Raw genomic sequence first — 49415 nt, 5'->3', positions numbered from 1 at the left:
ATATAGTTATATTGCTGTGTTTTTCTGCATTTTTCTTTTTACCCACATTTTCCCCACTTTAATTATTTCAAATGCGGAGCCGCAATCGTCGTAGATACTGTTGACACATTACTACCCCAATTCAAGCCGTTGAGAGGAGTAGAAGATGAATAAATATACAAATTGTTATTCGTGCCAGAATATGCACCTCCCGTAAGAGCAGAAACAGAAGATCCATCAAATACGAAATCCTTATTCGTATTCTTATCCTCTACTTTCGTGTTTTTCTCTATAGCCGTAAAGCCGACATTAACCCTTAAAAGCTTTCCTGTCTCAACATTCGTAAAATTGTAAGAGAAGAAGCCTTTCGGAGATTCAGTTATGCCAACAGTCCAAACATACTGTTTAACATCATCATTATCAGCAAGAGGCGTAGATAATCCTATCGTAGACTCTGTAATGGTGCTACCCGATAGCTCATGACCATAAGCCTCATTATTCGTCTGATCATTAACAAATACATACTGGTGTCCAGCCTTCAATTCCGTAGCAGGCGTTGCGGTAAACGTCCCCTGTCCATTCACAAAGCCAGCCAATTGCTGAATAGAACTTTGCGCCCAAGCACTACCGCACAACGAACCCGCCATCAGCAGACCCGCCGTAAACAATGTAGAAATCTTTCTGTTCATAAATCGAAAATTTAAATATTAATAATAGTGTTAATTGAATATCTATCAAATCCTTAATCATCCTTCGTCTATACCGAAACGACTAGTTTAAACGATCGTTTAGATATTGCGTTTTTAAAGGAGGAAAAAGAGAGGTTCGTCTGCCGAATCGGTTGTTTCGTAAAGGATAGGCTATTCTATTGATAAGAAAGCCGATAAGGGGCAAAAAAAATAGCAAGGAAGGGTTGCAAGTGTCAAAGAAACGCGTACCTTTGCAAAAGACTAATCTAAACGATCGTTTTCACCGTTCATTTTCATGTATATAATATAATGTACGTGCGTACATTGAATAAAGGCTTACTAAAAATCTTCCTACAATAAATAACATATTCAATATAAACTGCCCTGTTTTGGGTCTCCCAAGTGAATAACTAACGGCTTGTCGAGTGAATAACTTACGGCTATACCTAGTGAATAACTTACGGCTTGGGAAGTGAATAACTAACCACTTACAAACCTTTTTTCCTACCGTTGACCAAAGGAATTTCCTATCACCACAATGCCCATTATAAGGTCTTTACAATAGGCATTGTAACACCTTTATAATGCCCATTGTAAGCCGCTTATAACTGCGATCATTAGAACGCTCAAAAAGGACACTGATAATCAATACATTAAAAACGCCATTACCTTGTCCAGAAAACACGTACGACTTTTACAAAAAACACGTACATGTTTTCTCGGAAACACGTACGTGTTTTTCCAGAAGCAAAATCCAGTCAAAAGCAATAAAGATTCTGATAAAGCCATTATCTTTGCTTCAAAATCAATATACAACCACGATGAGACACTTAAAGTACTTGGCTTTTGTAGCATGTCTGGGAAGTCTTTCCCCGGCCTTCGCACAAAACGCCTCTAAAAGCTTGACAATCGATGACCTAGTCACTTGGCAACGAATCACAGACCGGGAAATCTCGGACAATGGAAGATGGGTAGCCTGCAAGATGGAACCTTGGGAAGGTGACGCTACCGTTTATTTGTATGCGGCCCAAGGGCAAGAGACCGCCACTTTTTCTCCGGCCGATAAGTTCGCGTTCTCCGCTTCCTCGGGTTATCTGGTTGTCACGCAAACACCCGGAAAGTCTACGGTAGATTCCCTGAAAGTATTGAAGACGAAAGAGGACAAGATGCCGATGAACACCTTGGTAATCTATTCCGTCGCCGGTAAAAAGGAGACGATAGACTCCCTCAAAACCTTCAAATTAGCGGACAAGGCGGATTGGATCGCTTATCAAAGAGGCCGGAAGGACTCCACTTTGTACGTCCGTTCGCTGGATGGAAGCAAGACCTTCCAGTTCCCGACCGTAACGGATTTCCAATTCGCCAAGAAAAGCGGTATGCTATATTACACGAGCGCGGCGGAAGGAGAAGCAGGTATATTCACCTTGAATCCAGAGAAAGGAAGTCCGGCGCTCATCAAAGAGGGAAAAGGCGTATTCAAACAAACCACGTTCGACGAGAAAGGGGAACGGCTAGCTTTCTTATATTGCGCCGACAAAGATTCTTCTTACAAAGCGTTAAGTTTATGGCTATCCGAACATAACGCTCCCGCAAAAGAAATCGCCACCCGTGGAAACAAGGCTTTCCCCGCTGAATGGGTAATCAATGAGAACGGGATGCTTCAATTCTCGAAGTCCGCTTCCCGCCTATTCTTCGGTACCTCACCGGAGCCGAGGCAAAAAGACACGACCCAACTAGCCGAGAATCGTCCGAACGTACAGGTTTGGAGTTGGGATGAGCCCGTACAATATACCGTACAGAATTATAACAAGGAAAAAGGCTTAAAGAAAAGCTATCAAGCGGTTTATAATCTGGGCAACGGCTCTATCTTCCAATTGGCGAATGAGGAATTACCGAATATCCAATTGGGTAATGAGGGTGACGCACCCTTGGCGCTCCTTTCCACTTCCCGTCCCTATTCTTTGTCTTCCATGTGGGAGGCCCGCACACGCAGCGACTATTATACCGTATCGTTGGATAACGGGGAGCGCAAGCAAATCGCCCAAGCGGATTATGGCCGTTTCCGCCTCTCCCCACAAGGTAAATATGCATATTGGTATGGCGAGACGGATAGCTGCTGGTACACGATCGCCTTGGCGGAAGGTAAGCGATATCGCCTAACCACTCCGGAAAGCTTCCCGGCTTGGGACGAGGAGAACGACGTTCCCGATTATCCTTATGCGCATGGAGCCGCCGGCTGGACCGCGAATGATCAAAATCTCTTGATCTATGATCGTTACGACATCTGGAAATTCGATCCGACCGCGGCCACCCCACCGATCAACCTGACCGTGAACGGAAGGAAGGAGAAACTTTCCTACCGCTTGGAACAACTGGATAAAGAGGCTCGCTTTATCGACCTCGGCAAACTGCAATTATTAAAAGGATTCAACGAGGCCACAAAAGGATACGGATTCTACAACGCACGCCTCTCCGCTCCTGCCGCCCCGAAGACTTTGCTGGCGGGTAATTATATGCTGCGATCTATCAACAAGGCGAAGAATACGGATGACGTGATCTATACGATGGAAACCTTCCAGCAATACCCGGATATCCACTATTCGACCTTGGCGTTCAAGAAATCCGTGCAATTGACGCATGGAGACAAACAGCAGGAAGGTTTTATCTGGGGTACCGCCGAGTTGGTATCATGGATTTCCTTGGACGGCCGTCCACTGGAAGGTGTCGTTTATAAGCCGGCGAATTTTGATCCGAACAAGAAGTACCCGATGATGGTAAACTTCTACGAGCGGAATTCGGAGACTTTATATAATTACCGTATGCCGGAACCGCATCGTTCTACGATCGATTATCACTTATACAATAGCAACGAATATGTCATCTTCAACCCGGACATTCGCTATGTAGATGGTTATCCGGGAGAAAGCTGCTATAACTGCTTGATGCCGGGTATCACCATGATGATCGCCAAAGGATATATCGACGAAAAAGGGATCGGTGCGCAAGGACATAGCTGGGGAGGTTACCAAGTAGCTTATTTAGCGACTCGCACGAATTTATTCTCCGCTATCGAGTCTGGGGCGCCTGTCGTAAATATGTTTAGCGCTTATGGCGGTATCCGTTGGGGTTCCGGCATGGCCCGCTCTTTCCAATACGAGCATACACAAAGCCGTTTAGGAGCTACGCCATGGAGTTCTCCGCTTCGTTATCTGGAAAACTCGCCGTTGTTCACGATGGATAAGGTGCAGACCCCAATATTGATCATGCACAACGATGCCGATGGTCATGTGCCTTGGTACCAAGGTATCGAGTATTTCGTTGCCATGAAACGGTTAGGTAAACCTTGCTGGTTACTAAATTATACAGGCGAACCGCATTGGCCGATGCATATGGCAAACCGCATCGATTTCCAACGCCGCATGTTCCAATTCTTCAACCATTACCTAAAAAAGGAGAAGATGCCTAAATGGATGTCCGAAGGCGTACCTGCCGTAGAACAACCATTTGAGTTGGGGTATTGATCAGACAATCTTATAAGAGATTATGGCCAAAGCTATAGTCATACCATAAGCTTTGGCCATAATCTCTTTTTCCATTTAAACAGGAGATCTTTTGAAATAAATACGTATATTTGCCAATAACATAAAAACAAAAGATATGAGAACGACAAAAACCAGACCAACTAGAAATGTTTCGTCGCCCAAGATGGCTAAACACAACATTTCCAACCAAAGGAAAAGCGATAGCCAACCTTTCAGTTCTATGAATGAGAAAGATTTATTTCTAGCCCATTCCAGACAATCCATGGCTGCATATATATCCAAATATCTCATCGAATGAAAATACATCAACGAGATGTTGTAGAAGTCAATTATCTATTTCCTAATGGAATAACCAAACCTCACATGGCTATTGTCATCTCAAACGATGATTTGCAAGCAGCTGAAGATTTCTTTTACCTAGCTATGATATCTTCCAAAAACTATAATCCACAATATACATTTCCTTTAGAAGACTCTATGCTAACAAAAAACTTAACAAAGAAAAGCTTCGTTATTTGCCAATTAATAGGAGGTTACACAAAACGAGACGTTGTGAGAATATGCAGCCATGTAAAAGCCGAGCCTTTCAACTTGATTGTTGAAAAAATCAAGAAAGTCATATTCTAGAACGTCATACGAAACTCGGTACGGACACCAGGCAAGGAATCAACGGTTAAATCGCCGCCATGCAATCGCATTATGCGGTGGGAGATACTGAGACCGATGCCGCTACCACCGGACTTCGTAGAGAAAAAAGGCGTAAAAATAGCAGACAATAGTTCCGGAGAAATGCCGGGGCCATTGTCTGTTATAGTTATATATACCCTACCATCAGCCTCCAAGGCTTCTACGGAGACGATGGCATCCGCTTGCCCCTCTATCGCCTGTAATGCGTTACGGATCAAGTTAATCAGAGCCAGCACAATCAAGTTTTGGTCCGCATGTACCGTTAAAGCTTCCGCAGAGGAGAAACGAATACGGTCGCTACCCGCCTCGGCACACAACAACCGTTCCATCTTCCGAAATAAAGAGGTTATAGGCACCTCGGTTCTTTCCGGCTCCGGAAGATGCGTCAGACGATGGTAGGAATCCAAGAAAGCGGATAGATTTTTCGCTTGCCCATGAATAACCTCCAAACCTTCCCGTAATTGCTCCGGAGTATATGTATCGGAATATTTCAACAGATCAGCAGATAAGGAACGGATTGGCGTAATCGAATTACGAATCTCATGCGTCAGTACCCGCAAGATGCTCTCGTAATACAAGCGCTTCTCTTCCATCTCATTCTGGTTTTGACTGAATAGGAGGATAATCCGATTCATTTCCGCATATAAGTCCTTTACAAAGGGATCATTCGTTTTATCCGGGTATCGCAAAGTTGTATTCCCATTACGAACCGACTCGAAGAAAATAGCGATCTTACGATTTGTACCGTTTATCCACTGGATTAGCAACAGAGTTATCAACAGGATAACACACAGACATACAAAGGATAAAAAATAAGAAATACCGGTTATCAACAATACAGATCCAAGTAACGCAAAAAGTACGATTAAGGAAACGCTCCCTATAATCTTCAGGTATAAATTCCGGTTAACCATGGTTACTCTCCTTATAATCTACAACCCGTATTTCCGCATCTTATTATAAAGGGTCTGGCGGCTAATATCCAATTGTTGAGCCACAAGCGTCAGGTTCCCTTTCTTTTCTTTCAATACCTCGGCGATAAACTGCCGCTCCATATCCTCCAACGTACAAGGATGGGAGACTAGAGATTCTGCCACAGAGGAAATCTCTCTCTCATCTGATTCCGCACGACGTTCCAAGACGTGGGTAAGTGCTTGAATCAAATTCTCGTTATCCCAAGGTTTCACGATAAAGTCCGTGGCTCCCTTTTTAAGGGAAGATACAGCCAACTCGATATCCCCAAAAGCGGTTATCAAGATAACGGCCGGAGGATTCTTAAGCTCCAAGATACGATCCAACCAGAAAAGTCCTTCCCCTCCGCCTTGCTTTCCAGTGCCGAAGTTCATATCCAGTAAAACCAAATCCACATCTCCATTCCGCAAAAGGGCAGGCAATAATACGGGAGATGATACGGTAACGATCGTCTTAAACTCATGGGACAAGACCGTCCGCAGACTTCTCAATATCGCCTCATTGTCATCTACGACTATAATCTTCGCGTCACGCATTAAGCCTCCTCTTTTTTTCGTACGCAAAGATACGATCTTTTCCCGGGTCTCAGTGTCCAATATTTAGACAAATCCAGTTCTTTACGATCGTTTCCTCCGATTTTATTTGCCATATTCCACGCAACCGGATAGCTTTGAACCAACAAACAGATAAAACCATGGAATCCATATCTCTAAAACTTATATTCCGTAGCTGGTGGCGAAACAAGACGTTCGCCGTCATTTCCTTATTGAGCCTGGCGGCAGGCATCACTTGTACCAACCTACTGATCTCATACGTCATTTATGAATCTAGGATAGAAGCCCATAATCCCAATAAGTCGCATATCATCTATATGGCACAAGACTCTCCCTTGACCTCCGGAGAGAAAGTATCTTTTATTAAAGGGCCGATCCCTGTGCAGCTAAAAGACCAATACCCGGAAGTTGAGGATTATTTACGACTGAACATAGAGAATGCCGCCTCCATCACGATAGGAGAAAAGCGCTTCGACCCAATCTCGATCGTCAGAGCTGATCCCTCCTTTCCTCGCTTTTTCCCTTACAAGGTAATGGCAGGAGATATAAACAAGGCATTAACCCAACCAAACGCAATTGCGTTGACCGAATACCAAGCGAAGATATTCTTCGGGAACGAGGATCCTATCGGTAAAACCTTCTTGGCAAAGTACGCTTATGAGAACGAGACGATTACCTACGAGGTCGCCGCCGTTATCAAAGAGTACCCTCAATCATTCTTGAAGTTCAACGCATTGGCAGGCACTACCTCCCAATTCAATGGCGGCCCTACCTTATTACTGGTAAACGATCTCTTCAACATCGATACGTTCACTCAAAAACTAAAGGATGATAAGGTACCTACTTTCAACGGAACCGGACAGTATTATTTCTATACCCTCCAAGAGAGTTATTTCCAAGAGCAAACCTATACACAAGAATACATCCCCTATATCCACCGAAACCAGAAAGACTTACTGTACGTTGGTTTGTTCTCGGCCATCCTAATCCTCGTGATCGCCTGTTTCAATTATGCCAACCTAAGTTTCTCCCGCATTTTGCAACAGGTAAAGATGATCTACACCCAGAAAGTGATGGGAGCATCGGCTGGGCAAATCCATCGCCAGCTATTCTTGGATACTTTCCTTACCGTGCTGATCGCTTTCTTTTTATCCTTATTACTTACACTGGATTTCCTGCCGGCTTTCAACCGGATCGTTTCCGGACGTATCTCCTTGGGATTTTTCTTCAGTGGACAGGTCTTACCTGTGATCGTGGCACTCATCCTAGCTCTATCCATTATCCCCTCATTATATATGAGCCATAAGATCAACTCCCTTTCCCATTCCGAGTATAAATCATTCACCACCGGTACCCGGAAGCGGACAATCATAGGCGGGCTCTCCATCTTACAATTCGCCATCTCAATAGCTCTGGTATTCGCCACGCTGATCGTACGGCAGCAACTAACGCTCACTCAGACAAGCGGTGAACGTTACCGAGATCTCATCGAAATAGCCGACTGGAGTGGGAACCATATACAGACCTTCTCTGAAGAGATCCGGCGTTATCCTTCCATAGAAGAGATGTGCCTTTCGAAAAGCGGGATCATACAGTTCAACTTGCGGACAATGGTCTTGAAAGACGAAAACGGAAACGAACTAAATTATACGCTAGGCCAATACGAAGGTGATAGTACTTTCCTAAAGGTTATGAAGATAAACATTCTTCAAGGACTCTCAGAGCGAGAGGCTCTAAAACAATACAGCACACCCGTCTATATTAACGAACAATACGCACGTTTGCTCGTGCCCAAAGGCGAGAATCCCGTGGGTAAGCCTGTCCGCCTTTACGACACTGAATTCGGGAAGATGGAAAAGGAGGGAGAACCGATAGCGATTATAGCAGGGATCGTGGAGAATCTATATACAGGAACCTTACGACAAGAGGTTTACCCTAGCTTGACCTACCTAACGCATACTCCCCCCTATAACCTCGTCCAAGTCCGACTGAAAAAGGAGCACAGAGCCGAGGCTCTAGCTTTACTGCAACAAACATGGGAAAAGATCAACCCCAACGTACCTTTCGAATATCAAGATATATACGAGGAATTTATGTTATCTAACCGAAAAACGATCGAACTGGCACATTTGCTCATCATGTACTCGATCATCAGCCTCCTGCTAACCGCCTTCGGATTATTCGGCATGGCTCTCTATGCCATCCAGCAGCGTACGAAAGAAATCGGTATCCGTAAGGTAAACGGGGCTACGGCCGGGGAGATCTTGTATCTATTAAATCGTCGGTTTATCGGCTGGGTAGGGATCGCTTTCGCAATTGCCGTTCCTATCACGTGGTATTCGCTGAGTTGTTGGCTGGAGAATTTCGTATATCGGGTAAACATATCCATAGGAACATGCCTGCTATCCGGCGGTATCGTATTGATGGTTACGCTACTGACCGTAAGCAGGCATAGTTATAAGGCGGCATCCCGCAATCCGGTAAATGCCTTACAGAGCGAATAGCGAAAAGGAATATTTTGGATACTCACCTCAGTGTCTTCTCATCAAGGAATGCATCACAATCATCATACAAATTGAAAACCAATTCCTCGGGAATTACCGACCTTGATCGCCACGTTTCGATGGAGGAATAAAAACGTTCGAATAACTCCTCCTCCAATCGCTCGGTTTGCTGCATATACCCATTGCCGCTTAGATTGAAAAGTAATTCCCAATGGAAATAACTTTCCGTATTCGTCCCCCGATGATAACTGTAAATCTTATCTCGAAGCATGTTCGACGCGTCACATAACGGAGCATGTTTATTTTGATCGACAGTTAACGCCTTGGGCAACTTCTTATCGGCGCCTTTCAACCAAACCGGAACCGCAGGAGTAACCGGTGGGTAACCGATAACCGTCCACATCGTAGTGAACGAAGCATCCTCGTCCGGCCGTACACCTTGAATAGCCACAGCGCAAGAGGTACTTCTACGAGCGATAAAATCCTGCTCCGCAAACCAACCGGAAGTCTCTGGCTTATTATGTTTTCCATCTTTCAAGTCGATACCCATCAAAGGATTATGGAACGAGCGAGATAAATGGGACCGCACACAATTCTTCAAGTTTTCCGCATCGCGATTTTTCCACATAATCGGACGTCCGTCAGGTGTTACCTTGCCAGAAATGATAGCCGACGTGCAAGCATTGGCAAATTCCATGGCTCCTGATAAAACAAGAGCCATGAGACACAATATATTTCGTTGCGTACTCATCCGACAACTACATACATTTGTTATAAAACAACGCATTCATGAACAACTTACTAGTTCCAAAGAAGTAAGAACGGAAATTCATATCATCAGCAAAAACAATCACCTTACCGCTTCTATAAGGTTTCACCATTATAGCAGGCTCCTCTCTCAATAGGTTCGCATTATCCGCCGACAAGAATCCCGACAACAAGGGCTTCTTGGTATAATATAAAGGCGAAACATATGGATCCCTATCTTTCTGGAAAATGATATCATTCGTTTTTATAACAGCGATCTCATCTTGATCAAGTCCCCAAGCTAGCGGATGCGTCTTATCCAAATGACAGTTCAGAATTACCCCTTTGATCAACTTTCCGGCTTTTGCTTCCGCCTTATCCGCAAAAGAACGATAAACCGATAAGCTGTCCGCCTTTTCAAGCAATGTTTCCTTTGTCTTTAAAGAGATAAGCCCTTGTTTGCTAGCCCATGCGCTAGCCTTTCCGGTAGCGATCAACACTCCTCCGGCAGCAACCCACTCCTTCAAGGCAGTCTCGGTACCCTTAGTTAGATTTGGAACACCATTAGCCAAAATGATAACATTGTAAGCCTTCAAGTCCTTGCCTGTCAAAGACGGGTTCTCTATCAATACCGGACGCATCTGAAAACGCTTATCCAACAAGAACCAAATCTCACCCGATTCCGGGATACTTACGCCACGTCCTACCAACATAGCCACTTTCGGCTGCTCCAATGGTTTAAAAGCCGGGCTGCCAAAATCCACATCAGCCATCAATCCCGTGTTGGCCGAATAGATATCCACTCCCGTATTTTTCGCCAACTCATCCAATGTCGCATAGAGCACATCCGAAGGAAGCGGCTGATTATGCGTCAATACCTGGTAGGTACCATAGCCCATCGTCCATTCTCCCTCTTCGTTCTTAAATTGGAACGGACGGTTGGTCGCACTGACCCGAATCCCCTTACGCTGCAACTCATAGACTACCTTAGGCGCATAAAACTCCCGGTTCTCAAACACATACCCCACCCGGCTTTCCCCGCCGATGAGCCGTCCTTGCGGAAAATCATTTCGCTCAATCCGATCACCCATCAATCCGGCGACACTCTTCACCGGAGCACACTCCAAGTTAAACGCATGCGGGAACGTCCATGTAGAGATATCATAGAAAGTACTATCCGTATATTCTAAACAATCCTCCATAAGCACCTTAACCATCGTACTGTATTTTTGCGCCACCGGAATGACATAGGCTGAACCTTTTTGGAACTCCTTGTTACCTGCGACTTGATAGTCCTTCGCCAACTGATAGACCTCGATATGATGACGGGCCATATTCTCCAAGAAATGAAAAGCGACAGACTTAGATCCGCGTGTATCGAACACATAGCCCTGTACCGCCTCCTTCCGCGCCTCAGAAGCCGTACGTTCATAATATTCCTTCTGATAAGTCAGCAAACGGGTACGCATCGCCTTGGCCGCTTCCAGCGTAGCGCAAGAGGCTAGGGCCTGATTCCGGATTGTCCAGCCAAAGGTCCATTCCCCGCTCGGGGTATTACGCAAATGTCCGCGCGTGGAACCTTGCTCATATAGCAGGCAAACGGATCCATGCGCATCTCCATAAGCAGCCCCTTTTCCGTAATAGAAGTCATCATAACCCTCCTTCGAATAATAAGTCGTCCCAATCCGATCGAGTGCCTTTGCCGTATAAGAAGAAATCTCGGCTGTCAAGTCTTGATTAAGCTGGGGAGTAAACGGATGGGTACGCTTAGGATGTCCCGGACTGAAATAATAAGGACGTAACGCCCCTTGCTCATGTTGATCCACGACCACATTGGGCAACCATTCAAAATATCCATTTAAGCCATTGATCCCCTCGGGATGTTGTGCCATAAGCAGGTCGCGATTGCAATCGATCCAATAATGGTTCGTACGACTGGAAGGCCAAGGCTCGGTAAACTCACGTGATTTTATATCGCTAACATTCGTGAAACTTCTAGAGGAATTCACCCACGACGCAAACCGATTGATTCCATCCGGATTGGCTCCGGGAGTCATCACGACAATCTCTTGGTCTAGTAATTCCTCGATCTCAGGCCCTTGTGCCGCCGCCAAATGATAGGCAACAGCCAACGAAGCGTTCACACCCGATGCCTCATTTCCATGAATGCTATAAATCAAGCTTACGATCACAGGCATGTCGTCTATCACTACGCTTCTCGATTTCGCCACGTCGCTCAACTTTAAGTGCTCCTCCTTCAGTCGATCTATATTCTTTTGGTTCTCGGCCGAAGTAAACACGACCTCTATAAAAGGACGGTGCTGATAGGTACGCCCCGTCTCCCTAATCGTGACACGGTCGCTGCATCGCGCCAATGTTCTCATATATTCCACTACTTGATCCCATCCGGCATGTTGTTCTCCAAGCTGGAATCCCAAGATTTTTTCCGGGGTAGGAACCTGAGGGTCATAAACCTGAGAACCTTCCGGTAAGAAATACGTCAAATCATAAGGATACTCATCCGCTTGTGGTTGAGCAAAAACACCTGTCGCCAAGAAGATTGGCAACAGGCACATTAAAAAAAATCTTCTCATAACTATTTATTTACTTTATGGATTCGGTTCGCAAAGCGGATTCAGTTGAGTCTCCTTATCAGGAATAGCCCATTGCCAATCCCTATGTCCGGCCGGACGATATCTGTTCCCGTTACCCGTCACCGTTCCATCTCCATACATATTGTAATTAGAAGCTTCTGGATCCACCACTTTAGGCATTGCGTCTTTGTTCCAATACTCAATCAAACCATTCGGGAAAAACTCAGGACGAGGAGCCGGTCCACGGTCCAAATCCATATTCAAACGTTTCAAGTCGAACCAACGGAAACCTTCCCCCCAAAGCTCTATGCGACGTTGAGTCATCACCTCTTCGATCAAGTTTTCGCCCGTTTTCGTAGACAATGTATACTCCGGATCCCGATGACTTGCCAGCGGATAAAGAGCCTGAGCCGCTTTGCCTGGCTCCCCAGCACGTGCATATCCCTCCGCCATGATCAACATCATCTCCGGCAAGCGCATGAAAGGAACATCCCGGCCACCTTTCGTCGTAGGATCCGATACGATAAACTTATTGGCCATATAATTAGCATACGCTTTACTGTTACACTCCGCCCGGATCGGTCGCGGAAGAGTATTGGGATCGGTCGCCCTCGGAAACCAAATTCCTTTACGCACATCGGTATCACTGATCTTGTCGTATAACTTATTATAAATCGCACGAGGGGTATTGCCATTATACGAAATGATCTCATTCGACATATATCCATGGAAGTGAGTCAAGTTCGGAGCTTGCTGCAACAAAGGATTCGATCCCCACAACCATTCTGTATTTGATTGATCGCTAAAACGATCATTCAATGTCGTATAGGTATCATCTTGCAATTTGGCTCCTGATAGATCAACGACCAATTTAGCCATTTCAGCCGCTTCCAACCATTTACCTTGCGTCAATAAGATACGAGCCTTCAAACCGCGAGCCACGTGCAAATCAATATGCGACTTATTAGTCCGTTTCTCCTCCGTAGCACCCAATAATTGGATCGCCAAGTCGATATCCTCATTGATCTGCGTATACACCTCCTCTACAGAAGCTCTCGCTCTCGGCTCCGTTGAGTTATCGTTACGAATTACCACACCCAATTGCGTGTTATCGCCCTCTGCCTTATAACGGCCGCCATACATCTGTACCATCGTGAAATAGGCGAAAGCCCGGTAAAAATGGGCTTGTCCCTTGATATAATTCCTCTCGCTCTCCAAACCTTCCGCAGCATCGATATTATCGATAATCATACTACTGTTAGAGATAAAATATTGCAACAAGCGATAAAAATGGGTCGCGCTACCGATCGTCGCATTCCGATGGCTCGACCATTGAGCCTGCTTTTGGAACTGCGCATTGCTGTACGTATATACCAAATCATCCCCCATCACCTCATACCAAATCATCAACATATCGTAACCGCCATAAAAAGCCGAACTAGACAGATCACCCGTCCACATCAATTTATGCAAGCCATTTACAGCCAACATAGCCGATTGGGTATCATTGAACACTGCTTGCTCATCCACCGTTTGTGTGGAAGTTGTCTCCAAAAAATCCTCCCTGCAGCCATTGAATAATACCACAAGAGATAGCAACACTACTATATATATATTTTTCATATTGAACATGATTTAAAAAGTAAGATTCAAACCAAAAGTAAATACTCTCGCAGGCAAATAAACATCCGCATTACCACTATATCCTGAGAATATGTTTGAACGAGGGAAAATACCTTTTCGTTTCGTCAGCAAGAATAGATTCTCTCCTGACGCATATACCCGGAGTCCTTGCATGGAAACCTTCTCCAGCCATTGCTTCGGCAGATCATAGCTCAAAGTAGCGGAAGCCAACTCCAACATATTCGAGCTGATCAACCAACGAGTAGAAGTTCCCGCATTCATATTCGTATCTGCGAAATCCTCGATGCGAGGCACATTCGTGACATCGCCCGGTTTCTGCCAACGATTCAAGATATCCACATGCTTGTTGGAAGTCAAGGATGCGGATCCTGAAGGCTGTGTCATCAAATCGGAATATCCTACATCATACATCTTGCCACCTAGCTGGAAGTTAAACAACAGGCTTAAAGAAAGATTCTTCCAAGATACGTTCGTATTAAGACCTCCCGATACCTTCGGTGTAGATTCTCCGGCCCAATCATAAATGGCCTCATTCACGTTAGTCGTATATGTTTTTCCATCCACCTCTACAAGGTCGACAGACTCCACCGTCAGTTCCGGATCCGGCACATAGATAGAGTTTCCGGTAGCAGGGTCTACTCCCGCCCACTGGCGAAGATAAAACTCATAGCGCGAATGGCCCTCTTCCACCCGATGTACTCCGCTGTTATAAGGTTCTACCGGCAAAGAGGTAATCCGATTTTTCAACCATGTAGCGTTAATTCCCACAGACCACGTCCAATCCTTTGTTTGGATGACCTTTCCGTTCAAATCAACCTCCACACCCCGGTTGTACATCGTACCTGCGTTTTTATATGCACTAGTAGCACCCGTATCCGGAGCTTGCGGGATCGAGAACAATAAGTTACTGGAACGACGATCGAAATACTCTATACTACCCGACAAACGACTTTTAAACAACTCAAACTCCAAAGCCACGTCGCCATTGCGAGACACCTCCCATTGCAAATCCTTATTACGAACGACACGTTGCTGGATATAACCGGCCTCCAATCCGTTCATGGCCTGCTCGTAAGCCGCTTGCCAAGCATAGTAGCTACCGATGGCATCATTACCCACCTCACCGTAAGCGACACGCAACTTCAGCAAATCGATGAAATCAAGATCTTCCATGAAACGCTCCTCGTCAATACGCCAACCAGCTCCTACCGAGAAGAATGTACCCCAACGGGAATCCTTATAAAAGCGGGAGGATCCGTCACGGCGTACGGATGCAGAAAGGAAATAACGGCTGTTATAGTCATAGTTCGCACGGGCAAGGAATCCCTCCGTCTTGTAGGTATTCGTATAAGAGTCTTGCTCGTCCGGCACCGAATAATTGCTGAACTCAAAGTTGCCATTATGGATGGTCTGGTTTTGCATAGAGCCTTTCAGGTAATTGTACTCATAATCATAACTCTCATGTCCTAATAAGACATCGACATGGTGGTTGCCGAAATTCTTTGTATAGGAGAGCAATTGGTTGAACGTCCAAGTTGTCTCAAACGAAACGGTCTTCGTGCTCGACCCCACCTCAGTCTTCTCCGGATAATAGATACTGGCCGAATGCCCTAAACGAGAGCTTGTTCCCACGGCTCCGTTCACCGTAAACTTAAAATCATTCAAGAAACGGATCTCTGCATACAATTTCGCGTTCAATTGATTCCGCTTGTATCCGTTGCTGATATTTTGCAACTCAATAGCCGGGTTATTACCAGAGATATACGCACGCGAAGGCGCTTCCACACCCTCCTCGATCGTATAGGCCTGACCGAAGTCGTACACTTTATTGCCATTGGCATCCAGCACATATTCTTTGGTACGAGGATCGTGTACATGGATCGGATAAATCGGTCCGATATAGCGAGTGAATCGGAAAGGGTTGTTGTTATTTCCCGAAGCTTGCGACTGCTGCCCTTCCGCCTTGCTGATATTCCCGGAGAGCGTACCGCCAATCTTCAAGAACGAGGTGATCTGCGAGTTTACATTCGTATTCAAGGTATATCGGTCGAACTTCGATCCGATGATATAACCACCTTCCGTCAGATAACCGGCGGAAAGATAATAATCCGACTTATTATTACCTCCGCTCACGCTCACGCCTATATCCGTACGGCTGCCCGTGCGCTGGATAGCGTCTTCCCAATCGGTATCATCCGCCCACATGAACGTAGCGTTCGGGTTAAGCACACCGTTCGCATCCACGACCTGATCGTCCGGCACGTTAAACGGATTGAAGCCCAGCGTTCCTGAAATCAAGTTTTGAGCGGCTGCCATTCCCGCTTGCTCTGGTGACGCACCACCACTTATCAACTGGTTGCGTGCGCTCTCCCAATATACTTTCAAATAATCATTCACGCCCAATCGTTCATAATCCTGACTTTGCCGATTCGTGAATCCTTGGTTGATTTTCACATTCACCGACATACGATCCTTACTACCCGTCTTGGTGGTTATCAGGATAACACCATTACCACCTCGTGCGCCGTACAGAGCCGCAGATGAAGCATCTTTCAAGACAGACATACTCTCTATATCACTGGGATTGATACTACTGATACTCTGATCGTAGGGCATGCCGTTAAGTATAATCAAAGGGGTATTCGTCGCAGAAATAGAACCCAATCCGCGAATATAGATATCCGAATCTGAACCGGGCTGACCACTGGCTGAGGCTACTTGCACACCCGGCGTAGATCCTAGCAAAGCTGAAGTTGCCGATGTAACAGGACGAGCCTCTATCTTCTCAGACTTCAGCAAACTGGCAGATCCAGTAAATGTACTTTTCTTAGCCGTACCATAGGCCACGACCATCACCTCATCCAATGTTTCCGAATCATCCTCCAGAAGTATCATCATCTCTGATTTGATCGGAAGCGTTTGCGAAGTCATGCCAACAAAAGATACGGTAAGCGTACGGGCATTTGCCGGCAAGTTGTCCAATGAGAAACGTCCCTCCACATCTGTAATTGTACCGATTGTTGTACCTGTCACAACAATATTAGCACCAATGACCGGCTCGTTATCAACTCTTTGCAAAACACGTCCTGCAACTTTCCGGGATTGTTGTTCAATGCCATTTAAATAAGATGCAGGCAAAACCTCGGCGGAAACACTACCTGCCACTGAAAAAGCCAATAAAAAATGAGCTAAAAGCACGTTTTTTAAAGTCAAACAACGAATGCATCCTTTTAGTCCGTGCACATTGTTAAAATGATTCATAATAATAGTTTTAGATTTTAATTTATCAAACACAATAACATCCGCAAGATCAGAATAAATATTATAACATCAAAGTAGGAAGCTCATTTTATTTACATTCTCGCATAAATAACACATAAAAAGTAGCGAATTTTCGTGAACGTACTCCATAGAAACAAGCCTGCTATCCGGCGGTATCGTATTGATGGTTACGCTACTGACCGTAAGCAGGCATAGTTATAAGGCGGCATCCCGCAATCCGGTAAACACCTTGCGAAGCGAATAGCGAAGAGGAATATTAAACTCTATTCGCCCATTGGCAATTTACTTAACTGAGATATCGCCTGTAAATTGGAATAATCGTATTGGTAAAGGCCATCATCGGCGATCATCATCAAGGTATTCTTAAAAGGGATTACATCGTAACCCTCCATACCTGCATAATGAACAAGCTGATTAGCCAGCAAGGTCATAGGATCTTTCGCGTTGAAGACCTTTAACCCTTCGTCACAGAGGAATAAAGTACCGTTATCGATACCTAGTCCTTTCGGGCATTTCATGCCATAAGTAACCAGCAAGTTCGGTTGGTCTACATCACTCACGTCTATGAGCATCAGTTCATTGGTATTTTGCCCGCAAGTATTTCCGGAATGCACGGTCACATACGCTAAGTCATCCTCCACGACAACCGGATCACAACCAAAGACATGACTTACGGAAGAACGATACTTAGGCGCTAGCGGATCTTCCAGCGAATAGATCAACATGCCGGTCGGAGTTCCCATGAACATCTTATCTTTATAGTTGAAAAGAGTCTCGACACCACGTTGCAACCAAATGTCGTTTGTCGTCAAGACAGGCTTGTCTCCAGACAGGTCGAAAACACACATGATATTCTGTTCTACCGTATATAAGTACTTACCATAAATAGAAAAACGAGCCATAGATCCGTTCACGCCCTGCGTGGAAGTACCCGGCGCCGCATCGTTCGCCATCAGATCACCGCCATAACTCGGATAATGGTAAATGGTTTCCTCCCGTTCCTTCGGCTCCCAACCAACCACGACACCTTTCGCTCTCGCTTCTTCCGAATAACACATATTATAATCGAACCCATAGCCATTCTCTATGGTCGGAAGCGCATAACGGAAAGCGTTCTCCACACGACCTTCCAATTCAGGTCTCTCCGGATCGGAGATATCGAACCAGACCAGATCCACATACGAATCCGCATACAATTTATCATCCTTGATCGAGAGATCCTCGTTACCGATCAACTCTACAAAGCCCGCTATCCGGGGAGATGCCGGATTCCTGTTATCCACGATATGGATGCCCTTATCCGGGGAAGAAATATACAGGTAATCCTTATAGAAACAGATCTTACCCCGCTTGGTGATTGGCACCACCTCATCCGTCACCTTCACTGAATTCCGAAACTCGGAGATCGACATGAATACCGGTTCGTTGATAGCATACCGCACGACCTCCATTCTCACTCCATCATCCTTGCATCCCATTAAGACGCAAAGGCTAAAGGCAAACGCCCAATAAAAAAGTTTCCGCATAATTATAATAGATTTAATCATTAAAAAGCATATCGTATACCTGCGCTCAACCCAAATCCCAACGGCTTGTCTGTACGAATACTAGCCGGTTGATCACAGTCGAAATAATGGGAGAAGCGAGGCTCGAAATAGAGACTCCAATCCCCATAGAAACGATAAGCGGCACCGACCGAGGCATTCACGGACCATTGCATACCGTGGATGCCCTCCTTTTTGCTCTTAGAGATAGTCGTTCCGTTTCCGGCGATATAACCGCTATGCACGGCCTGCAAACCCTTCTCCATCATAAAGCCTCCGGAGAGATAGACATTCCATCGCTGATTCCTCCATACATAAACCACCAGATTCAAAGGAATACCCAGATAATGCAAAGACGATTTCACCTCCGACGGGCAATCCCCTCCCCTCTTGAATGTAGTGGATAAATACGTATACATCAATCCACTTTCCACGGCTATACGCCGGCTCAAATCCTTCCGTACCGTAAAACCAAAAGATATCGGAAGGGAGTAGCTAACGTCCGGATAAGATTCGAACGAACGATTATCCAAGAAGTTCTCATCCACCTTAGAACTCCGTAATACCGGGGCATTACGGAATGAGGCCGTTTGGGGAGGCGTATTGCCATTCTCCTTCTCATTATCGTCTTTATCCGGCTTATTCGGATCAGGATCTTGGGAAGGAACATTCATATCTCCCGGAGAAGAAACATCGCCATAACTCATATCCGTATTTAAAAAGCTATCTACATAACCACTAGAGCCAACGGCGGCGGCCAATAACCACTTATTCCGTTTACTCTTCTTGGCTTTCTTTTTCAAAGAGGCTTTTCGTCGGGGACTTCGTTCGCCTTCCGGTAGAGGAACCGTAGAGTCACCTCGCTTAACGACTATGTCCGTCGAATCCTCAGACGCATCCTCCTTCGCAGACGGTTCTTCTACGATAGCCGCAATCGCATCCTTCTCAATAATCTCGATAGTCTCACACTTCTCATCCTCCCGGATCGTTTCCTTTTCCCCGACAATAGCGGAAAGCTTAGCCTTTTTTTCCCATTTCAGCACTTTCGCTATACGTTTCTTTACAGGCTCTACAGGTAAAACGGGATGCTCCGGAAGAATATTCATTTCCTCCGCTTTCTCCGATATCTCTTTCTGAAAGGGGCTCAATTCCTCCAATGGCATCTTCTCCGGGGAAGGTAGCAGCCAAATAACCAAAGCCAGCACTGCGGCGGCGGCCAAGCCTCCCGTCCACAACCAACCCCGTGATCTCGCTCTCCGGTTCATCCGGGCCTCCACCTCATCCCAGCAGCCGGCATCTACCGGCAACCGGTGCTCTTCCAAGCGCTGCCGCATATAGCCGCTGAAATCATCCAGCCGTTCGTTATGATCCTTATCGTCCCGCATTTTCATGCCTTATTAAAGATTGTACACTCTTTTGCAAAGCGTTCCTCGCCCGGATAAACTGGGAGCGGGAAGTCGCCTCCTGTACATGCAGCATCTCGGCGATCTCGCTATGCGTATATCCCTCTATCGCATATAAGTTGAAGACCGTACGATATCCCGGCGGCAATTGGGCCACGCAAGCCAACAAGTCGTCCGCCGATAAACGGTCCAATACGGAATAGTTGATATCTTCCAAACTGTCGTCATAGCCGTCCAGACCTACACTTAGCCTCGTGTTCTCTGAAGACCGGAGATATTCAAGAGCCGTAGTGACAAAGATCCGCCGTATCCATCCCCCGAAAGCCCCGGAGCCGGAATACGACCGGATCTTCGTAAATATCTTCACGAACCCGTCCTGCAGAAGATCACGGGCCGTCTCCCTGTCACCCACGTAACGCATGCAAACACTCATCATAGCAGGAGCATATTGCTCGTACAATTCCTTACGAGCCCATGATTCGCCTCGCATACATCCATCGATTAACAGTTGTTCATCCATAAGTACTTATGCTCTCTATTATATGGATGAAATAGGTATCCTAAAAGTTGCATCTTATTCAAAAAAAAGTTACCTTCACATCAAAAATAGGAGGAGAGTGTATGAGACGAGGATTATTTATATTCATGGCATGGATATGTGTCGTTGGAATCCATGCACAGTCTGACTTTTCGTTTATTTTAAATAAAGAAGGTAAAATCATCGTCCTGCCTAAAAACAAGACGTATGAGTTGAACATCCCGAAAGCCTCTTATAAGACATTTACCCCTGCGGGGACACGGGATATCGATATTAAATTGCGGGAGTTCACGCCCGATATTCCCCATACGTCCCTACAAGAGCGTCCGATGGATATGCAGATATCTTCCGCCGCCTATCAGCCGTTCTTTAACGTATATACCCCGATGCTTCGGGAGGTATCGCCAATGGCGTTGGATTTCAATGAGACTTATATGAAACGGCTAAACGAGAGCTTCGATCTTATCGCTAACGGTGTTCAATATACATGGCCGGGAGTCGGAGGCATGACGATCATGAACGGGGGTATTTCTTGGCACAGCGGCAATTGGAGTCTTTATGGCGGAGGATTCGGTGGTCGTTTCTTTAGTCCCTTCAACCCTAGTCCCGGAATAACAGCGGGCGCAAACGTACAAGTGGAATATCAACCTACTGACTGGTTGAAACTGAAAGGCTGGGGACAATACGCTTATTACGCCGACGAGTACAACAACCCCCATATGCTCAGCAACCCTTTTCTCTACCATACCCAAGTGGGCGGCTCAATGGAGTTCAAGGTTACTGATAATTTCTGGATGGGAGCCGGTATCAACTATGAATACAACCCGGTACGACGGAAGATGGAACCACAGTTCCTAGTCTATCCCGTCTTCAAATCGGGCCGCTTCAAGATTGGAATGTGAGGAAGACGCTATTTCCGTCTCAAACATTCCTACATGGCAACTGCCTAGGATACCGACACCACCGTCTATATTGCTAAATACACGGATCGGTTCGGCCAGACCGCCATCGATCAAAAGGTTCGAAACTGAATCCGTGTCTTTATCTTGCAAAACTTTCAGATATCGATAGTATTCCGCTGAGATAGCATATAGGTGTACCCGTAGGTGCTTGGGAGGAATCGGAAGAAAATCTTCCTCATTTAGATCTTCTATCCCTATCGAATCCGGGACTACTTTTAGCGGATATGATCCATAATAAGGTTCATAATAATACTCATCCGTTAAGTGCAAGGTATATTCTTGCCCGTTTATTAACTCATCAGAAAAGACCTTCCCATCATACCCATACATCCAGTCATTGCCAAAGATTTGATCCAAGGCCGTCAACGATTGGCCAAAAACAGGTTCAGTCGCATAGTTTGGACTCACCGAGAACCATTTATATTCTCCTGTATATTCCTTAGCTATTCCATCAAAAACAGGAATGCCCTCTTCCATACGGAGTAAATAATAATTCTCCTCGGCAGGGTTATCTTTGAGCGTTACCTGATAAATCGCATTCTGGCGAGCAGAACCAAAAGAGCCAGCTACCGTAGCATAGGTTACCCCCGCTTTCAAGACCTGAGCAGGCGCTGGCATGACCGTCTCAGCGCTTGCCACCCCATATTCCGGATAAGAAGCTTCCACACGGATACGATCCCCTTTCACCGGTATAAAATCAGACTTGAAATAACCTTTCGTGTTAAATGCCTCATCCCCCTCCTGAAAGCTCATACGCTCTTTAAAAACGCCATTCACGAATAAATTCACCTCGGCTTTATCCAAAGTCACGTTCGGATGATCATCCGTGAAAAACCAAGTACGGGAGACACTTACGGTTAAGGGTTCGCCGGTTATAGCGACACAGTTCACTACCAAGGTAGGATCCGGCCGTAAGGATTCAAGATCGATCTCCTTGATGCAAGACATCAAACCAAACAGGCTTACTATACAAATCGTATTTATTAGGATACTCTTTATCTGTTTCATCTTCCTAGAATTTATAAGTATATGATATGGAAGGTATGATAGGCATAATACCTATCAACTTAAAACAAGGTTTTGTTTTACCGCTATAGGGAGAAGAAGAACCCGGGACTAAGTTATTCGTTCGTTCCCAGTTATCACTTTTATAGACCATAAACGGATTCATCCGGCTATATACATTATAAATACTGATATTCCAGATGCCCATTCGTCCCTTCTTCTTCGGACGGTAAATATTAAGTCCCAAATCCAGACGATGATAAGCCGGCATCTGGTAATTATTACGACGTGTATACAAATCCACCACTTCCCCGGATGGTTCCCACCAGTTATTCATCTTGTATTGGTTGGAAATAGTAAGCGTACCAGCTTGCTCATAACTCTCCAACGACAAGGTCATTCGATTGCCGGAAGTATACGTCCAAGCGGCTGTCAGTTCCACCTTATCCGACAGTTTATGCGAAACCACGATATTCAGCTTATGCCGGTTATCGTAACGTGCCGGAAAGCGTCGCCCGTTATCGATCTCATCGAAACGCCGATCCGACCATGAAAGTGTATATCCTATCCAACCGGTCGTACGTCCGCTTTCCTTGCGAGCCAAGAACTCCACGCCATACGAACGTCCCTTGCCGACCGCCATTTTTTCCTCCCAAGCCGCCGTACCGGGCAAGAAGGAATAGCCGTCTTTATAATCCAACAGGTTCTTCATCCATTTATAATACCCCTCCACCGAGAAACTATAAGAACGCATCAGATTATAATAGAAACCAGCGGAGACTTGATCGCTGATTAAAGGTTTCAACTTACGGGTAACAGGCATCCACGCATCCGTCGGCAAATTTATATAACTGTTGCCCAATAAATGGATATATTGCCCCATACGGGCGTATGAGGCTTTGAAGCTAAGATCGTCACGTAGCAACCATCTCAAGGAAGCGCGAGGCTCCAATAAGGTATAAGCCTTCCGCTCCACATTGAACAGGCTAAACCGAAGCCCCGCATTCAAACGCAAGCTAGGTAAGACATTCCAATCATCCTCTCCGAAGACAGCCGCCTCACGGGCCCATAGCAGATCATTCGTATATATTTTCCCTATATTCGAAAACTCCAGCATACCGGAACCGGCTGCTTTCACCTCATTATACTCCGGGCGGAAACGGTGCATCAAGAAATCCCCTCCAAAACGAATCACATGCGACGTAGAAGGCGTGTAATCAAAAGAGGAACGGACGCCCATATCCAAGATAGAGGTAGAACTACTCGTTTCCGATGAAGAAGAGAGATAATTATCTTCTCCTTCCACACCATAATTATATTCTTTTGAACTCCGTACATTCGAGCGATACCGTGAAAAGACCCCGGAAACCCGTCCGAACAAACGGTTATTGAAGACATAAGTCCAGCCCAAGGTTCCCATCAAATTACCCCAACGCAGCGATGAATGGGTACCATCCGTATAAGGGACTTGCTCTTCTTCTGTTGAGAAATCCGTTCCCCCTCCTTTTAATACATCATTCCCGTTATATAAGCTGAAAAACATCCGGCTGCGATCGCTGAAACGATGATTAAGCTTTAAATTCAAATCGTGAAAAGCGTAACGAAGGTTGATCCGGCTCCCGTTCTTTTTTATGACCCTGTTTACGATCGCTATCGTCGGGGCAGAGAATACATCTAGCCACGAGCGTCTAAGCGCTATCTGAAAAGCCGTGCGATCCTTGATGATAGGTCCTTCCAAGCTCAGATTACCGGAGATCAGCCCGATCGTAGCGCTACCATGGTACTCTTTCATATTGCCCTCTTTGGTATGGACATCTACCACAGACGAGAGTCGCCCGCCATATCTCGCAGGGAAACCCGCCTTGAAAAAGTCCAGATTACGGATCGCCTCCGGATTGAAAGCGGAGAATAGCCCGCCGACATGATTGATCTGGTAAACCGGATTACCGTCTATCAAAAACAAATTTCCATCTTGGTCGCCGCCACGAACATATAAACCGGCCAGTCCCTCTGTCCCACTGGCTACACCCGGAGTCAGTTGCAAGGTCTTCACGATATCGGACTCACCAAACAGGGTCGGTGTCGCCTTGATCGTCTTCTGGCTAAACTCCATCGTTCCCATCAAGGTGTTATTTACAGACAAACGATCCCGCTCCGAGGCCGTAACTACCACTTCCTCCAGACGGGCGTTCGGACGCAACTCAATATTTAATATGGTATCCCTATCCAATTCCGTGAAATTAAAGGAACAGCTCTCATAACCAATGTAAGAAGCATGCAAGCGGATATTCCCCGGCGGAAGCGTCAAACTGAAAAAACCATAGCTATTCGTAGCCGAGCCTTTCCGGCTGGCGACCTCATAAACAGAGGCTCCGATCAGAGACTCCGAGGACGCTTGGTCCCTCACGAAGCCGCTGATCGTTACCTGTCTCTGTCTACGCTTCAGAATCACGATCTTTCCACTCACCTTATACACGATCGGATACGACTCGAACAAGCGGGTCAAACAATCCGTCAATGCCTCATCTTTCACTTGGAAACTGATCTTCGGAAGCTCTTTCAACAAAGAAGACTCATACGAGAAGGTCACGCCCGCCTGTCTTTCGATCTCTGACAAGACCTCCGGCAACGAAACCTCCTTCATACGCAACGTAATCCGGGGATCATCCTTCGTCTTGGCTGATTGGGCCAAGAGGTCTGGAACAGGCATAAAAATCATCCAGCAAAAAATGGCCATAAGCCATTTATTCATCCACTCTGTCATCATTCTACTTTATTGAGTTCATTGATAAGACAGGATCTCCCGGAAATACCCCTATCAAGGAAAAGCCTTTTTTTCATACCTCGTGAACTTACCGCTTCATGATGTATGAACCGGCAAGCACAGGTCGTCAACGCGGGATGGGCTTATCCATCCCAAGGATTCCAATAAGGAGGCACCGTGTCTCTCGGCATCGTGATACGCAATTTATCCTCTTGATATCCGGCGACAATCCCAAAGCCGTTCTCCACATTCGAATACGTATCGGCAGGCTCTATCAACGCCCCGAAATTCGCATCGCCGATCGTGATAGAGTACCCCCTCATAATCTTCATATATCGATAATAATCCTCGGAGATAGACAACAGGCGCACATCGTAATGAACGTCCATAGAAAGGGTATCACTCTCATACGAGTATTCAACAGGAAAAACAGAAACCTTAATAGCATTCGTATTAACCAGATCCTCCCCTCTAAATACACCCATACAGTAACGCCCATCCATCTGGCTCGTGATAGGACTACCTCCAAAAGACTGGAAAACAGGATCCTCATAATCCACGCTAAAACCAGAATAATACCAACTATATCCTCCTAAGCTACGGAAAGAGGTTACGGTACGGGTACTATCCCCCTTCCGGAAGTCCAAGATCTGCTCCACGATTAAACGATAATAGGAATCCGTCTCAACCCCGATTTTAACAGAGAAACGCAGATATTCGGCATTGTAGGCAGAAGATCGATAGGATAAGGTATCCACCTCATAAATCCGTGCCCGACCGGGGATACGAGTTTCCCCGGATACCGGCTCATACCCATCGGCCTCGGCCTCTATACGCAAACAATCCCTCTGTCTCACGAAACAACCGGGCAGAACATATTGCCCCCGTGAATGTATAGAATCTTCCGGCAGGTCATCATTGCGCATAAGACCTTGAAACTCATCATTGACATAGACACGGACTTTTGCGTCGGATAGCTCAAAATCGGGAACGCTATCCATGATAAACCATGTTTTCGAGAGATGAGCACACACCTCCTTTCCGGGACATACCGATGCGTTCAGTACAATCCGATCCGGCAGATCCTCCAAATCAATCTCCACATCCCGAACGCAAGAGACCATCAATAATCCTAACACAAACAGGCAAGGTAAATATCTTTTCATAAGCTAGAATTTATAAGTATAAGAAACCGAGGGCATGCAATAGAACAAAATCGTCTCCTGTAGCACCACCTGATATCGCTGATTTATATCCTGGTTTACCATAACCTCCGTCATGAAGGGATTCGGTTTCAAATACGTATTGTATATGCTTATGTTCCAAATCCCCATCCGACCCTTCTTTTTATATCGATAAAAATTCACGCCCAGATCCAAACGGTGATAAGGAGACAATTGATAATTATTACGAGCGCTCAAACCTGAATTCATCGGTCTGTATGAATCTACTCCGGCATACCCGTTCTCTTTCTGATAAATCGGAGACAGATATTTATACTCCGGCAAGCTAATATGGTTTCCTGAGGCGAACACCCAAGCTCCCGTTAACTCCACCTTCCGGGATAACTTACGAGAAACGACCACATTCACCTTATGCCGGTTGTCGAAGCGAAACGGGAAATGACGCCCCTTATTCACGGAACCATCCGGAAACCACCGATCCGACCAAGAGAGCGTATACCCGATCCATCCGGTTGTCTTCCCATTTGTCTTTTGCGCCATAAACTCCACACCATAGGTCTTACCCTTTCCCAAACCGACCCGGTCTTCCCAACCGGAGAAATGTGTCTCAACCGGCCAATGATCCTTATAATCAATCAAGTTATTCAACCGTTTATAATACCCCTCGATCGAGAAATCATACATCCGTTTCAGATTATAATAAAGCCCGGCAGTAATCTGGTGAGAACTCATCGGAGGGACTTGCTCCGTCACCGGGACCCAAATATCCGTAGGCTGGTTCACATAGGTATTCGATAATAAGTGGACATATTGGTTCATCTTACTGTAGGATATCTTCGCCGATAGATCCGGACGAAGTAAATAACGTGCCGACAAACGAGGCTGAAAAGAATGATAGATCTCATTCTCTACATGAAACAAGGTATACCGCAATCCGGCATTCACCCGCAAGCGATCCGTGACCCGCATCTCATCCTCGGCAAACAAAGAGAACTCATGCCCTTTTATCAAGGAATAATCATACAAAAGCTCATATACGGGATTTACTAACGAATCGTTCACCCAAGACCGTTGCTGGCTATTCTCCGGACGAAAATTATGATACAGGTAATCCGTGCCCATTCGTATCCGGTGATTCATTGAAGGACTGTAATCCACTGACAGCCGTACGCTCAGATCCTCCATCTCCGATTTATAACGGCTATCCCGCTTAATTGATTGCCGTTCTGCCCTATTTCCTTCGATTTCATACCCCTTCGCCTCTTGCCGGATATGCGAGCGAAAACGGCTGTAGCCCACCATTAGATTACCAAACAGCTTTTGCCCGAACACGTAGTTCCACCCTGCGGAGCCGATCAAGTTTCCCCAACGCCAGAGAAACATATCATCCGAATCCTCATGCTTCTCCTTGCTTCCCTGCCGAAAAGCATCTTGCCCCATATAAAAGCTCAAATAGGCCCGGCTACGTTCCGAGAAAGAATGGTTCACCTTCGCGTTTATATCAAAAAAGTGATAACCGAAACTCTCCTTGGTATCACTGTTCTTATTAACGATCGCCAAAGCCGTCCCTGTTATCAAATCCAACCACGTACGGCGTACCGAGACATTAAACGAGGAGCGATCCTTAACAATCGGCCCCTCTAGATTCGCCCGTGCGGAAAGCAACCCTACGGAGATATTCCCGTGATACTCCTGCCGGTTACCGTCATTCATACGGACATCTACAACCGACGAGAGCCTTCCCCCGTATTCCGCCGGAAAGCTCCCTTTATAAAACCGGGTATTCTTTATCGCGTCCGGGTTGAACGCCGAGAAAAACCCCAACAAATGGTTCACATGATAGACCGGATTTCCATCCAGCAGATACAAATTCTCATCGGCCCCGCCCCCACGAACATACAAGCCGGTCATTCCCTCGGTGCCTACCGCCACGCCCGGCAACTGCTGTAAGGTCTTCACCAGATCCGCCTCCCCCAGCAAAGCGGGCATCGACTTCACCCGCTCGGCAGGTACGTCGATCACCCCCGTGCGGCTACTCAATATCTCGTAGCGAGGCCGGGTCCCCCGAATAACGACCTCGCCTAACGAGGCCAATGACCTCAACGGGAAGTCGATCATCGTATCCCTTTGCAAATCGATCTCTATCTCCATCGCCTTAAAGCCCACGTACGAGGCCCTAAGGCGGACCTTACCGGGTGGAAGTATCAAGCTGTAAAAGCCGTAATTATTAGACATCGTCCCTCCCCTCGAACTTTTCACCAGAACCGAGGCCCCCAACAAACTCTCATACGAGGCTGAATCCCTGACGAATCCGCTGATCGTATATTGACGGGGCTTTCGCTTTAAGATGATATATTGCCCCGTAACCCGATAAATAATCGGTAATGGGGAAAATAAGCGCTTCAAGCAGTACGACAAGGATTCATCCCGGACCGACAGGGAAACCTCTGGCAGCTCTTTCAGCAGAGAGGACTCGTACGAGAAGAACAATCCGGTTTGTTTCTCAAGCTCCATCAATATATCCAACAGGGGAACCTGCCGCATATCCAACGTAACCGTCGGCGTAGGTTCGGGCATCTGCGCATATAGATGTCCCATCCAACCGGGAAGCAAAAGAATCCCTATCAGCCATACAACAATAGATCTCATAAATGATCTGATTTTATTTCTTCGAAGTGGAAACCAAATGAGCGTCCAATGTCTGGTTAACAACCTGCAAGACATCCTCCAAAGGCAGATTATTAAAAGTAGCGGTCAATCTCGCTCCCTCATTCTTTGTCTGGTTCGCAATCTTGACTTGATAATAATCACTCAAGTCCTCAATCACCTTATCCAGCGGTGTCTCCATAAAACGAAGTTGCCCTGTCCTCCAAGCTAACTTGTTCACGTCTTCTTCCGTCACTACCGTTATCTCCTTGTTCTCCATAGAATACTGAGCCGACATTCCAGCGGTAAGTATCACATTCTCCTTTTCCTCCCCGGCGGTAAAACATACCTTGCCGGTAACTACATTGACTTCCGTAACGGTAGGCTTCTCATCTATCTGGAAACTTGTTCCCAGCACCGTAACTTCCGTTTGGCTCGTTTTCACTGAGAAAGGGCGTGCCTCGTTCCTCGTCACTTGGAAAAAGGCCTTTCCATTCATCTCCACGGCACGCCTCTCTTTATCATATCTCTTCGCGTCATACCGGATCCATGAATCGCCGGCCAAAGCGACCAAGGTACTATCCGGAAGGTAAACATCTTTCATTTGTCCGGGGGCGGTAGTAATCGCAACCCAATCCGGGGCGTTTCTCTCTACCGTAAACCATGTCCCCAAACCTACGAGCACTAACACGACAGCGGCCGCCCCGATCCAATACCGGCGAAACGAGACCTTCCGGCTAATCGCATGCTCAGAAGCGAACTTCTGCCATGCCTTATCCGGGTCAAGGCTTCCTTCCCGATAGCGTTTCGCTACGAAACGGATGCGTTGTTCCAATTTATTGTCATGCTCGTTATTATTCATAACTATTCCTTCTATTTAATAAGTCCTTCCAGTCTCATACCATTGGAATCCGACATTTGGGGCCTGCCCCTTCTTCAATGGAACTCCCACGCTCATACTCGGCGAGATCCTAGACGATACGCAAGATGAGAAAATCATCATCGACACCGCGAATATAAATACCCACTTTATACAAACCATCGCTTTCATCCTATTTTCTCTTTAAAATGTGTATCCCAAGGTAAAACTAGCCGTATGATAGTTCAGACCTATGTTATAAGCATATCCCTTGTATTGCTTATCTATACCCAGATCATAGCCAACCTTAAAAGCGACCCGTTTCACCTCTATACCAGCCTCTATGGTAGCTCCCCAGTCAAAACGAGGCGCTACCGCATATCCTTGGCCGGGATTAAACGGGTTATATGATATTTCCTTATTATAGGGCAGCTTTCCTTTTAAAGAATAATCACTTTCCTCATACGTCACTTTTCCTCCCAAGCCAACCGCCAAATAGGGACCGACCGCCAAATGTAACCGAACATCCTTACTTACCTGCCAATCGAAACGAGCCAAGATCGGTAATTGGATATATTCACGATGCTCCTTCTGACTGCGATGCCTTATACCTTCTACATCAAAATCCTTAATTCCATAGGTATCATAATAGAAGCCCGTAAAGCCGTAACCATTACCATAACCGTATCCCCACAGATTCAAATAATCACTGGAAACGGGATAGAGAAATATACTCGTACCTTCCCGTCCCCCATATGGACTCTCACTAGTTCCATAAATCTCACTATAAGAAGACAGCCCCTTCCCCCGTCGCACATAATACAAACCGGATTGAAGCGAGAACCAGCCCGATCCGAATGTATAAGAGACTGCGGCCCCAGCCTTAAAGCCTACCTTAGCGGCATCTCCCTTATACTTTGTCACGTTCATACCGGCTTCCGGCGTCACTTTCCATTGCGCTTGGGCCGAGATCACGCACGTCATCAACATCACAAATACCACCAACTTCCTCATACACTCTCCATGCTTTAATGAAATAAACAAGTAACCTTTATCTCTAAGACAGAGAAATATGAAAAACCCCCATTCCTTTCTATAAAATTTATCCGAAAAAGAACATATAAACACGGATAGCGGTCTCTCGCAAAGCTTTCAATGCCTTGCTCATCTGGTTCTCAACCGTTTTTACCGATAAATTCAATTCCTCCGCGATCTCTTGGTATTTCAAGCCATCCCGTTTGGATAACAAGAAAATCTTCTTCCGTTCGGGAGGCAACCGATCGATAGCGTCCCACAGGCGGGCGTCACGCTCCGATCGCAGGATGTCTTCCTCTTCCGAGGTATCTTCTACGTCGGGTAACTGCTCGGTGGCCTCAGCGTTTACGGGTTGTGAGGTAAATGAAAGAGAACGGTTCCTCACCGCTTGATATAAATAAGCCTTGAGATTCCCGATCACATTACCAGCCCGGTTCTTATCCCATACATCCGCGAAGGCCTGTTGCACGATATCCTCGGCATCGTCCACCTGATCGGTATAACGAAGCGCAAACAAACACAAGGGCTTATATAAACTCTTGAAATGATGTTCAAATTCTTGGGTGGTAATAGCAGCCATACGTTTGTTATCTGTAACTATTCACCGCAAAGTAACAACCTTTTCTTTTTAACAAATCGCTTTTCAGGTTCTTTATAATGGTTTTAATAAAAAGAAAGCGTTTAAGGACTTATCCCTAAACGCTTTTTCTTATTTTTAATTAATAAGCATCAATATGGACGAAAACCGATAATCTGGCGTACCTCATTTAAAGTCTTAGAAGCGCTCTCACGAGCTTTCTCCGCACCCATACGGGCTACCTTATCCAGATATTCCGTATTGGCGGCCATATCCAAGATACGCTCACGGATCGGAGCGCAGAACTTATTGATATCCTCGGCCAACTGCTTTTTCATATCGCCGTAACGGATCTCGCAATTGTTGTATTTCTCATTAAAGAAATCATAGGTCTCTTTCTCGGAGACAATTTCCATCATCGTGAATAAATTGGCGATCGGCTCGGGCTTCACGCTATTCGGCTCGGTTGGTCCCGCATCGGAAACCGCTTTCATAACCTTCTTCTTGATTGTTTTCTCATCATCGATCAAGTAGATCGCGTTACCCTCACTCTTACCCATCTTACCGGAGCCATCCAAGCCCGGTACTTTCACGGACTTATTGCCCAAATGGAACGACGCAGGTTCCGGGAAGAAATCTACTCCATAGGTAGAATTGAAACGGCGGGCGAAACGACGGGCCATTTCCATATTCTGCTCCTGATCCTTACCTACAGGAACCTTCAACGCCTTATGGATAATAATATCGGCGGCCATCAAGGTCGGGTAAGTCAACAAACCAGCGCTTACGCTATGTTTATTACCTTCATTAAAAATCTCTTTCTCTACATCGCCTTCACATCCTTCCCGGCTGATATGCAACTGCTGACGAGCCTTATCCTTAAAGGAAGCCGTACGCATCAACTCGCCGATACCGGCGTTCATATTCAAATATAGATACAACTCTACCACCTCCGGCACATCGCTCTGAATATAAATGGTAGCTTTTTCCGGATCGATACCACAAGCCAGATATTCCGAGAGGATCGTCTTTACGCTATTTCGTATATTGTCAGGATGCGGGTGAGTAGTCAACGAATGCCAATCAGCGATAAAGAAGAAGCAATTATACTCATCTTGCATCCGCAAGAAACTCTTTACCGCGCCAAAGTAATTGCCTAGATGCAGATTACCTGTTGGTCTGATTCCACTTACTACTGTTTCCATGTCTTGTTATTTTTAGTTTTCAAGTGGCGGCAAAGATAGTAATATTCTCACAATATACATATATTATATGCCGCAGATCCTCCTAACCACCTATTATAACGGTGGGACATCCCAATACGATTTGCCCTCCGTGAGCTGTCGTATCTCCCATTCTGGCGGCAGGTTTACCGCAGATCATCACGGTGGAAGATCCTTTAATGATCGTATCCGGAGGGCCTACACAAACGCAATTATCTCCCATTACCGCCGCCGGTAGCTTGCCGATTAGAACAGTCGCCGCTCCCGGCCCTACAATAGGACCGCCTACATGGGGTATCGGTGATGGCCAAGCCGGGGTTTGCATAGGACATGTATGCATATCTGTCAATCTTGCTGCTGGAGGCATATTTATTACTTTTTAGTTAACGATTTATTGAAATGATAATCTACAAATATATAATATTTATCATGAATATACTACTTTTGCGCGCTAATATTTTTAATCATGAATGCAAAAGCAAAAGGATATGTTCTAGGGGCTATCGCCGCCGCGACTTATGGAATGAACCCCTTGTTCGCCCTACCCTTGTATAAAGCCGGTATGAATCCGGATTCAGTCCTGTTTTTCAGATATTTATTCGCGATCCCGGTATTGGGTATCATGATCAAAGCGAGAGGGCGGAACTTTAAGTTGAAACCCAACGAGATCGTTCCTTTAATCCTCATGGGGCTGTTGGTTTCCTTCTCTTCCCTAGCGTTATTCCAAAGCTATAATTATATGGAAGCAGGCATCGCCTCGACTTTGCTGTTTGTCTATCCGATCTTAGTGGCGCTGATCATGGCGTTTGTCTTCAAGGAGAAATTAACGTTACAAACCATCTTTTGTATCTTGCTGGCATTAGGCGGTATCGGCTTACTTTATAAAAGTGGCGACGGAACGACTCTTAGTTTAACCGGTGTCCTGTTGGTCATGGCTTCCGCTCTTTCCTATGCTATTTATATCGTAGGCGCGAATCGTCCGCTATTAAAGAATATCGCTACGTTGAAACTTACGTTCTATGTCTTGCTTTTCGGAATGACCTTGTTTTTAGTCCGTATAGATTTCGGCAGGAGCCTTCACATTGTCCATGATTGGTATTTATGGGGTAACCTGATCGCTCTAGCCATATTCCCAACCGCTATCTCTTTCCTTTGCACGACACTGGCGGTCCAATATATCGGCTCCACCCCGACGGCGATCCTCGGAGCCTTGGAACCGTTGACCGCCGTATTCTTCGGAGTGACTGTCTTCGGTGAATCATTAACGTTACGATTGTGTTGCGGAATCATCCTGATCATCCTAGCCGTTACCCTCATTATCGCAGGAAGTAACGTAACAAGCCACCTAGTTCGTTTTCGAAAGCTTTTCCCAAGGCTTCCGCTTAAGAAAAAGAACGCTAAATCATAAAATCATATACAGGCATCATTTCTAGATACTATTCTACGGGGCTATCGCAAATCTATGATAAATTCGTAAAATCATTTGTTACAATCAATTATTTTACATATGTTTGCGACAAACAATACGTATCCAGCCATGATCACCAAGTTTGCGACATGTTTATTGTTCCTTGCCTTACTCCTAAATAGTTGTCAGCAAAGGAATCAACCCACCTCTCCCCAATATGAAGCGGAGTATAATCGTTCGACGACTCCGGCCCTCATTGATATAGAAAAGGCGCTGGGCCATCCGGCGATGTTGAAACTGAGTCAAATAGCCTCTAAGCTGGAATATTATAATGTTGGAGACGCTCGTTACACGGTAACACAAGCGATCGCTATTCCGGATAGCGACGCTTTCATCACATTCAATAACCCACGTATTTATTATCGTAAGCAAGGCATTCCCAGCAAACGATATGGATTTAAGGCCTTGGATTATAAATGGAACCATGGGATGAACGGCCTTAATCTATTTTACGACAAGAAAACAACCCGTATGTACTGCGCCTTGAGCGGCCTCGACCAAGACAATAAAAAAGATTCGACCACATTCAACGATATAAGGCCATGTATCGGGGAATTACCCACATTAGATACGATGCTGACCATTCAGAATTATATATTCCCCGAAAACCTGCCTACCAAATATTCGATAAATGCGGATGCCAGTCAAATAGTAGGCTTCTCCTCCTCGGGATATATGCTTTGTGATTACGCGGAAGGCTCTAAAATCCCGAAAGGAATAACGACATTCAACCTTCGAGGAGATACGCTTTGCAAATTCATCCTTGCGGATGCCAAAGATATTAACGTCTCTCCGGATACGATCACCCGGTTTCAAACCTTTTATTGGAATACGGATCAAGACCGAATAAATTTCTTGATTCCTTATCGAGATACGGTATACCAGCTTTCAAGTTCCCACTCGATCACCCCTTTATATGCGCTTCATAAAGACAATCAAGATAAACCGACCGGTCTTCGTTCTTTCTTGGAGAATCCGAATGGGCTATTTATGGGAGTCTTTCAAAAAGGTTCTCCCGCCATCTATAATTGGCTGGGATGGCTGGACGATTACAAACCGGTTATCACCCATCGAGTAGTCTATCTCAAGAAAGAGAAGAAAACATACGCCTTACCCAAAAGCTCCGGAGGATTTATCAATGATATAGATGATGGACTTCCGTTCTGGCCAGACGGACAAACCGATGACTGTGTTTATATGATTCGTACCGTCACCGAAATGCGTGAGACCGTTAAACGCACAGGCTCCTCCCGCCAAAAAGACCTGATCAAATTCTTAGACGATCCTAAAGTGTTCGAGAGGGATTATGTAATGATCGTGGCAAGACCTTGATAGATATGTGACAGATAATACAATAAACGAATGAAACTACAACCATTTTTCTTATTCCTATCACTCTTGCTCTTTATCCTCTCTTCTTGTGAGCAAGCAGAGAAAAGTAGGTCTTATCAATTAGTAAGATCCGATCAGACCTTGGCTTTCACCTTGGATGATAAGACAAAAAACGTAACCCCTTTCTTATCGTACTATCGTGACAAAAAGGGAAAGGAATATATTGTGTTACAATCTTACTCCATGCAGTCCCGTAGCAATAAATTCTATTTTTATGATAAGGATAGTCAAGAACTAGCGTTCAAGATAGAACCGGAGATCGAGGGTTCTAATGGAGTAGGCCGTGTATTAGGATGCTATATACAGGATTGGGACAGCCTATATCTCACCAGCTTATTTGAACCAGAGATCATACGCATCAATAAGGATTGCCAAATACTAGAAAAAATAAATTATGAGGAAGCAAATGATGGCACAAGACTTTACAACAGTAGTTTCCTAAGTTTCAGAACCGCCACCCTGATGGGGAGGGATCTATATATCTATTCAGATCCCAACCGTTTGATAGAGAAAGATTATGTCTCCGCTACTATCAATCTCGACACGAAGGAGATCAGAGCATTACCTTTTGTTTATCCGGACTATCCCGGCTCTTCGGTCAAATTGAAACGATACGGGCTAGAGGGTAGCTATAGCCGTTCTTTTGATGGACAGCGATTTGTATATTCTTTCATTTACGATGAATCTGTCTATGTGGCGAATATCGCACACGACTCCATCCGCAAGGTATCCGTGAAAAGCGAGTATATCGACCAAGTGCAATTGCCAGACGAGCTAACCGCCCAAGCGATCGATTTCTGTCAAAACGCGATGTATGGAGACTTGATATACGATCCTTACCGAGAGGTTTTTTATCGGATCGCTTATCCATCCACTACGATCGAGAAAGGGGTTAAAGCTATGGAACTTATAGAATATGGACGAAAGACCTTTTCAATCATAATCCTTGACAAAGAGTTAAACAAGCTAGGAGAGACTCTTTTCCCTAATTACACGTACAATTCAAGACAATTATTAGTTTTACCCGATGGCCTTTACATATGTAACAGCCATTTCATGAACCCCGATTTCAACGACGATATATTAAGTTTTATTCGTTTCGATCTAGTTTCTCGATACGACCGGAGATAAACAAATACTGTATATCAGCATATTACAGCAAGCACAGACAAGCCTTATTCCAGTGGATTTCCTAATAGATATTCAATAGATAAAGCCAAACATCCATAAAGGAATCATATTGCGGAAAGCATACTCTATGTCATCTTTCACCACATACCCATCCGCCGCTTGCTTGATCTGTTGCCGCGTCTTATTCTTTCCCCCAATCTCAAAGGTTCGGCCATCTATCTCAAAGTCTGAAATCGCAGAAGAAGTAACGAAGCATACGACTCGCATCCAAGATAGAAAAACCGTCTCACGCACGGAACCGATATCCGGTACCTGCTCCGACAACGCATAAGCCAGATTCGTATTATTCAGATATATCTTCTCTACTTTCTCCAATAATTTCAAGCCCTGCGCTTTTTCTCGCAGTAAATTAACCAGACCTGCCTTCTCCAAATAACTCATGTAGTCGGGCAACACATTCCGGCTGATATCCAAATCTCTCGCCAACTTCGTATAATTTGGTTTGAAAGGGACACTTTGAGCTAATACATATAATAATTTCTTCAACTTTACGGCAGAAGCCACCGTCATATCCGCAAAAATCGGAATATCAGATTCCACCATTTGGTTAATCACGCTACGCAGACGCAAGAGATATTCCGTATCTTGAAAAAATGGATAATAACCTGTCGATAAATAATCATTAAATAATTTGAGTGGACGAGCTTCCTTATAAGGGAACTCAACCTTCCCAGCAAGAATCTCTTCCAACGAATACGATGGAAGCTGCCACCCCTGCGATATATTCAAATATTCCCGAAAAGAAAGTCCGGGTAATCTATACTCTACCTTCCTGCGACTTAAATCCGCACCACCTTTCTCCAGATCAAGAATAGACGAACCTGTATAGATAACTTGAAGACCAGGAATTTGATCGTATATATTCTTCACCTCCCTAGACCAATCCTTGTATTTATGAATCTCGTCAATATAAAGTTTTTTCCCACCCAGATTATAAAATTGATAAGCCATGTCGAATAACCGATACTTGGTAAAATAGAAATCATCTGCCGTAACATACAAAGACTCATCCTCACGATCATACAATTTGATATGCTGCAACAATAGGGTAGTCTTCCCAACACCACGAGCACCTAAAATCGCAACCAATCGGCTATCCCATGCGATCTGATCGTGAAGAAAACGCACGACTTCTGTCGAAGTATGCTCTAATTGAGTTCTAAAGGAACGAAATAAGGTCTCCATATTGATTCATGTTTAAAGGACAAATATACAAAATTGCACGATGCGATGTGCAATTTTCATACAAAATTGCACGATGCGATGTGCAATTTCCTTTATATAGGTTGACCATGTTCTATCCTATTGATGAACGAGGTTTACCCGGACAAAAATAATTAACATTGTTTGCACAAATTCATTCAACTCACGATATAAATAGGTGACCTTAGATTGGCAATCCTAAGAGCAATACTGACTTGGCTAAGTAATATATACTGACTTGCCCGACACAGTATATATTACTTAGCCAAGTCAGTACTACTGCCGATAGCAAGCTCATCACACAAATAAACCATCAAATGAACGTTGAAATGGAGAATTTACTCTCCCGAAACGATCTTTAGTGAATATCCTTTACCCCGAGCACTCTCTATCACCAAACCCGGAATAGGAGACAAATCCTCTTTAAGCCTTTTAGCCGTAACGGTAAGATGCACGAAAAGTACTATCTAATGATAATATCTGAAGTGCCCCCCCTGTATAAGAAAAACAAAAATCATCCCCAAGTTCTTTGATACGCCGATCTGTATCCTCTTGGACTACCTGTTGAAATGATAGCAATACAAATACATAACTTTATGCCAACAAACCCTCATTTTTTGTCTGTCAGCTAAAAGTCAGCTAAAACAATTGGCCATGAAAAGGAATAAACTTATGTTTGTGAAAAATTAAATACGATATGAAACGAGCAATCTATTAAAACACCGTCCTTCGCAAAAAGAACAAATAAAACGAATGAAACTCTTTTGGATCACGCTACTTATATCTAGTTTAGTCTCTTGTCACAATTTCAAAGAAGACAGACAACTCTCATTCGCTCTTGAAAGAGCAGGCGAAAACCGCCGTGAATTAGAACAGGTATTGGAACATTACAAAAATGATTCCTTGAAATATCGTGCAGCTTGCTTTCTTATTAAGAATATGCCCGGGCATTATTCTTATTGCGGGAAAATCACCAACACATATAATAAACAAATTGACTCTATAATACTTCAAACACAAAAAGAGGGGCGTTATCATGATACACCTTATCTTGCCAATCGCATTGATAGAATCTCTAAAATCCACGAGAACACCTCATTCCCGATACAAGAAGACATTCGTATAATTACAGCTGATTTTCTTATTCAAAATATCGAGCAGGCTTTCCACCTATGGGAAGATGCCCCTTGGAGCCGACATTTAAATTTTGATGACTTCTGTGAATACCTATTGCCCTACTCTATCGGAGCCATGGATGTACTGGAGGATTGGAGGACTGGCATGTACCAACAAATAGATTCTACGACATTAACAGAACTCAACGACTTCAGCTATTCTTCCGATATGCAAAACTCAGCATTTTGGGCTTGTAAGCATATCAATCAGTTTTTAGAGAAGAAATTAGTTCCTGAAAACTCGGTATATTCCATTCCGTTCATAGCAAAAACCTCCACTAGGAGCATGATATCATTCGGCACTTGTAATCAATTCTCGTTAATAGCGTTAGCTATGATGAGAAGCATAGGAATTCCCGTCATGCTAGATTTCACACCACAATGGCCTTTCCGCTCGATGGGGCATTATTGGAATGTACTTTTAGATAATACAGGAAAGAATCTAGCGTTTGGAGGATGCGAGACAAAAACAGATCCGGATATACTGCATAAACCTAGCCAGAAGATGGCTAAAGTGTATAGGCGAACATACGCTATTAATCAAGATCTCGTAAAGCTGAATACAACCGAAGAGGTCGTGCCCGACCTCTTCCGGAATATTTTCATGAAAGATGTTACCTCCGAATACATGAAAACTTGTGATATCATGATTCCAACACAAAAAAAACGAAACCATAAACATGCCTACCTAGCCGTTTTCGACAATCAGAAATGGGTACCTATATGTTACGGTACACAAAAAGGAAAAGTTTGTTACTTCAATGAAATAGGAAAAGATATTGCCTATCTCCCACTTTATTATGACAATCAAGGTATTCATCCTATTACAGATCCATTCATACTTGATTCACGAGGTAGAATAAAATATCTACATGCAGATACCAGTAAACGAAAGAAAGTTATATTATCTAGGAAATACTATCTCGCAAAACATATTTTCGATTATGCAAAAACTCTCACCGGAGGACATTTTGAAGCTTCCAATAATCCGGATTTCTCCGATCCTGATACAATACATACGATTTCTCATTGGTTATTGTCCGCAGATTCTTTCGAGATAAAACCTCAAAAAACATATCGCTATTGGCGCTATGTATCAGCAAAAAACAAGGGTTGTAATCTAGCCGAACTCGCTTTCTACTCAGACAAGGAGGAAAAAGAATTAACCGGCACAATCATTGGAACAAATGCCTCGGTTCGTTACGATACTATGCCAATGGATAAATCCAAAGTATTTGACAAAGATATCCTAACTTACTATGAAGCCCCTTCTACGGTTGATTATCCATGGGTAGGCTTGGACTTCAACAAACCGGTATCTATCAATAAGATCATTTATACGCCAAGAAACGATGATAATAACATCCACGCAGGTGATCTATATGAGCTATTCTATTGGGAATATAACTATTGGATGTCATTAGGCCAACAAAGAGCTATTGAATCAAAGCTAACCTATACAAATGTACCAGACAATACTCTCTTGTTGTTAAAAGACTTAACCAAAGGGGAAGAAGAACGCATATTCACATATGAAAATGACAAACAAGTTTGGTGGTAATCTTTATTATTCCATGAGAACCATATTAAATTAATTACAACAAGTAGGCAATTTTAATTTTATCTATAAATAACTGATAATCAGCGTGTAAAAAACATCATTATATTTTCCGAAAAACTCGTACGTGTTTTTACTAAAAGTCGTACGTGTTTCTAAAAATTCACGTACGTGTTTTTTAGAAGACGAAGTCGAGAAGAATATAAACATTCAAAAAAATACACTAACCCACCTTGTAAAACCTACCCACCACACTTCAGCACATAGCCATGCCCCCGAGCACTCTCAATCACCAAACCCGGAATAGGAGACAAATCCTCTTTAAGCCTTTTAGCCGTAGCGGTAAGAGCGTCTTTGGACACACTTCCATCCGGCCAGATTTCTTCTTTCAGCCGATCGGACTCAATGAAATATCCTTTATGTTCTAATAAAATACAAAACAGTTTCAGCCGTTGATTTGCCAATTCGATACGATGCCTATGATAATGCAATACGCCATGTGTTTCATCGAACAAGATATCTTCTGTTATTTGTATCATCTCTTTAGGTGCTTCTTGTAGCGGTAAGATATTTATCCTTGGTCTTTTCCATGTCAAGACAATAGCGATAACCCAGAGAATAACCATTGCCAGAATCCAAAATATATTTCGCAAAAACACTTCACCTACTATATAAAGGAAAGGAAATTGAACAAACGCTCGCAAAACGATCGCCCGATTCGCTCCAAAAACAATTTCTTTTAATGGTATGAAAGATTGATAAAAAGAAGTATCTGAAGAGCTACATTCCGTCTTGTCTATAAAGGTATAACAAGTTACGGTCTGAGCCGAAATCGCATGTTCATACAAAGATGCACGAAAAGCACTATCCAGTAAGGTTACTTGAATCGGATTCTCCATGGACAAACAATGTTGGAGACAAAAATCAGACTTCTCCTGTGAAGACATCCTCCGTGCCACCTCCTTATTATTCCTCATATGTATAATCGCATCGGCAGTCTTGATTGTAATGCTATCTCGTTCCAATCGATTAGCGCCTGAATAGGAAAAACAAAAAGCATCCCCTAAATCTTTTATCCGCCTATTTGTATCATCTTGAACTGCCTGCTGAAATAACGTTTGAGACTCTTCTTGTAATTCATACTTTACATTTTGGTATGATTTATAAAAAGACAACAAGCAAATCATCGTCATCAGAACAAATACACTCCACTTCCAATAAAATTTCCAATTTTGCTTCTCCATAATTATTCCTCGTTGAAACTGCAAAGATACGTTTTCCATCCCTTTCTACGAATAAATTCATTCAACTCGCAAGATGAAAGATGACTATAGGTAGACAAAAGGCTTATTTTTCAACTGTCAGCTAAAAGTCACCTAAAAAGATTGGCTATCCAAAGACCAAGCCGTACGTTTGTAACAAAAATTAGAAACGACATGAAACAAATTACTTTCAAGAAAGCTTTCGCTATCATTTTCATTTGCGCCTTGTGTGCTTCGTATTTTCTTTTGAAAGAAGGAAAACAAAATTTCTCAGATCTTACTTTCTCTAATATTGAAGCGCTAGCTTCCGGTGAAAGTGGATCCAAAGATTGTTATATGGCTGGCTCTCTATCATGTAATGGAGGATATTACAAATATATATACAACCGTTAAAACAACACATGAACTACTACGTGTACATAGTTCTATTAATAGGTAGTCTGGTATCCTGTTCGGAATCCTCACGGCACTTCCCCCGCTACGAGGATTTTCCCGATGAAAAGGCATTAAATGCGCAGGTTATCCACCTAGATACCGCCTTGTTCCGCTATCCTTTCCGGGTAGCGGTCAAGGATGGTATCGCTATTATCATGGACTTGCACAACGTAGATTATTTCTTCCATGCCTTCTCTTACCCCGAATGGGAATATATGACATCGTTTGGCAAACGAGGCGAGGGACCCGAAGAAATGGTATCGGCAGATTGCTTCCGGTTTATCTCCAAGGATTCTATCTGGACGCTCGATGCGAACAAAATGCGAACAACCCGGTGGAAGATTGAACAAAATATGAACAACATCATCCCCGTAGAAACGATCGATATGGACAAGCGGCTGGTTAGGGCATTGGACTTTTACCCGATGGAATCGGGCTTTTTAGTATCTGACTACCTCGGTGAATATAGACAAAAGTGGACAGACCGAGAAGGGAAATGGATTCACTCCGCTAATCAGATCCCGACCGAAAATAATTATGAAGACATCGCACGCCCTGCATTGGCGCAAGCGTGGCGAAGCTTCTTCGACTATAATCCCCAAAAAGGCATCTTGGTCATGGCAACCCAACTAGGAGAGGCATTAGAAATATACAACTTCACAGATACTACACAAACCGTACGATACGGACCTAATGGAGAACCTCAATTCGCAATCTCACAATCGGAGGGAATTCCAACGGGTATCATGGGATTCAGTGATGTTCATATCACAGACCATTTCATTTATACCGTATTTCATGGCCGTAGTTTCAAAGATATCGAGCAGGCATACCAACGAGGGGAAGATATCGAGGATGGCGGGCGATACATCTATGTATTCGACCTCAAAGGAAACCCCGTCCGGAAGTACGTGCTCGACCATGCCATTTATGGTATCGACGTAGATGAGGATACGGGGACGATCCTTGCCACGGATGTAAACAGCAACGATCCGATTCTTTCATTTAAAATATAACGACAAAATATCATGAAATACTTAAATCTAATCATACTATTATTATTCCTTCTAGCTTGCCAAGACAAGAAAAAAGACGAGATCAAGCATTTAGTATCCGAATGGCAAGGAAAAGAGATACGATTTCCGAAAGACATGGTCTTTGCACGGTTTGCAACCGATACGGTAGACTTCACCCTGCCAAAATCCCCCCACAAGGTGCTGGTTTTCGTGGATTCCATAGGATGTACCAGTTGCAAACTCCAACTGCACCGATGGAAAGAACTGATTCAATACACCGACTCCATTACCCAAGGAACGGTTCCCTTCCTCTTTTTCTTCCAGTCCGATGACAAGAAAGAAATACGGTATCTATTGAAAAAAGACAATTTCGACAAACCTATCTGCATGGATCAATCAGACAGACTGAACGAACTGAATCATTTCCCGGCCGACGGGAGATTTCAAACCTTTCTATTGGATAAGGACAATAAGGTCGTAGTGATAGGAAATCCTATCCACAACCCGAATATCCGGGAGCTATACCTAAAAGAGATCACCGGAAAACAACCCGCTTCACAAATACAGACCACCATGAAAGTGGAAGAGGCATCCATACAGCTAGGAACTATCCAAATGGGAGAAAGCAAAGAAGCTGTTTTCCGATTAACAAACACAGGAAACAACCCGTTAGTCATACTAGACGCGGCTACAACCTGCGGCTGTGCCCGCCCATCTTTCGACAAACATCCCGCCAAGCCGGGAGAGATCCTTCAAGTAAGAGTCATCATGACACCGAAAGACAAAGGAGTCTTTGACGAGACGATTTCCGTGAAATGCAATACGAATCAACTGATAAAATTAAACATTCGGGGGATGGCTCAATAAATAAAAGAGAAGGGAGAGCTTGCCGGATATATTGGAACGATCACAAGCAAGCCTCCCACCCCACTTTTACTCATGAAGCAGAAAGGAGGTGACACAAAAGTAGTAAATTAAATTGAAAGAGGAATTCGAGAATATCCTTATCTTGCAGAAGAATAGTAAGCAAGAGATTAAATTCTCAAAAACATAAACTATAAAAAAGAAATATCATGAGAAAAAAGATTTTAGGAATAGCCGTAATGGCAGTCGTAGCAGTAGCTGCGGCATGGAACATCAACCAGAGTGAAAACGAGATTAAACTCTCTGATTTAGCGCTTGACAATGTGGAGGCATTGGCTAGTGGGGAAGGTGGAAGCGGATATTGCAGTTACTCTGGGGGAGGATGTATTATCAAATATTCCGATGGGACATCCACTTACATACCGGGACGTTGGAACTAAAATTTAATCAAAGGAGGGTGTGCCAAAACGAAAAAAATCACAATGGAATACAGTCGGTAAATCAATGGAATGCAGATGTTTTCTCATTGATTTTTAATTTGTATTTCATAGACTCTAGGTATCTTGAGCAAGAAGAAAATGTGTTCAATCCCTTAATTTGGCATGCCCTCCTTAAAAAATCAGTATCATGAAGAAATACATTATCTTACATCTTTCACTCATCCTATTAGTATTCATCGCTTGTACCGATGATCAAAAACAAGATGACAAAAACATAACCTTCCAGAGAAGTGATTTCAAAGTCCGAAAATCACTATCCGGAAAAACTATTGAATTTGACAGTCTTATTTTACGACCTTCACAAATCCAATTATTCGACTCCTTCCTAGTTACTTGCAATCAAGGGGCGGAAAAACAATTCCACATCTTCAACCTCAATACGGCACATAAGGAAGGAGAATGTATTCCTGTAGGACAAGGGCCTAAAGAGATGATGACACCATGTTTCGTCAATCGGAACGATTCCGTAGTCATTTTTGATATGATGACCTCTACGATTTTCACTTACTCTATCCCGGAATTTACCAGTGGAAAAGAACCGGAATACGCCAGCCGTATCTCCCTAGATACAAAACCGCTATGGAGCAATATTCGAAGCTTGGGCAACGGGTTCTTAGGCGTATCCTATCAAGAGACGAGTCCTGGATTCCTTTTTGATCAAACAGGTAAGAAAACGATGGATTTCGGTACTTATCCTAAAACTGAGCAGGAGTATACTCCTGCCGAATTAATCAATGCGTTTCGGGCAGACCTAACCACCAACCGAAAAGAGAAGGTTGCAATCACTCACTACTTCACTGATTTAATTTGCATCTATAACGTGAACGGGACCTTGGAAAAACAATTACGGGGACCGGATCATTTCGCATCTGTTTTCAAAGAATTTAGGGATGGAGACATTATCGGAAGTAAAGCGAGCCCGCAAACTTATAGAGACGCTTTTTATAGTCCTGTAAACGTGGGGAATAGTTTATTTGTTCTTTATAATGGAAAAATGGTGACAGAGCCTAATTACAATATATTATGCAAAGAATTATTTGTAATCGGATGGGACGGTAGCCTTGAATGCCATTACACATTAGACCAAGGAGTCTCCTCCATCGCTGTAGACAATCAAAAACGGAAGATCTATGGTATCAGTGATGATCCGGAATATCATATCGTAGTGTTCGACTATTGATGACTGATATCCAAAGAATTTGGATTTAGGAAATGAGGCATAAACATAAAAGAATGGGAATAGAAAAACGTATATACAAAACAAATATAAATCAGATGTTACGATATCTGACACTTATATTTTATGGGGTATTTGGTATTGGTTGCATATACGCATTCCTCCTCATCTTCTGTTTCAGCACGTTCAAAATCCCTTCCGATTCCATGGAGCCTCAACTCCAAACCGGAGATCAAGTATTAGTAAACAAATGGATAGCCGGACCTAGGTTATTCAATATTTTCGCATCTATGAAAGGGAAGCGGGTAGATATATACAGAGTACCCGGAGTCGGGCAAATCAAACGGAATGATATTCTCGTATTCAACTACCCGCATCCCTATTCATGGGAGCGGATCGAAATGCACATCATGCAATATTATATCAAACGCTGCCTCGGGTTACCGGGAGACTCCATCCGGATCGAACAGGGATTCTACCGAAACAACCATACAAAAGAGCCTTTGGGGAATGTGGAAAGTCAAGCGAACCTATCCAGACAAAAAGCGGATCGGATGCCGGACGGTGTCTACCGTTGTTTCCCTTTTGATTCTACATTCAATTGGAATGTTCATGATTTCGGTCCTTTGTATATCCCCCGAAAAGGGGATAGAATTACCGTGAATCAAACAAATTATAAGCTATACAAACAAATGATCGAGTGGGAATCAAAAGATTCCCTATCGTGGAAAGATAGTAAAGTTTATATAGGAGACAAACAGGTAAGACAATACCGGTTCCAAAGCAACTATTACTTCGTGGCCGGAGATAAGACAGAAAACTCTAGAGATTCCCGTTATCTCGGACTTATACCGGAGGAATTTATCGTAGGGGTAGCTTGGAAAGTGTGGAAATCCGTTGACCCTTACACGGGGGAATACAGAAAGGGACGTTTTTGGAAAAATATTCGAAACAATTGAAAAATTATGAATAAGCTTATTTTATATGTATGCGCTTGGATCTGTCTGCACTCTTGCGGTTTCTCAAAAAGCCAAGAAGAAAGTATGTTGGAATATGCGTTGTCGCAAGCCGGCGATAACAGGAAAGAGTTGGAATATGTCATCAAATACTATGAAGGGGATTCATTAAAAAGAGAGGCCGCCCGCTTTTTGATACGCAATATGGTCTATCATTTCGGATATGAGAAGCGAGAGAGGGTATCAGACATCACCACCCTATCCTCGGACTATCTAATCCGTAATATCGAGCTGGCGTTTCAGGCGTGGCCCAAGCCCTGGAATAAATCGGTAAGTTTCGAGAATTTTTGCAGGTATATACTTCCCTACCGGGGGTTATACGAACAGCCCTCCGGTTTACGTGAGGAGCTGATGCGGACGTACCTCCCTTTGCTGGATAGTTCGCATATTGATAACACGTACGATGCGGCCGTGAGGTTACAAAAGATACTACGAACCCGAGTCACCTATCAAACGGAGATACCCATCCACTATCCAACCGCAGAGGAGATCCACCGGACAGGGGTTGGACGTTGTGATGGGGTAGTCTTGTATGGTATCCAGCTGATGCGTGCGGCCGGTATTCCCACTGTAGCAGAACATACGATCTGGACTCGTAGGAACGGGGAACATTATTGGTGCGCATTCTTAAACGAGGATGGGCGATTCCTACCTTTCGCTCCGGAGTACGAAGGCCCGGATTCCTTGATCTACAACCTAACCAAGCCGTTCTTGACCCCGGCCAAGGTTTACAGATACGGATTCGCCCCCTTACATCCGGTAACGACCGAGTCGACCGATGAATACCGTACGTTCTTAAAAAATCCGTTATTGACCGCTGTCACGGAGCAATACCTACCACCTGTCGCAGATATCCATACGACTTGCGACCTCCCGGTGAGATCAAAAAGAGCACCTATTTACCTCTGTACCTATAATCATGGTAACTGGAGGCCTTTCGCCATGAGCGAACGGATCGGCAACCGCTGTACCTTCCCGAAGATCGTAGGCGATGATGTGTTTATCATCGCCGAATATGACAAAGAGGCTTATGGCTCACTACGCTTCATCACATCCCCTTTCCATGTGAGCAATACGGGGATCATCACGAAAATTAAGCCCGATCCGGCCCGAACCGATTCCATCTTTATCGCCTCGGACAACCCGTATCAACAGCAAGTGCCGTATACACTCGCTTATTGGGAACAGGAACAGCAGTGTTTTAAAAACGGATATTTCCCGACAGACACGATACCCGGTGGCATCCTCATTCGCAAGATACCTAAAGGGAGCCTGTTGAAAGCGATGATCTCGCGACCGGAAAAGGCTGCGGAAGATCGTATCTTTTTGGTGGAAAACGATACGGTAAAAAGATATTAACCATGAAAGAGCTGTTGAAACTCGGCGTATATACCCTACTCGGGACACTTTTGCTAAGCGCCCCTTTCGCAGGATTGGGAATGCTATCCACACACTTGGTGACAGAGAAAACCTTTTGGATTCAACTAATCGCCCTGTTCTTATCCGCCGTGTCCCTACAAGGTTTGTGGTTGAATCCAAGCAAGGGGCTGTGCCCATGGACTTACGTGGATATCCTCCCCCTTTCCCTCTTGGGGCTTATCCTCCTCTCTTATCCCTACTCCATACACCCGGAGCCGGAAAAGCTCCTGTTTATCGGACAAATGGTTGTCTTGTGGTATCTGCTTCGGCAGGTGTTCCATGAATATCCGGTGCTCATAGGATATTTTTCAATGTTCTTTATCGCGACAGGCCTTATAGAAGCCATCTGGGGCTTCCGTCAATTACAGGGATGGGCCTATTCGAACCATTCCCTGTTTCGGCTGACCGGCTCTTTTTTCAATCCGGGGCCTTATTCCGGATATTTGGCGATCACATTACCGGTGGCTCTTGGCATCTTGCTGGAACAGTCCAAACGAAATATGCCCTATTACCTGTCCATGGGATGTATAGGCACAGCGATCGTTGTACTTCCTGCGGGAATGAGCCGATCGGCATGGATAGCGGTGGTCGTTTCTTGCGCCTGGGTATATGCCCTGTACCGCCTTGACAGGAAACAGGCAGCGACCAGACTGAGACAACACAAAAGGTGGTATATCATAGGCGGTATCCTAGGCGGCATATTGCTTCTTGGCGGGAGCGCATCACTCTATACATTAAAGAAAGATTCGGCAGACGGAAGGTTTCTGATGTGGAAGATCACGACGAAAGCGATACAAAAACAACC

The 49415-nt window shown here is 44.5% G+C and carries 38 protein-coding genes (1 of these 38 running past the window's edge); 16 read left to right on the top strand and 22 right to left on the bottom strand.

The genetic code is table 11. The features are described 5' to 3' along the window. Positions 1–62: 62 nt before the first annotated feature. Entirely contained in the window at positions 63–668 is a 606-nt protein-coding gene (locus tag ACESPU_RS17260; protein WP_373133562.1) for a hypothetical protein, read from the bottom strand. Positions 669–1489: 821 nt separating this feature from the next. Here ACESPU_RS17260 and ACESPU_RS17255 point away from each other — a divergent pair. Together ACESPU_RS17255 and ACESPU_RS17250 are read left to right on the top strand one after the other, a co-directional pair. After that, entirely contained in the window at positions 1490–4189 is a 2700-nt protein-coding gene (locus ACESPU_RS17255; protein WP_373133561.1) for a prolyl oligopeptidase family serine peptidase, read from the top strand. A 315-nt stretch (positions 4190–4504) separates the two neighbouring features. Continuing rightward, the gene (locus ACESPU_RS17250; protein WP_008777861.1) at positions 4505–4837 is read left to right on the top strand and encodes a type II toxin-antitoxin system PemK/MazF family toxin; all 333 of its coding nucleotides are present in this window, start codon (positions 4505–4507) and stop codon (positions 4835–4837) included. On the opposite strand, the gene ACESPU_RS17245 is transcribed toward ACESPU_RS17250, so the two are convergent. Both ACESPU_RS17245 and ACESPU_RS17240 read right to left on the bottom strand, forming a co-directional pair. Then, positions 4834–5811, bottom strand: a complete 978-nt coding sequence (locus ACESPU_RS17245) for an ATP-binding protein (RefSeq protein WP_005867510.1) — start codon at positions 5809–5811, stop codon at positions 4834–4836. The genes ACESPU_RS17250 and ACESPU_RS17245 overlap by 4 nt on opposite strands. Positions 5812–5829: 18 nt before the next feature. Next, positions 5830–6405: a response regulator gene (locus ACESPU_RS17240; protein ID WP_005867508.1), complete on the bottom strand. Its 576-nt coding sequence runs from the start codon at positions 6403–6405 to the stop codon at positions 5830–5832. Positions 6406–6563: 158 nt separating this feature from the next. On the opposite strand from ACESPU_RS17240, the gene ACESPU_RS17235 reads away from it, so the two are divergent. Further along, positions 6564–8927 carry an ABC transporter permease gene (locus ACESPU_RS17235; protein WP_373133560.1) on the top strand — a complete coding sequence of 788 codons (2364 nt, stop codon included), beginning with the start codon at positions 6564–6566 and terminating at the stop codon, positions 8925–8927. 22 nt (positions 8928–8949) lie between these two features. Here ACESPU_RS17235 and ACESPU_RS17230 read toward each other — a convergent pair whose 3' ends face one another. The 7 genes from ACESPU_RS17230 to ACESPU_RS17200 form a co-directional block, all read right to left on the bottom strand. Next, positions 8950–9648: a hypothetical protein gene (locus tag ACESPU_RS17230; protein ID WP_303391528.1), complete on the bottom strand. Its 699-nt coding sequence runs from the start codon at positions 9646–9648 to the stop codon at positions 8950–8952. 37 nt (positions 9649–9685) lie between these two features. Continuing rightward, positions 9686–12268 (bottom strand): M14 family metallopeptidase, encoded by a 2583-nt coding sequence (locus ACESPU_RS17225; RefSeq protein WP_121961544.1) that lies wholly within the window; start codon positions 12266–12268, stop codon positions 9686–9688. Between the two features lie 15 nt (positions 12269–12283). Then, positions 12284–13891: a RagB/SusD family nutrient uptake outer membrane protein gene (locus tag ACESPU_RS17220; RefSeq protein ID WP_121961545.1), complete on the bottom strand. Its 1608-nt coding sequence runs from the start codon at positions 13889–13891 to the stop codon at positions 12284–12286. A gap of 12 nt (positions 13892–13903) precedes the next feature. Then, complete coding sequence (locus tag ACESPU_RS17215) at positions 13904–17173, bottom strand: SusC/RagA family TonB-linked outer membrane protein (protein ID WP_373133558.1); 3270 nt, start codon at positions 17171–17173, stop codon at positions 13904–13906. Between the two features lie 284 nt (positions 17174–17457). After that, the gene (locus ACESPU_RS17210; protein ID WP_048927226.1) at positions 17458–18720 is read right to left on the bottom strand and encodes an LVIVD repeat-containing protein; all 1263 of its coding nucleotides are present in this window, start codon (positions 18718–18720) and stop codon (positions 17458–17460) included. Positions 18721–18740: 20 nt separating this feature from the next. Next, a complete protein-coding gene (locus tag ACESPU_RS17205; RefSeq protein WP_057326216.1) occupies positions 18741–20123 on the bottom strand; it encodes a porin family protein in 1383 nt (460 codons plus the stop codon). Then, positions 20110–20661, bottom strand: coding sequence for an RNA polymerase sigma factor (locus ACESPU_RS17200; protein WP_008772825.1), 552 nt, complete (start codon positions 20659–20661; stop codon positions 20110–20112). The genes ACESPU_RS17205 and ACESPU_RS17200 overlap by 14 nt, the downstream gene beginning before the upstream one ends. A 101-nt stretch (positions 20662–20762) precedes the next feature. On the opposite strand from ACESPU_RS17200, the gene ACESPU_RS17195 reads away from it, so the two are divergent. Next, the gene (locus ACESPU_RS17195) at positions 20763–21581 is read left to right on the top strand and encodes a hypothetical protein (RefSeq protein ID WP_022192503.1); all 819 of its coding nucleotides are present in this window, start codon (positions 20763–20765) and stop codon (positions 21579–21581) included. Here the strand turns inward: ACESPU_RS17195 and ACESPU_RS17190 are convergent. From ACESPU_RS17190 to ACESPU_RS17145, 10 genes are all read right to left on the bottom strand, one after another. Then, positions 21534–22649: a DUF4249 domain-containing protein gene (locus ACESPU_RS17190; protein WP_005867500.1), complete on the bottom strand. Its 1116-nt coding sequence runs from the start codon at positions 22647–22649 to the stop codon at positions 21534–21536. The genes ACESPU_RS17195 and ACESPU_RS17190 overlap by 48 nt on opposite strands. A gap of 4 nt (positions 22650–22653) precedes the next feature. After that, positions 22654–25413 carry a TonB-dependent receptor gene (locus ACESPU_RS17185; RefSeq protein WP_121961548.1) on the bottom strand — a complete coding sequence of 920 codons (2760 nt, stop codon included), beginning with the start codon at positions 25411–25413 and terminating at the stop codon, positions 22654–22656. Positions 25414–25553: 140 nt separating this feature from the next. After that, positions 25554–26576, bottom strand: a complete 1023-nt coding sequence (locus ACESPU_RS17180; RefSeq protein WP_373133556.1) for a DUF4249 domain-containing protein — start codon at positions 26574–26576, stop codon at positions 25554–25556. Between the two features lie 3 nt (positions 26577–26579). Next, a complete protein-coding gene (locus ACESPU_RS17175) occupies positions 26580–29243 on the bottom strand; it encodes a TonB-dependent receptor domain-containing protein (RefSeq protein ID WP_373133555.1) in 2664 nt (887 codons plus the stop codon). Positions 29244–29256: 13 nt separating this feature from the next. Continuing rightward, positions 29257–30102, bottom strand: coding sequence for a FecR family protein (locus ACESPU_RS17170; protein ID WP_373133554.1), 846 nt, complete (start codon positions 30100–30102; stop codon positions 29257–29259). 15 nt (positions 30103–30117) lie between these two features. After that, complete coding sequence (locus ACESPU_RS17165; protein ID WP_005859549.1) at positions 30118–30291, bottom strand: hypothetical protein; 174 nt, start codon at positions 30289–30291, stop codon at positions 30118–30120. 12 nt (positions 30292–30303) lie between these two features. Continuing rightward, on the bottom strand, positions 30304–31113 hold the full coding sequence (locus ACESPU_RS17160; RefSeq protein WP_005867490.1) for a porin family protein: 810 nt from the start codon (positions 31111–31113) through the stop codon (positions 30304–30306). Between the two features lie 88 nt (positions 31114–31201). Next, positions 31202–31714: an RNA polymerase sigma-70 factor gene (locus ACESPU_RS17155; protein WP_005859552.1), complete on the bottom strand. Its 513-nt coding sequence runs from the start codon at positions 31712–31714 to the stop codon at positions 31202–31204. A 149-nt stretch (positions 31715–31863) separates the two neighbouring features. Beyond that, on the bottom strand, positions 31864–32916 hold the full coding sequence (trpS, locus tag ACESPU_RS17150) for a tryptophan--tRNA ligase (RefSeq protein ID WP_005859555.1): 1053 nt from the start codon (positions 32914–32916) through the stop codon (positions 31864–31866). A gap of 82 nt (positions 32917–32998) precedes the next feature. After that, a complete protein-coding gene (locus tag ACESPU_RS17145; protein ID WP_005859557.1) occupies positions 32999–33301 on the bottom strand; it encodes a PAAR domain-containing protein in 303 nt (100 codons plus the stop codon). A 99-nt stretch (positions 33302–33400) separates the two neighbouring features. Between ACESPU_RS17145 and ACESPU_RS17140 the strand changes: the two genes are divergently transcribed. From ACESPU_RS17140 to ACESPU_RS17130, 3 genes are all read left to right on the top strand, one after another. Further along, on the top strand, positions 33401–34342 hold the full coding sequence (locus tag ACESPU_RS17140) for a DMT family transporter (RefSeq protein ID WP_005859559.1): 942 nt from the start codon (positions 33401–33403) through the stop codon (positions 34340–34342). Between the two features lie 129 nt (positions 34343–34471). After that, positions 34472–35734 (top strand): DUF4933 domain-containing protein, encoded by a 1263-nt coding sequence (locus ACESPU_RS17135; protein WP_129984461.1) that lies wholly within the window; start codon positions 34472–34474, stop codon positions 35732–35734. A 30-nt stretch (positions 35735–35764) separates the two neighbouring features. Further along, positions 35765–36925 carry a DUF4221 domain-containing protein gene (locus ACESPU_RS17130; protein WP_122383019.1) on the top strand — a complete coding sequence of 387 codons (1161 nt, stop codon included), beginning with the start codon at positions 35765–35767 and terminating at the stop codon, positions 36923–36925. A gap of 72 nt (positions 36926–36997) precedes the next feature. Here the strand turns inward: ACESPU_RS17130 and ACESPU_RS17125 are convergent, their stop codons facing one another. Beyond that, positions 36998–38170 carry an ATP-binding protein gene (locus tag ACESPU_RS17125; RefSeq protein WP_005859561.1) on the bottom strand — a complete coding sequence of 391 codons (1173 nt, stop codon included), beginning with the start codon at positions 38168–38170 and terminating at the stop codon, positions 36998–37000. 771 nt (positions 38171–38941) lie between these two features. On the opposite strand from ACESPU_RS17125, the gene ACESPU_RS17120 reads away from it, so the two are divergent. After that, complete coding sequence (locus tag ACESPU_RS17120) at positions 38942–40924, top strand: discoidin domain-containing protein (protein WP_373133551.1); 1983 nt, start codon at positions 38942–38944, stop codon at positions 40922–40924. 239 nt (positions 40925–41163) lie between these two features. On the opposite strand, the gene ACESPU_RS17115 is transcribed toward ACESPU_RS17120, so the two are convergent. Then, on the bottom strand, positions 41164–42165 hold the full coding sequence (locus ACESPU_RS17115) for a helix-turn-helix domain-containing protein (protein ID WP_227154234.1): 1002 nt from the start codon (positions 42163–42165) through the stop codon (positions 41164–41166). Positions 42166–42357: 192 nt separating this feature from the next. On the opposite strand from ACESPU_RS17115, the gene ACESPU_RS17110 reads away from it, so the two are divergent. From ACESPU_RS17110 to ACESPU_RS17075, 8 genes are all read left to right on the top strand, one after another. Continuing rightward, complete coding sequence (locus tag ACESPU_RS17110) at positions 42358–42576, top strand: NVEALA domain-containing protein (protein WP_009275352.1); 219 nt, start codon at positions 42358–42360, stop codon at positions 42574–42576. An 8-nt stretch (positions 42577–42584) separates the two neighbouring features. Further along, entirely contained in the window at positions 42585–43634 is a 1050-nt protein-coding gene (locus ACESPU_RS17105; protein ID WP_121960672.1) for a TolB-like 6-bladed beta-propeller domain-containing protein, read from the top strand. Between the two features lie 12 nt (positions 43635–43646). Beyond that, a complete protein-coding gene (locus tag ACESPU_RS17100) occupies positions 43647–44501 on the top strand; it encodes a DUF1573 domain-containing protein (protein WP_158532451.1) in 855 nt (284 codons plus the stop codon). Positions 44502–44707: 206 nt separating this feature from the next. Next, on the top strand, positions 44708–44938 hold the full coding sequence (locus ACESPU_RS17095) for an NVEALA domain-containing protein (RefSeq protein WP_005859565.1): 231 nt from the start codon (positions 44708–44710) through the stop codon (positions 44936–44938). Positions 44939–45125: 187 nt separating this feature from the next. Then, complete coding sequence (locus tag ACESPU_RS17090) at positions 45126–46178, top strand: BF3164 family lipoprotein (protein WP_005859567.1); 1053 nt, start codon at positions 45126–45128, stop codon at positions 46176–46178. A 95-nt stretch (positions 46179–46273) separates the two neighbouring features. Next, entirely contained in the window at positions 46274–47134 is an 861-nt protein-coding gene (gene lepB / locus ACESPU_RS17085) for a signal peptidase I (protein ID WP_057319078.1), read from the top strand. 6 nt (positions 47135–47140) lie between these two features. Next, positions 47141–48550: a transglutaminase domain-containing protein gene (locus ACESPU_RS17080; protein WP_044545980.1), complete on the top strand. Its 1410-nt coding sequence runs from the start codon at positions 47141–47143 to the stop codon at positions 48548–48550. Between the two features lie 2 nt (positions 48551–48552). Further along, a protein-coding gene (locus tag ACESPU_RS17075; protein ID WP_009016859.1) for an O-antigen ligase family protein crosses the window boundary here: on the top strand, positions 48553–49415 show its start. 946 nt of this gene lie beyond the right edge of the window; 863 of the gene's 1809 nt are visible here — the first part of the coding sequence; the start codon lies at positions 48553–48555; the stop codon falls past the right edge of the window.

This window comes from Parabacteroides sp. 20_3 (assembly GCF_964238835.1).
GTDB classification, from domain to species: domain Bacteria; phylum Bacteroidota; class Bacteroidia; order Bacteroidales; family Tannerellaceae; genus Parabacteroides; species Parabacteroides distasonis.
This window is presented reverse-complemented; position numbering and strand designations above follow the sequence as displayed.

Coding starts and splice junctions, on each gene's coding strand:
- ACESPU_RS17260 (WP_373133562.1), bottom strand. CDS start 668: ATGAACAGAAAGATTTCTACATTGTTTACGGCGGGTCTGCTGATGGCG.
- ACESPU_RS17255 (WP_373133561.1), top strand. CDS start 1,490: ATGAGACACTTAAAGTACTTGGCTTTTGTAGCATGTCTGGGAAGTCTT.
- ACESPU_RS17250 (WP_008777861.1), top strand. CDS start 4,505: ATGAAAATACATCAACGAGATGTTGTAGAAGTCAATTATCTATTTCCT.
- ACESPU_RS17245 (WP_005867510.1), bottom strand. CDS start 5,811: ATGGTTAACCGGAATTTATACCTGAAGATTATAGGGAGCGTTTCCTTA.
- ACESPU_RS17240 (WP_005867508.1), bottom strand. CDS start 6,405: ATGCGTGACGCGAAGATTATAGTCGTAGATGACAATGAGGCGATATTG.
- ACESPU_RS17235 (WP_373133560.1), top strand. CDS start 6,564: ATGGAATCCATATCTCTAAAACTTATATTCCGTAGCTGGTGGCGAAAC.
- ACESPU_RS17230 (WP_303391528.1), bottom strand. CDS start 9,648: ATGGCTCTTGTTTTATCAGGAGCCATGGAATTTGCCAATGCTTGCACG.
- ACESPU_RS17225 (WP_121961544.1), bottom strand. CDS start 12,268: ATGAGAAGATTTTTTTTAATGTGCCTGTTGCCAATCTTCTTGGCGACA.
- ACESPU_RS17220 (WP_121961545.1), bottom strand. CDS start 13,891: ATGAAAAATATATATATAGTAGTGTTGCTATCTCTTGTGGTATTATTC.
- ACESPU_RS17215 (WP_373133558.1), bottom strand. CDS start 17,173: ATGAATCATTTTAACAATGTGCACGGACTAAAAGGATGCATTCGTTGT.
- ACESPU_RS17210 (WP_048927226.1), bottom strand. CDS start 18,720: ATGCGGAAACTTTTTTATTGGGCGTTTGCCTTTAGCCTTTGCGTCTTA.
- ACESPU_RS17205 (WP_057326216.1), bottom strand. CDS start 20,123: ATGCGGGACGATAAGGATCATAACGAACGGCTGGATGATTTCAGCGGC.
- ACESPU_RS17200 (WP_008772825.1), bottom strand. CDS start 20,661: ATGGATGAACAACTGTTAATCGATGGATGTATGCGAGGCGAATCATGG.
- ACESPU_RS17195 (WP_022192503.1), top strand. CDS start 20,763: ATGAGACGAGGATTATTTATATTCATGGCATGGATATGTGTCGTTGGA.
- ACESPU_RS17190 (WP_005867500.1), bottom strand. CDS start 22,649: ATGAAACAGATAAAGAGTATCCTAATAAATACGATTTGTATAGTAAGC.
- ACESPU_RS17185 (WP_121961548.1), bottom strand. CDS start 25,413: ATGATGACAGAGTGGATGAATAAATGGCTTATGGCCATTTTTTGCTGG.
- ACESPU_RS17180 (WP_373133556.1), bottom strand. CDS start 26,576: ATGAAAAGATATTTACCTTGCCTGTTTGTGTTAGGATTATTGATGGTC.
- ACESPU_RS17175 (WP_373133555.1), bottom strand. CDS start 29,243: ATGAGATCTATTGTTGTATGGCTGATAGGGATTCTTTTGCTTCCCGGT.
- ACESPU_RS17170 (WP_373133554.1), bottom strand. CDS start 30,102: ATGAATAATAACGAGCATGACAATAAATTGGAACAACGCATCCGTTTC.
- ACESPU_RS17165 (WP_005859549.1), bottom strand. CDS start 30,291: ATGAAAGCGATGGTTTGTATAAAGTGGGTATTTATATTCGCGGTGTCG.
- ACESPU_RS17160 (WP_005867490.1), bottom strand. CDS start 31,113: ATGAGGAAGTTGGTGGTATTTGTGATGTTGATGACGTGCGTGATCTCG.
- ACESPU_RS17155 (WP_005859552.1), bottom strand. CDS start 31,714: ATGGCTGCTATTACCACCCAAGAATTTGAACATCATTTCAAGAGTTTA.
- trpS (WP_005859555.1), bottom strand. CDS start 32,916: ATGGAAACAGTAGTAAGTGGAATCAGACCAACAGGTAATCTGCATCTA.
- ACESPU_RS17145 (WP_005859557.1), bottom strand. CDS start 33,301: ATGCCTCCAGCAGCAAGATTGACAGATATGCATACATGTCCTATGCAA.
- ACESPU_RS17140 (WP_005859559.1), top strand. CDS start 33,401: ATGAATGCAAAAGCAAAAGGATATGTTCTAGGGGCTATCGCCGCCGCG.
- ACESPU_RS17135 (WP_129984461.1), top strand. CDS start 34,472: ATGATCACCAAGTTTGCGACATGTTTATTGTTCCTTGCCTTACTCCTA.
- ACESPU_RS17130 (WP_122383019.1), top strand. CDS start 35,765: ATGAAACTACAACCATTTTTCTTATTCCTATCACTCTTGCTCTTTATC.
- ACESPU_RS17125 (WP_005859561.1), bottom strand. CDS start 38,170: ATGGAGACCTTATTTCGTTCCTTTAGAACTCAATTAGAGCATACTTCG.
- ACESPU_RS17120 (WP_373133551.1), top strand. CDS start 38,942: ATGAAACTCTTTTGGATCACGCTACTTATATCTAGTTTAGTCTCTTGT.
- ACESPU_RS17115 (WP_227154234.1), bottom strand. CDS start 42,165: ATGGAGAAGCAAAATTGGAAATTTTATTGGAAGTGGAGTGTATTTGTT.
- ACESPU_RS17110 (WP_009275352.1), top strand. CDS start 42,358: ATGAAACAAATTACTTTCAAGAAAGCTTTCGCTATCATTTTCATTTGC.
- ACESPU_RS17105 (WP_121960672.1), top strand. CDS start 42,585: ATGAACTACTACGTGTACATAGTTCTATTAATAGGTAGTCTGGTATCC.
- ACESPU_RS17100 (WP_158532451.1), top strand. CDS start 43,647: ATGAAATACTTAAATCTAATCATACTATTATTATTCCTTCTAGCTTGC.
- ACESPU_RS17095 (WP_005859565.1), top strand. CDS start 44,708: ATGAGAAAAAAGATTTTAGGAATAGCCGTAATGGCAGTCGTAGCAGTA.
- ACESPU_RS17090 (WP_005859567.1), top strand. CDS start 45,126: ATGAAGAAATACATTATCTTACATCTTTCACTCATCCTATTAGTATTC.
- lepB (WP_057319078.1), top strand. CDS start 46,274: ATGTTACGATATCTGACACTTATATTTTATGGGGTATTTGGTATTGGT.
- ACESPU_RS17080 (WP_044545980.1), top strand. CDS start 47,141: ATGAATAAGCTTATTTTATATGTATGCGCTTGGATCTGTCTGCACTCT.